General features: G+C 64.7%; 52 protein-coding genes and 1 tRNA gene (1 of these 53 only partly in view). 24 read left to right on the forward strand and 29 right to left on the reverse strand.

Going from position 1 to position 53,083, the window contains the following annotated elements; all coding sequences use genetic code 11:
- The 6 genes in view from phnL to phnG are tightly spaced (at most 22 nt apart) and all read right to left on the reverse strand, a layout consistent with a single transcriptional unit that may run on beyond the window.
- Positions 1 to 497: the 5' portion of a phosphonate C-P lyase system protein PhnL gene (gene phnL, locus AC0L21_RS25105; protein ID WP_473264411.1), read on the reverse strand. It extends 202 nt beyond the left edge of the window; 497 of the gene's 699 nt are visible here — the first part of the coding sequence; its start codon is at positions 495 to 497; the stop codon falls past the left edge of the window.
- A 22-nt stretch (positions 498 to 519) separates the two neighbouring features.
- Positions 520 to 1,317 (reverse strand): phosphonate C-P lyase system protein PhnK, encoded by a 798-nt coding sequence (gene phnK / locus AC0L21_RS25110; RefSeq protein ID WP_473264412.1) that lies wholly within the window; start codon positions 1,315 to 1,317, stop codon positions 520 to 522.
- On the reverse strand, positions 1,310 to 2,206 hold the full coding sequence (locus AC0L21_RS25115) for an alpha-D-ribose 1-methylphosphonate 5-phosphate C-P-lyase PhnJ (protein WP_473264413.1): 897 nt from the start codon (positions 2,204 to 2,206) through the stop codon (positions 1,310 to 1,312). Before AC0L21_RS25115 ends, phnK begins: the two co-directional genes overlap by 8 nt.
- Positions 2,203 to 3,318, reverse strand: coding sequence for a carbon-phosphorus lyase complex subunit (locus tag AC0L21_RS25120; RefSeq protein ID WP_473264415.1), 1,116 nt, complete (start codon positions 3,316 to 3,318; stop codon positions 2,203 to 2,205). The genes AC0L21_RS25115 and AC0L21_RS25120 overlap by 4 nt, the downstream gene beginning before the upstream one ends.
- Before the next feature lie 2 nt (positions 3,319 to 3,320).
- The gene (gene phnH, locus AC0L21_RS25125) at positions 3,321 to 3,929 is read right to left on the reverse strand and encodes a phosphonate C-P lyase system protein PhnH (protein ID WP_473264416.1); all 609 of its coding nucleotides are present in this window, start codon (positions 3,927 to 3,929) and stop codon (positions 3,321 to 3,323) included.
- A 4-nt stretch (positions 3,930 to 3,933) separates the two neighbouring features.
- Entirely contained in the window at positions 3,934 to 4,398 is a 465-nt protein-coding gene (gene phnG, locus AC0L21_RS25130; protein ID WP_473264417.1) for a phosphonate C-P lyase system protein PhnG, read from the reverse strand.
- A gap of 119 nt (positions 4,399 to 4,517) precedes the next feature.
- Between phnG and phnF the strand changes: the two genes are divergently transcribed.
- Positions 4,518 to 5,246 (forward strand): phosphonate metabolism transcriptional regulator PhnF, encoded by a 729-nt coding sequence (gene phnF, locus AC0L21_RS25135; RefSeq protein WP_473264418.1) that lies wholly within the window; start codon positions 4,518 to 4,520, stop codon positions 5,244 to 5,246.
- Between the two features lie 160 nt (positions 5,247 to 5,406).
- Here the strand turns inward: phnF and phnE (AC0L21_RS25140) are convergent, their stop codons facing one another.
- From phnE (AC0L21_RS25140) to phnC, 4 genes are all read right to left on the reverse strand, one after another.
- Positions 5,407 to 6,294: a phosphonate ABC transporter, permease protein PhnE gene (gene phnE / locus AC0L21_RS25140; RefSeq protein WP_473264419.1), complete on the reverse strand. Its 888-nt coding sequence runs from the start codon at positions 6,292 to 6,294 to the stop codon at positions 5,407 to 5,409.
- Positions 6,252 to 7,136, reverse strand: coding sequence for a phosphonate ABC transporter, permease protein PhnE (gene phnE, locus AC0L21_RS25145; protein ID WP_473264421.1), 885 nt, complete (start codon positions 7,134 to 7,136; stop codon positions 6,252 to 6,254). Before phnE (AC0L21_RS25145) ends, phnE (AC0L21_RS25140) begins: the two co-directional genes overlap by 43 nt.
- A gap of 76 nt (positions 7,137 to 7,212) precedes the next feature.
- Positions 7,213 to 8,148 carry a phosphonate ABC transporter substrate-binding protein gene (gene phnD, locus AC0L21_RS25150; protein WP_473264422.1) on the reverse strand — a complete coding sequence of 312 codons (936 nt, stop codon included), beginning with the start codon at positions 8,146 to 8,148 and terminating at the stop codon, positions 7,213 to 7,215.
- Between the two features lie 63 nt (positions 8,149 to 8,211).
- A complete protein-coding gene (gene phnC, locus AC0L21_RS25155; protein ID WP_473264424.1) occupies positions 8,212 to 9,021 on the reverse strand; it encodes a phosphonate ABC transporter ATP-binding protein in 810 nt (269 codons plus the stop codon).
- A gap of 183 nt (positions 9,022 to 9,204) precedes the next feature.
- Here phnC and AC0L21_RS25160 point away from each other — a divergent pair, with 183 nt between their 5' ends.
- Genes AC0L21_RS25160 through AC0L21_RS25170 form a run of 3 tightly spaced genes read left to right on the forward strand, consistent with a single transcriptional unit; the run spans position 9,205 to position 11,771 of the window.
- Positions 9,205 to 9,864, forward strand: a complete 660-nt coding sequence (locus tag AC0L21_RS25160) for an LbetaH domain-containing protein (RefSeq protein ID WP_473264426.1) — start codon at positions 9,205 to 9,207, stop codon at positions 9,862 to 9,864.
- Positions 9,861 to 11,054, forward strand: a complete 1,194-nt coding sequence (locus AC0L21_RS25165) for an alpha-D-ribose 1-methylphosphonate 5-triphosphate diphosphatase (protein WP_473264427.1) — start codon at positions 9,861 to 9,863, stop codon at positions 11,052 to 11,054. Before AC0L21_RS25160 ends, AC0L21_RS25165 begins: the two co-directional genes overlap by 4 nt.
- 18 nt (positions 11,055 to 11,072) lie before the next feature.
- On the forward strand, positions 11,073 to 11,771 hold the full coding sequence (locus tag AC0L21_RS25170) for a DUF1045 domain-containing protein (protein WP_473264428.1): 699 nt from the start codon (positions 11,073 to 11,075) through the stop codon (positions 11,769 to 11,771).
- A 205-nt stretch (positions 11,772 to 11,976) separates the two neighbouring features.
- Here the strand turns inward: AC0L21_RS25170 and AC0L21_RS25175 are convergent, their stop codons facing one another.
- The 10 genes from AC0L21_RS25175 to AC0L21_RS25220 all read right to left on the reverse strand — a co-directional run bounded on the left by AC0L21_RS25175 (position 11,977) and on the right by AC0L21_RS25220 (position 25,629).
- Positions 11,977 to 12,918 (reverse strand): dihydrodipicolinate synthase family protein, encoded by a 942-nt coding sequence (locus AC0L21_RS25175; protein WP_473264429.1) that lies wholly within the window; start codon positions 12,916 to 12,918, stop codon positions 11,977 to 11,979.
- Between the two features lie 125 nt (positions 12,919 to 13,043).
- The gene (locus AC0L21_RS25180) at positions 13,044 to 15,125 is read right to left on the reverse strand and encodes a methyl-accepting chemotaxis protein (protein WP_473264430.1); all 2,082 of its coding nucleotides are present in this window, start codon (positions 15,123 to 15,125) and stop codon (positions 13,044 to 13,046) included.
- Between the two features lie 127 nt (positions 15,126 to 15,252).
- Positions 15,253 to 16,023 (reverse strand): enoyl-CoA hydratase, encoded by a 771-nt coding sequence (locus tag AC0L21_RS25185; RefSeq protein ID WP_473264431.1) that lies wholly within the window; start codon positions 16,021 to 16,023, stop codon positions 15,253 to 15,255.
- Between the two features lie 11 nt (positions 16,024 to 16,034).
- A complete protein-coding gene (locus tag AC0L21_RS25190; protein ID WP_473264432.1) occupies positions 16,035 to 16,508 on the reverse strand; it encodes a MarR family winged helix-turn-helix transcriptional regulator in 474 nt (157 codons plus the stop codon).
- Between the two features lie 49 nt (positions 16,509 to 16,557).
- Positions 16,558 to 18,219, reverse strand: coding sequence for a tannase/feruloyl esterase family alpha/beta hydrolase (locus tag AC0L21_RS25195; RefSeq protein ID WP_473264433.1), 1,662 nt, complete (start codon positions 18,217 to 18,219; stop codon positions 16,558 to 16,560).
- 82 nt (positions 18,220 to 18,301) lie between these two features.
- Positions 18,302 to 19,546 carry a phosphoglycerate dehydrogenase gene (gene serA / locus AC0L21_RS25200; protein ID WP_473264435.1) on the reverse strand — a complete coding sequence of 415 codons (1,245 nt, stop codon included), beginning with the start codon at positions 19,544 to 19,546 and terminating at the stop codon, positions 18,302 to 18,304.
- A gap of 99 nt (positions 19,547 to 19,645) precedes the next feature.
- Complete coding sequence (locus AC0L21_RS25205; protein WP_473264436.1) at positions 19,646 to 20,878, reverse strand: rhodanese-like domain-containing protein; 1,233 nt, start codon at positions 20,876 to 20,878, stop codon at positions 19,646 to 19,648.
- A gap of 78 nt (positions 20,879 to 20,956) precedes the next feature.
- Entirely contained in the window at positions 20,957 to 22,150 is a 1,194-nt protein-coding gene (locus tag AC0L21_RS25210) for a PepSY-associated TM helix domain-containing protein (RefSeq protein ID WP_473264437.1), read from the reverse strand.
- A 63-nt stretch (positions 22,151 to 22,213) separates the two neighbouring features.
- On the reverse strand, positions 22,214 to 24,538 hold the full coding sequence (locus AC0L21_RS25215) for a TonB-dependent siderophore receptor (RefSeq protein ID WP_473264438.1): 2,325 nt from the start codon (positions 24,536 to 24,538) through the stop codon (positions 22,214 to 22,216).
- Positions 24,539 to 24,744: 206 nt separating this feature from the next.
- Positions 24,745 to 25,629, reverse strand: a complete 885-nt coding sequence (locus AC0L21_RS25220) for a dihydrodipicolinate synthase family protein (protein WP_473264439.1) — start codon at positions 25,627 to 25,629, stop codon at positions 24,745 to 24,747.
- 179 nt (positions 25,630 to 25,808) lie between these two features.
- On the opposite strand from AC0L21_RS25220, the gene AC0L21_RS25225 reads away from it, so the two are divergent.
- Entirely contained in the window at positions 25,809 to 27,221 is a 1,413-nt protein-coding gene (locus AC0L21_RS25225) for an FAD-binding oxidoreductase (RefSeq protein WP_473264440.1), read from the forward strand.
- A gap of 8 nt (positions 27,222 to 27,229) precedes the next feature.
- Positions 27,230 to 27,895, forward strand: a complete 666-nt coding sequence (locus tag AC0L21_RS25230; RefSeq protein WP_473264441.1) for a GntR family transcriptional regulator — start codon at positions 27,230 to 27,232, stop codon at positions 27,893 to 27,895.
- A 6-nt stretch (positions 27,896 to 27,901) separates the two neighbouring features.
- Here the strand turns inward: AC0L21_RS25230 and AC0L21_RS25235 are convergent, their stop codons facing one another.
- Positions 27,902 to 28,066 (reverse strand): hypothetical protein, encoded by a 165-nt coding sequence (locus AC0L21_RS25235; RefSeq protein ID WP_275174072.1) that lies wholly within the window; start codon positions 28,064 to 28,066, stop codon positions 27,902 to 27,904.
- A gap of 255 nt (positions 28,067 to 28,321) precedes the next feature.
- Between AC0L21_RS25235 and AC0L21_RS25240 the strand changes: the two genes are divergently transcribed.
- From AC0L21_RS25240 to AC0L21_RS25250, 3 genes are all read left to right on the forward strand, one after another.
- The gene (locus tag AC0L21_RS25240) at positions 28,322 to 30,343 is read left to right on the forward strand and encodes a YgiQ family radical SAM protein (protein WP_473264442.1); all 2,022 of its coding nucleotides are present in this window, start codon (positions 28,322 to 28,324) and stop codon (positions 30,341 to 30,343) included.
- Positions 30,344 to 31,114: 771 nt separating this feature from the next.
- Positions 31,115 to 31,813, forward strand: coding sequence for an outer membrane protein (locus tag AC0L21_RS25245; protein ID WP_473264443.1), 699 nt, complete (start codon positions 31,115 to 31,117; stop codon positions 31,811 to 31,813).
- 405 nt (positions 31,814 to 32,218) lie between these two features.
- Positions 32,219 to 33,241 (forward strand): LLM class flavin-dependent oxidoreductase, encoded by a 1,023-nt coding sequence (locus AC0L21_RS25250; protein ID WP_473264445.1) that lies wholly within the window; start codon positions 32,219 to 32,221, stop codon positions 33,239 to 33,241.
- A 32-nt stretch (positions 33,242 to 33,273) separates the two neighbouring features.
- Here the strand turns inward: AC0L21_RS25250 and AC0L21_RS25255 are convergent, their stop codons facing one another.
- Together AC0L21_RS25255 and AC0L21_RS25260 are read right to left on the reverse strand one after the other, a co-directional pair.
- A complete protein-coding gene (locus AC0L21_RS25255; protein ID WP_473264446.1) occupies positions 33,274 to 33,432 on the reverse strand; it encodes a hypothetical protein in 159 nt (52 codons plus the stop codon).
- Positions 33,433 to 33,626: 194 nt separating this feature from the next.
- On the reverse strand, positions 33,627 to 34,112 hold the full coding sequence (locus AC0L21_RS25260; protein WP_106941182.1) for a hypothetical protein: 486 nt from the start codon (positions 34,110 to 34,112) through the stop codon (positions 33,627 to 33,629).
- A 100-nt stretch (positions 34,113 to 34,212) separates the two neighbouring features.
- Between AC0L21_RS25260 and AC0L21_RS25265 the strand changes: the two genes are divergently transcribed.
- Complete coding sequence (locus AC0L21_RS25265; RefSeq protein WP_473264447.1) at positions 34,213 to 34,572, forward strand: hypothetical protein; 360 nt, start codon at positions 34,213 to 34,215, stop codon at positions 34,570 to 34,572.
- A gap of 260 nt (positions 34,573 to 34,832) precedes the next feature.
- On the opposite strand, the gene AC0L21_RS25270 is transcribed toward AC0L21_RS25265, so the two are convergent.
- Positions 34,833 to 35,378 carry a TetR/AcrR family transcriptional regulator gene (locus tag AC0L21_RS25270; protein WP_473264448.1) on the reverse strand — a complete coding sequence of 182 codons (546 nt, stop codon included), beginning with the start codon at positions 35,376 to 35,378 and terminating at the stop codon, positions 34,833 to 34,835.
- Positions 35,379 to 35,526: 148 nt separating this feature from the next.
- Between AC0L21_RS25270 and AC0L21_RS25275 the strand changes: the two genes are divergently transcribed.
- Together AC0L21_RS25275 and AC0L21_RS25280 are read left to right on the forward strand one after the other, a co-directional pair.
- The gene (locus tag AC0L21_RS25275) at positions 35,527 to 36,498 is read left to right on the forward strand and encodes a quinone oxidoreductase family protein (RefSeq protein WP_473264449.1); all 972 of its coding nucleotides are present in this window, start codon (positions 35,527 to 35,529) and stop codon (positions 36,496 to 36,498) included.
- Positions 36,499 to 36,503: 5 nt separating this feature from the next.
- Positions 36,504 to 37,028 carry a PaaI family thioesterase gene (locus AC0L21_RS25280; RefSeq protein WP_473264450.1) on the forward strand — a complete coding sequence of 175 codons (525 nt, stop codon included), beginning with the start codon at positions 36,504 to 36,506 and terminating at the stop codon, positions 37,026 to 37,028.
- Positions 37,029 to 37,226: 198 nt separating this feature from the next.
- On the opposite strand, the gene AC0L21_RS25285 is transcribed toward AC0L21_RS25280, so the two are convergent.
- Together AC0L21_RS25285 and AC0L21_RS25290 are read right to left on the reverse strand one after the other, a co-directional pair.
- Positions 37,227 to 37,303, reverse strand: a tRNA-Arg gene (locus AC0L21_RS25285).
- Between the two features lie 162 nt (positions 37,304 to 37,465).
- On the reverse strand, positions 37,466 to 38,965 hold the full coding sequence (locus AC0L21_RS25290) for an ATP-binding protein (RefSeq protein WP_473264451.1): 1,500 nt from the start codon (positions 38,963 to 38,965) through the stop codon (positions 37,466 to 37,468).
- A 384-nt stretch (positions 38,966 to 39,349) separates the two neighbouring features.
- On the opposite strand from AC0L21_RS25290, the gene rpmH reads away from it, so the two are divergent.
- The 11 genes from rpmH (at position 39,350) to dapE (ending at position 49,061) form a co-directional block, all read left to right on the forward strand.
- On the forward strand, positions 39,350 to 39,484 hold the full coding sequence (gene rpmH / locus AC0L21_RS25295) for a 50S ribosomal protein L34 (RefSeq protein WP_008542748.1): 135 nt from the start codon (positions 39,350 to 39,352) through the stop codon (positions 39,482 to 39,484).
- A gap of 27 nt (positions 39,485 to 39,511) precedes the next feature.
- The gene (gene rnpA, locus AC0L21_RS25300) at positions 39,512 to 39,967 is read left to right on the forward strand and encodes a ribonuclease P protein component (RefSeq protein WP_473264452.1); all 456 of its coding nucleotides are present in this window, start codon (positions 39,512 to 39,514) and stop codon (positions 39,965 to 39,967) included.
- Between the two features lie 13 nt (positions 39,968 to 39,980).
- Entirely contained in the window at positions 39,981 to 41,828 is a 1,848-nt protein-coding gene (gene yidC / locus AC0L21_RS25305) for a membrane protein insertase YidC (protein ID WP_473264453.1), read from the forward strand.
- Between the two features lie 98 nt (positions 41,829 to 41,926).
- Complete coding sequence (gene yihA / locus AC0L21_RS25310; RefSeq protein ID WP_473264454.1) at positions 41,927 to 42,580, forward strand: ribosome biogenesis GTP-binding protein YihA/YsxC; 654 nt, start codon at positions 41,927 to 41,929, stop codon at positions 42,578 to 42,580.
- Positions 42,581 to 42,618: 38 nt separating this feature from the next.
- Positions 42,619 to 42,945 (forward strand): DUF423 domain-containing protein, encoded by a 327-nt coding sequence (locus AC0L21_RS25315; protein WP_473264493.1) that lies wholly within the window; start codon positions 42,619 to 42,621, stop codon positions 42,943 to 42,945.
- 110 nt (positions 42,946 to 43,055) lie between these two features.
- Positions 43,056 to 43,943: an acetylglutamate kinase gene (gene argB, locus AC0L21_RS25320; protein WP_007597683.1), complete on the forward strand. Its 888-nt coding sequence runs from the start codon at positions 43,056 to 43,058 to the stop codon at positions 43,941 to 43,943.
- Positions 43,944 to 44,098: 155 nt separating this feature from the next.
- On the forward strand, positions 44,099 to 45,085 hold the full coding sequence (locus AC0L21_RS25325; protein ID WP_473264495.1) for a DUF1036 domain-containing protein: 987 nt from the start codon (positions 44,099 to 44,101) through the stop codon (positions 45,083 to 45,085).
- A 196-nt stretch (positions 45,086 to 45,281) separates the two neighbouring features.
- Positions 45,282 to 45,977: a pyrimidine 5'-nucleotidase gene (locus tag AC0L21_RS25330; protein ID WP_473264455.1), complete on the forward strand. Its 696-nt coding sequence runs from the start codon at positions 45,282 to 45,284 to the stop codon at positions 45,975 to 45,977.
- 189 nt (positions 45,978 to 46,166) lie between these two features.
- Positions 46,167 to 47,012, forward strand: coding sequence for a 2,3,4,5-tetrahydropyridine-2,6-dicarboxylate N-succinyltransferase (gene dapD, locus AC0L21_RS25335; RefSeq protein WP_473264456.1), 846 nt, complete (start codon positions 46,167 to 46,169; stop codon positions 47,010 to 47,012).
- Between the two features lie 232 nt (positions 47,013 to 47,244).
- Positions 47,245 to 47,898, forward strand: coding sequence for a DUF805 domain-containing protein (locus AC0L21_RS25340; protein WP_473264457.1), 654 nt, complete (start codon positions 47,245 to 47,247; stop codon positions 47,896 to 47,898).
- Positions 47,895 to 49,061 carry a succinyl-diaminopimelate desuccinylase gene (gene dapE, locus AC0L21_RS25345; RefSeq protein WP_473264458.1) on the forward strand — a complete coding sequence of 389 codons (1,167 nt, stop codon included), beginning with the start codon at positions 47,895 to 47,897 and terminating at the stop codon, positions 49,059 to 49,061. Before AC0L21_RS25340 ends, dapE begins: the two co-directional genes overlap by 4 nt.
- A 157-nt stretch (positions 49,062 to 49,218) precedes the next feature.
- Here the strand turns inward: dapE and truA are convergent, their stop codons facing one another.
- The 3 genes from truA to def all read right to left on the reverse strand — a co-directional run bounded on the left by truA (position 49,219) and on the right by def (position 51,557).
- Positions 49,219 to 49,956: a tRNA pseudouridine(38-40) synthase TruA gene (gene truA, locus AC0L21_RS25350; RefSeq protein WP_473264459.1), complete on the reverse strand. Its 738-nt coding sequence runs from the start codon at positions 49,954 to 49,956 to the stop codon at positions 49,219 to 49,221.
- The gene (gene fmt, locus AC0L21_RS25355; RefSeq protein WP_473264461.1) at positions 49,956 to 50,906 is read right to left on the reverse strand and encodes a methionyl-tRNA formyltransferase; all 951 of its coding nucleotides are present in this window, start codon (positions 50,904 to 50,906) and stop codon (positions 49,956 to 49,958) included. Before fmt ends, truA begins: the two co-directional genes overlap by 1 nt.
- Positions 50,907 to 51,032: 126 nt before the next feature.
- Positions 51,033 to 51,557 carry a peptide deformylase gene (def, locus tag AC0L21_RS25360; protein ID WP_473264462.1) on the reverse strand — a complete coding sequence of 175 codons (525 nt, stop codon included), beginning with the start codon at positions 51,555 to 51,557 and terminating at the stop codon, positions 51,033 to 51,035.
- Positions 51,558 to 51,727: 170 nt separating this feature from the next.
- On the opposite strand from def, the gene AC0L21_RS25365 reads away from it, so the two are divergent.
- Complete coding sequence (locus AC0L21_RS25365; protein ID WP_473264463.1) at positions 51,728 to 52,927, forward strand: DNA recombination protein RmuC; 1,200 nt, start codon at positions 51,728 to 51,730, stop codon at positions 52,925 to 52,927.
- Positions 52,928 to 53,083: the final 156 nt, after the last annotated feature.

Consider the following 53,083-nt stretch of genomic DNA (forward strand, 5'->3'; position numbering starts at 1 on the left):
CCGCGCGCGATGTTGACGCGCTGCTGCTCGCCGCCGGAGAAAGTCGCCGGCGGAAGCTGCCGGAGCCGCTCGGGGATGTTGAGACGATGCAACAGTTCGCCAGCACGGGCTTGCGCCTCCGCGCGCGCCATGCCGTTGACGATCAGCGGCTCGGCGACCACGTCGACGGTCGCGACGCGCGGCACCGCGCGCAGGAACTGGCTGACATAGCCAATGGTCGCGCGACGGATGTTGAGGACCTGCCGCGGCTCGGCGGTGGCGAGATCGACCAGCGCGCCGCGATGGCGGATGCCGATGCGGCCGGAGTCGCAGCGGTAATTACCGAAGATCATCTTCAGGATCGACGATTTTCCGGCGCCTGATGGCCCCGACAGCACGACGCATTCGCCAGGATTGACGTGAAAGGTCACGCCGCTGACGACAGGCAATTCGATGCCGCCCTGCAGGTGCATCGTAAAGGTCTTGTTGGCATTGGCGACGTCGATCATGGCGGTCATTGAAAAACTCTTCCTGGAAGGCTCATGGCGGCAGAATCGAGGAGACGAGGAGCTGGGTGTAGGGTTCGCGGGGATCGTCGAGCACCTGGTCGGTGAGGCCGGTCTCGATGACGCGGCCGCCCTTCATCACCATCACCCGGTGCGACAGCAGGCGCGCGACCGCGAGATCATGGGTGACGATGATGACCGCGAGGTGCAGCTCCGCGACGAGGCTGCGCACGAGGTCGAGCAGGCGGGCCTGCACGGAAAAATCGAGGCCGCCGGTCGGCTCGTCCATGAACACCAGCCGCGGCTCGGTGACGAGGTTGCGGGCGATCTGGAGGCGCTGGCGCATGCCGCCGGAATAGGTCCGCGGCGCATCGTCGATGCGTGCGATGTCGATCTCCACGCGGGTCAGCCAGTCCGACGCGGTATCACGGATGCGGCCGTAATGATTCCAGCCCACCGCCATCAGCCGCTCGCCGACATTGGCGCCGGCCGAGACCGCCATGCGCAGACCCTGCGCGGGATCCTGGTGGACGAAACCCCAATCGGTACGAAACAGAAATCGCCGCTCGGCCTCGCCCAGCGTGGCGAGATCGCGGCTGACGCCGTCGCGCATCCGGTAGGAGACGTGCCCACCGCTGGCTGCGAGCTGACCCGACAGCAGCTGGAGCAGCGTCGATTTGCCCGAGCCGGATTCGCCGACGATCGCGAGCACCTCGCCGGGGTAGAGCGAAAACGAGACATCGCGGCAGGCGGCGATCCGGCCATAGGATTTGCTGAGGGATTCTGCGACCAGCAGCGGCTCGTCGTTTTCGAGCATGTCTTGATCAGCCATTCGATGCCTCCTGCGCCTTGTCCTTGTACGGCGCGGCGCTGAGGCTGCCGTGATGGCCGGCGGCCTGGCGTCCCTCGCAATAATCGGTGTCGGAGCAGACGAACATGCGGCCGCCCTTGTCGTCGGTGACGATCTCGTCGAGATAGGAATTTTCCGAGGCGCACAACGCGCAAGGCGCGTTGAAGCGATAGGGCTCGAAAGGATGATCCTCGAAGTCGAGCGACACGACCTGCGTAAAGGGCGGGATCGCATAGATGCGCTTCTCGCGGCCGGCGCCGAACAATTGCAGCGCCGGGCAATTGTCCATCTTGGGATTGTCGAATTTCGGCGTCGGCGATGGGTCCATCACGTAGCGCGCATTGACCTTCACCGGATAGGCGTAAGCCGTCGCGATGTGGCCGAAGCGGGCGATGTCCTCGTAGAGCTTGACATGCATCAGGCCGTATTCTGCGAGCGCATGCATGCGCCGCGTCTCGGTCTCGCGCGGTTCGAGGAAACGTAAAGGCTCCGGGATCGGCACCTGATAGACCAGCACCTGATTCTCGTGCAGCGACGTCTCGGGAATGCGATGGCGGGTCTGGATCACGGTCGCATCTTCAGTCGCCGTCGTCGTGGCAACGCCGGCGGTCTTGGCAAAGAACTTCCGGATCGAGATCGCGTTGGTGGTGTCGTCGGAGCCCTGGTCGATCACCTTCAGCACGTCCTGCGGCCCGAGGATCGCGGCCGTCACCTGCACGCCGCCGGTGCCCCAGCCATAGGGCATCGGCATCTCGCGGCTGGCGAACGGCACCTGATAGCCGGGGATCGCGATTGCCTTGAGGATCGCGCGGCGGATCATCCGTTTGGTCTGTTCGTCGAGATAGGCGAAATTGTAGGCGGGCGCGTTCATTCCGCGGCCTCCTTCATGGCGTCAGGCGCATTGGCCTCGGTGAACGCTTTAGAAAACTCTTGGCGCAGCTTGCGCAACAGGCCGAGCTCCGACTGGAAATCGACATAATGCGGTAGCTTCAGATGCTCGACGAAGCCGGTCGCCTGGACGTTGTCCGAATGCGACATCACGAATTCCTCATCTTGCGCGGGCGCGAGTGCCTCTTCGCCAAGCTCGCGCGCGCGCAACGCGCGGTCGACCAGCGCCATCGACATGGTCTTGCGCTCGCTCTGGCCGAAGGCGAGGCCATATCCGCGGGTGAAGCACGGCGCTTCGGTGGCGGAGCCCTTGAACTGGTTGACCATCTGACATTCGGTGAGTTCGATCGAGCCGAGCGGAACGGCGAAGCCGACATCTTCCGCCGAGAATTCGACCTCGACCTCGCCGAAGCGGATTTCGCCGGCGAAGGGGTGGTTGCGGCCGTAGCCGCGCTGGGTGGAATAGCCCATCGCCAGCAAGAACCCTTCGTCGCCACGCGCGAGGTTCTGCAGGCGCAGGTCGCGATCCGCAGGAAAATTCAGCGGCTCGCGGGTGAGATCGCCGACGCTGGCGCCTTCCTCGGCCTGCGGCGATGATTCGATCAGCCCGTCGCGGCCGAGAATATCCGTCACCCGCGGCGTGGGCGCCGTCGATGCTTCGGCCGTCGCCGGCGCCTCCGGCACAAAGCCGTCGGCGAGCGAGGGATCGAGCAGACGGTGGGTATAGTCGAAGGTCGGGCCGAGGATCTGGCCGCCGGGAATGTCCTTGAAGGTCGAGGACACCCGCCGCCGCACGCGCATCGCACCGGTCTCGACCGGCTCGCTGGCGCCGAAGCGCGGCAGCGTGGCGCGGAAGGCGCGGACCAGAAAGATCGCCTCGATCAAATCGCCGCGCGCCTGCTTGATGGCGAGCGCCGCGAGCTCGCGGTCATAGAGCGAGCCTTCGCTCATGACGCGGTCCACGGCGAGGCCGAGCTGCTCCGAGATCTGGTCGAGGGAGATTTCCGGCACGCTTTGGTCGCCGCGCCGCGCACTGGCGAGCAGGCGATGAGCGTTCTCGATGGCGCGTTCGCCGCCTTTGACTGCGACATACATGCTTAGCTTCCCTTGCTCACGACGCGCGTGGTGCGCGGGATCGCAACCACGGCATCGTCGGCGACCAGCACCACATCGACGCCGCACGGAAACAGCGCTTCGTTGACGCGCAGGCGCTCGAACAGGTCGAACGGCTTGATCGAGGCATGGACCGCCGCGACACCGTCGATGCCGGGACCGCGCAGCTCGAAGCTGCGGCCTGCGTCCAGGCTTTCGACCTGCAGGATCAACGTGGTCGACCGATCCGGATATTCGCTGGTGCCCAGCGCGAAGCGCTCGAGCGAAGGCAGCGCCCCGCCGTCGCTGATCAGGGCGAAGCTTGCGATCGAGGAATCCTGCACCACCGGCGCGCCGGTGTGGAATTTCAGCCATTTCACGACGTCGGAACTCTCGGACGTGCGCGCATCGAGCCAGAGCGGCGTGTCGTGATCGAACAGCGTCAGCGCGATCGCGGCCGTGCCGCGCATCATCACATGAGGCGCTCCTGATGTCGGCACGATGCGCTGGACCGATCCCGGCCGCGCCATCGCGTTCATGACCGAGCGAAAGGTCGATTGCGCCGACAGCACCTTGTCGGCGAATCCCGGCGGCAGTTCCGCAATCGTGGTCATGATCTCACCCCTCACCGCGCACCATGGTGTAGAAATCAACCTTCGTCGCGGCGGTCTCGGCCGCCGCCTGCTTGCGCCTGACCATAACCTGCTCACGCAACGGCGCGATAACGTCCCGCTCCACGGCGCCGCCGAAATCCCTGGACTGCACCAGCGCATCGCACAGCGCGATCAACCGCGCCTTCTCACCGTCGCGACCGAGCGTGTAGCCGAAGCCGACCTCGCCGCTCGCGAGCCGCACCGCGGCGCGCGATACCGTGGCTTCGCCGAGATTGAACGGCGCACCGTCGCCGCCGACCCGGCCGCGCAGCATGACGAGGCCGTTTTCCGGCGCGCGCAGATCCTGATGCGCGGGCAGAGCGAGAGCGCGGAGGCGAGCGGCGATCTCGCCCGCCTCCGCGTGCGCCAGCACGGCCATTGCGGCCTTGCGCTGGGCTTGCTGATTGTTGTGCTGGGTCACCAGATCCACCGAACTTTTCTCAACAACTTGCCGAATCCAAGTTGTCTATGATACTAGACAACTTGATACCGGAGCGCCATGACTGTTTCGTGACAAAGGCGTGATTTCTGGAGTAGCTTCCCGGCCACATGAGCATGCAGGACACAGCCTCCTCCGGCGTCGCGTTGTGGCGCCTCGTTGCCGACGGCATCGAGCGCGGCATCGCCGACGGCCGCTTTGCGGCCGGCGACAAGCTGCCGGGCGAGATGGAGATCGCCGAAACCTATCGCGTCAACCGCCACACCGTGCGGCGCGCGCTGGCTGCACTTGCCGAGCGCGGCATCGTGCGGGCCGAACGCGGCAGCGGAACCTATGTCGAGGCGCAGAAGCTCGCCTATCCGCTGCGTTCCCGGACCCGCTTCTCCGAGATCGTCGGCGCGGACGGCCGCGAACCGCATGGCCGGCTGATCGAGGCGTCCGATGATGTCGCGACCCGCGAACTCGCGCGAGAACTCGGTCTCAAGACCGGCGCACCGCTGGTGCGGATCGAGGCGATGCGCCTCGCCGACCGCACGCCGATCTGCGTCTCCACGACATGGCTGTCGGCGCAGTTGTTCCCGGGTGCGGGCGACATCTTTGCCGCGACCCGCTCGATGACGAAACTGCTCGAGCATTACGGCGTCCGCGACTATCGCCGCGGCGCGACCCGGATCACCGCCGGCATCGTCGACGCAACCGACGCCGCACGGCTCGATCTGGCGCTGGGGCGGCCGATCCTGGTGGTCGACGCCACCGACCACGATCTCGACGGCAAGCCGCTGGTGACCAAGCATTCGCGCTTTGCCGCGGAGCGGGTGGAATTTCTGGTGGAGCCGTAGGGTGGGCTGCTTGTTCTCCCTCGCCCCGTTCTTACGGGGAGAGGGTTGGGGTGAGGGGCTGCCTCCACAATCACCGTAAGAGACGGACTCGCGGAGAGTCCCCCTCACCCGCCGCGCTGCGCGCGTCGGCCTCTCCCCGCAAGCGGGGAGAGGCGAAGACCTACGCCACCGCCCTTCGGCCGATGATCGCAAACCGCAACTTTCCCGAGACGAAATCAATCGCGGCGACCGCGACCAGGATCATCAAGATCAGGAACGACACCTTCTGCCATTCCAGCACGCGGATCTGCTCGGCGAGCTGGAGGCCGATGCCGCCGGCGCCGACGATGCCGATGATGGTGGCCGAGCGCGTGTTCGACTCGATGAAATAGAGCACCTGGCCGGCGATCACGGGCAGGACCTGCGGCAGCAGACCGAAGCGAATCTCATGCAACGCACTGCCGCCGGAGGCGCGGATGCCCTCGACCTGCTTCTGGTCGGCGCCCTCGATCGCCTCCGAGAACAGTTTTCCAAACGCGCCGAAATCGGACACGGCAATGGCGAGCACGCCGGCGAACGGGCCGAGCCCGACCACGTTGATCCACACCAGCGCCCAGATCAACGTGTCGACGCCGCGGATCGAATCCAGGAAACGCCGAATCGGGAAGCGCAAAATGCTCGACGGCACGACGTTGCGCGCGGCCAGCAGGCTGACCGGCAGCGCGAACAGCGCGGCCAGAGTCGTGCCGAGCAGCGCGATCGACAGCGTCTCGCCCAGCGCCTTCAGATAGATCGGCAGCGACGAGCCGGGATCCGGCGGGATCATCATCAGGCTGATCCAGCCGAGCTGGTTGAGGCCCGCGACGAACCGCGACGGCGAGAAGTCGAGATCGACGAGGCCGTAAATCAGGATCGCGAGCGCCGCGACGATCATCGCCGGCATGGCGAGCCGCGCCGACGCCGGCCGGTCGAACACGTCAGGATAGCGCGCGCGAAGCGCCGCGGTATCGGTCTCCCGCAGTCCCGTCACGTCCGCGCCTCCTTGCCGAACAGACGGCCGCGCAGCCATCCGGTGCTGATGTCGATGATGAAGACCGTGACGATGATGGTGAGCAGGATGGCGCTGACGTCCGAGTAATAGAACTTGCGGATGGCGACGACGAGCTCCTGGCCGATGCCGCCGGCGCCAACGAAGCCCATCACGGAGGCCTCGCGGACATTGATCTCGAAACGCAGCAGCGCGTAGCTGGCATAGCCAGCCGTGACCTGCGGCAGGATCGCGAAGCGCATGCAGGAGAGCCAGCTCGCGCCCGTCGAGCGAACGCCTTCGACCGGCTTCATGTCGGCGTTCTCGACGATCTCCGAAAACAGCTTTCCGAGCGCGCCGGTGGAGTGAATCGCAATCGCCAGCACGCCCGCCATCGGTCCGAGCCCGAACGCGATCACGAAGATCAGCGCAAACACGATGCCGGGCACCGTGCGCGCGAATTCGAGCAGGCGCCGCACCACGAAGCGCAGCCAGGGCGCGGGCGAGGTGTTTTCAGCCGCGAGGAAGTTCAGGCAAAACGCAAAAGTCGCGCCGATCAACGTGCCGACATAGGAGATCAGCAGGGTCTCGCCCAGCATCTTCAGCCATTTGCGCCAGCCCCAGAGCCACTCGCCGACATCGGTCCAGACGCGCTGGCCGGTGTCAAGTGTGAGGATGCGGTCGAAATAGCTGATGAAGTTGCCGAAATGGGCGAACAGCGTGCGCAAATTCACTTCCGCGCCGATCGCCGCCAGACACAGTGCAGCGGCGAAGATCACGGCTGCAAACAGGAGTCGGAGCCGCTTGCGCGCGACCGCCTGGCGATAGGCGGCGCTGAGCACGGCGAGCTGCTGCTCGGGGAGGATCGAAACCGCGACGGTCATCTGATCAGGAAAAATGGTCGATCAAAGAGAAAGAGCCGGGTCCATCGACCCGGCTCCAGTGGCATCGTCCCGATACTCAGGACGCCTTCTTCTTACGCAGCGCATCGACGAACTTGATCAGCTCGATCGTGCCATCCCAATCCTTGGTAGTCGCGGGATGAAAACCCTTCTTTTGGCCGTCCTGGAGGCGATCGAACGCAGCCTTGTCCTTGGCCGGCGCGTCGAAGAACGCCTTCGCGATCGCGGCCTTGGCCTCTTCCGGCAGGTCGGAATTGTAGGCATAGGGGCCGTTGATGATCGGCGCCGACTTGTGGATGATGCGGAAATCGTCCTTCTTCATCGCGGAGCCGTCGGCATTCTTCAGCATGCCCTTGGTCAGCATCTGCGCCAGCGTCGAATCGTCGTCGCTGGTCCACTGGTTGGCGGCGACGTCGACCGTGCCCTGCGCCAGCGCCAGGATCGCGTTCTCATGGCTGCCGGTGAAGACGACCTTGCTGAAATAGGTGTCGGCGTCCGCGATGCCCATCTTGTCGAGCTCGAAGCGCGGCACGTTGTTGCCGGAGGTCGAGTTCGGGTCGACCAGGCCGAGGTTCTTGCCCTTGAGCTGGTCGATGCTCCTGTAGGGACTGTTCGCCTTGACGAAGAACACCGAGTAGTAGCCGGTCGAGCCGTCGGAATTGATGTCGTTGGCGAAAGCGTCGGTCTTGACGCCGGTCAGGCGGGCGCGAGCGAACGACGCGGAGCCATAGCTCGCGATGTGGATGTTGCCGGCACGCTGGCCTTCGATCACGGCGGCGTAGTCGTTGGCGATGCGTAGCGTGACCTTCACGCCCAGTTCCTTGGAGAGATAGCTCATGAACGGCGCCCAACGCTCGGTCACGCCCGAGGCGTTTTCCGCCGGAATGACCGCGAAGGTCAGCTCGGGATATCTAGCTTTCCAGTCCTCGGCCGAAGCCGAAGCCGTGAACGCGAGCGCGGCGGCGCCAGCAAGAATCAATCTGCGAGTAATCATGATAGCCTCTTCATTGGTTGAGGTCGGTTGACGCAAAACTGGTGAGTCCTGATGCGGCGCCGCTCAGGCGGCGGCCGCCGTTCCAAGCGCCGGAATGCCTTGTCGCACCGGTGCAGGCGTGCCGCCCATGACATCGGCGGCTTCCAGATCGTAGAGCTCGCGCGCAACGTGCTCGGTCAACTCGGCCGGCGCGCCGTCGAACACCACGCGCCCCTGCGCCATGCCGATCAGGCGGTCGCAATAGCTGCGCGCCAGGTCGAGCGAATGCAGATTGCAGAGCACGGTGATGCCGAAGTGCTTGTTGATGCGCAGCAGCGCATCCATCACGATCTTGGTGTTGCGGGGATCGAGCGAGGCGATCGGCTCGTCGGCGAGGATGATGTCGGGCTGCTGCACCAGCGCGCGGGCGATCGCGACGCGCTGCTGCTGACCGCCGGAGAGCTGGTCGGCGCGCTGGGCCGCGAGCGGGGCGATATCGAACTGCTCAAGCGCGGACATCGCCAGCGCCTTGTCCTGCTCGGGCCAGGTCTGCGACAGCGAGCGCCAGGCCGGCATCGTCGCGAGCCGTCCCATCAGGACGTTGGTGAGGACATCGAGCCGGCCGACCAGGTTGAACTGCTGAAAGATCATCGCCGAACGCGCCCGCCACTGCCGCAGCTCCTTGCCGCGTAGCGCCGTGACGTCGAGACCGCCGAACAGAATGCGGCCCTGCGAAGGGGCCGCGAGACGGTTGATGGTCCGCAGCAGGGTCGACTTGCCGGCGCCGGACCGTCCGATCACGCCGACGAAGCCGCCGGGAGAGACTTGAAACGAAGCGTCGTCCACCGCGGCTTTCACGCCGAAGCGACACGTCAGACCTTCAACCACCAGCATGCAGGGCTCCAGAGTAGCTGGGACCCACCGCTAGCGCCGGCGCTTGACACTTGTGTGACACGGACGTTGCGGTGCGGCGATCCTACACACGTCATCCACTGTTCTTGCCCTGTCATCGCGTCGTCATGACATTGTCATCAAGCCGCTCGAAGAGAAACGCCCGCCCTCTCGTTCGGATGCAACATGGCCGCCAAAGCTCTTTCGGTCCAGCCGACTGTCGATCCCTCGGCGAAGCTGCACGACACCAGGCTTGGGGCCTATACCGAGGTCGGCGCCCGCACGATGCTGCACGACGTGACGATGGGCGATTACTCCTATGTCGTGAACGACGCCCAGATCACCTACAGCACCATCGGAAAATTCTGCGCGATCGCGGCGATGACACGGATCAATCCGGGCAATCACCCGATGCACCGCGCCACGCAGGCGCACTTCACCTATCGTTCGAGCGCCTATTTCGAAGGCGAGACCGACGACACCGACTTCTTCGACTGGCGGCGCCAGCACCACGTCCATATCGGCCACGACGTCTGGATCGGCCATGGCGCGATCGTGCTGCCGGGCCGCAACATCGGCACCGGCGCGGTGATCGCGGCCGGCGCCATCGTCACCAAGGACGTACCGGCCTACACCATCGTCGCCGGCAATCCGGCGCGCATCGTTCGGCGGCGGTTCTCGGAAGAGGTTGCTGGGCGGCTTGCGAGGCTCGCTTGGTGGGACTGGGATCACGACAAGTTGCGTGAAGCCCTGCCCGATTTCCGCAAGCTCGGGATTGAGGATTTTCTCACGGCATACGAAGCAGGGGCACCCTCCTCTGCCAGCAAACGAAGCGCGGTCGCGTGACAGACATATTCCTCGAGGGCGGGCGGGCCCTGATCGGCTCCGAGTTCGCCGAAACGTCGCTTCTCGTGTCCGGAACGGACATCGCAGAGATCGATGCGTCTCGCGGCCGAGCGCGACTTGCGATCGATGCCCGCGATCTGCTGGTCCTGCCGGGCATCGTCGATCTGCATGGCGATGCCTTCGAGCGACAGATGATGCCGCGCGCCGGGGTCGATTTCCCGATCGACGTCGCGCTCGCCGACAGCGACCGCCAGGCGATCAGCAACGGCATCACCACGGTATTTCACGCCACGACCTGCTCATGGGAGCCGGGCCTGCGCAGCGCCGACAATGCGCGCGGCCTGATGGAGGCGATCGAACGGCAGCGCCCGCAATTCGCCGCCGACACCCGTTTTCACCTGCGCCATGAGACTTACAATCTCGACGCCGAAACCGAGATCAGCCAGTGGCTCGCTGAGGGCCGCGTCGACCTGTTCGCCTTCAACGACCACATGGACGGCACGGTTGGGGACATGGCCAAGCCCCGCAAGCGCAACCGCATGGTGGAACGTACCGGCCTGTCGAGCGAAGATTTCGACCGGCTGGTCGGCCACGTGCTTTCGCGCGCCAGTGAAGTGCCGGCTTCCGTGTCGCGGCTCGCCGCGACAGCCCGCGCCGCCGACGTACGGATGCTATCGCATGACGATGCGACGCCGGCGATGCGCCAGGGCTTTCGCGCCATGGGCGTGGCGATCGCGGAGTTTCCAATCAACGAGGAGACGGCGCGGGCGGCGGCAAGCCACGGAGACGCCATCGTCTACGGCGCGCCGAACGTCGTCCGCGGCGGCAGCCACACCGGCTGGACCAAGGCATCCGACATGATCGCCAAAGGGCTCTGCTCGGTGCTGGCCTCGGACTACTACTATCCCGCGCAGCTGCTCGCTGCGTTCCGGCTCGCCGCCGATGGCGTGCTGCCGTTGACCGAGGCCTGGAACCTGGTTTCCACCGCGCCCGCGCGCGCGACCGGTCTTGCAGATCGCGGCGTGCTCGCGGAAGGCCGGCGCGCGGACATTCTGCTGGTCGACGACAGCATGCCGCTGCGGCCGCGGCTGATCGCCGTGATATCAGGCGGCAAGCTCGTACATCTCACCGACGCGACGCGGTTGCTTGGCATGGCAGCTACCCCGCGCGAAGCTGTCGTCGCAGCATAAACCCGCTATGCTCGGACGATGACGAGTTTCCCCCGCTACGCGATCTATTTTGCCGCAGGCAGCGACAGCGCGCTCACCCGCTTCGGCGCGGAGTTGCTCGGCTACGATGCCTATACCGGCAACGAGCTGCCCTTCCCCGCCGAGGCATCGCATCTCGCGCCGGACTGGCGCGACATCACCGCCGATCCCCGCAAATACGGTTTTCACGGCACGCTGAAGGCGCCGATGGCGCTCGCGCCGGGCAAGACCGAAGCGGAGCTTTTTGCGGCCTGCGCGGCTTTTGCCGGCGAGGCGCGGAAGATCCCGGTGATCCGCCCGGTCGTCGATGCCATCAGCGGCTTTATTGCGGTCATTCCGGCCGAGCAGGTCGATGCGCTCCAAGAGCTCGCCGCTGATTGCGTCCGCGCGTTCGACCGCTTTCGCACCGCCCTGACGGCGGAAGATCGTGCGCGTCGCAAACCCGAGAAGCTCAGCGAACGGCAGCGCGACTATCTCCATCGCTGGGGCTACCCGTACGTGATGGAGGAATTCCGCTTCCACATGACGCTGACGGGGCGGCTGGACGCGGAGCGCCGCGGCCCGATCCTGGAGCTGCTGCGCGCGCGGTTTGCGGCGCTCGAGCTTGAGACGCTGGCGATCGATCGCATCGCGCTGTTCAGGCAGGACGGTGCGGGGGCGCGGTTTCGTCTCGTCGGCGAGTGGATGTTAACGAGATAGCATTGCGCTCGCGCGTCATTCTCGCTGTCGTCCTGGCGAAAGCCAGGACCCATTACCCCAGGGAGCGGTTATAGCGCGAGCCATAGCCTCCCGAGTCTTCGCCAAACGACATCCTGGGGTAATGGGTCCTGGATCTGCGCTCCGCTTTGCACGCTTGTCCAGGACGACGGCTGAGTTATATGGCGACCGCCGAGCAGGCAGCGCCCTACTTCCCCCACCTCAACGCCATTGCATCCCGTTCCTTCGCGAGCTCCAGCAGCCCTGCCCGCGTCGCCGGGTGCAGCGGCTGGAGCGGATGCCGCACCGTGTCCGACTTGATCACGCCGCCGGCCTGCATCATCGCCTTGCAGGCGATCAGGCCGCATTGGCGGTTTTCGTAGTTGATCAGTGGTAGCCAGCGTTCGTAGGCGGCTTTGGCCTCTTCACGCTTGCCGGCGAAATAGGGATCCACGATCTGGCGGATGCCGTCGGGGTAGCCGCCGCCGGTCATCGCGCCGGTGGCGCCGGCATCGAGATCGGCGAGCAGCGTAATCGCTTCCTCGCCGTCCCAGGGACCCTCGATATCCTTGCCGCCCGCCTCGATCAGGCTACGCAGCTTTGACGCGGCGCCCGGCACCTCGATCTTGAAATAGCGGATGTTGGAGAAGTCGCGCGCCAGCCGCGCGAGCAGCTCGACCGACAGCGGCGTGCCGGCGACAGGCGCATCCTGAATCATGATCGGAATCTTGATCGCGTCCGACAGCACCTTGAAGAATTCGAGGACGCCTTTCTCAGGCACGCGGAAGGTTGCGCCGTGATAGGGCGGCATCACCATCACCATGGCGGCGCCGGCCGCCTCGGCCTGCTGGCTGCGCGCGGCGCAGACGGCCGAGCTGAAATGCGTGGTGGTGACGATCACGGGAACGCGGCCCGCGACATGCTCCAGCACCGCATGCATCACGGTCTCGCGCTCGGCATCGGTGAGCACGAACTGCTCGGAAAAATTGGCGAGAATGCACAGACCGTTCGAGCCTGCGTCGATCATGAAATCGATGCAGCGGCGCTGTCCGTCGAGGTCGAGCTCGCCGCGCTCGTTAAAGATGGTGGGTGCGACCGGGAACACGCCGCGATAGGGGCGCTGCGCCTTGTGTTGGGGCGTGACCGGCATCGAACTCTCCATCCCTGATATCTCTTACATCTGCCGCGACGCTCGCGCAGCGTCACAGATGTACCCGCCCCGCGCATCTGCGGCAATGCCGATCGCGCGACGTAGGGAGGAAGGATTTGTCGAAGTTATGCGGTCCTCACCGCGCCCAAAAAGCCCTCGACCGCCACGCGGAGACGATCGGCGTCGGCGGACATTTTCGACACGGACACCGACAGCACCGAACCGGCATTGCCCGTTTCCTGGTTGAGCCTGGCGACGCTGCCGATGGTGTCGGTGACCTCGCGGGTTCCCTGCGCGGCCTGCTGGAAGTTGCGGGAGATCTCGGTGGTGGCCGCGCGCTGCTGTTCGACGGCGGCGGCAATCGCCGTCATCTTCTCGTCGATGCCGCTGATCGCGCCGCCGATCGCGCGGATGGCAGTGACCGCCTGGCCCGTCGCGCCCTGGATCTCCGCGACCTGGCGGGAGATCTCTTCCGTCGCCGTCGCCGTCTGCGAGGCGAGGCTCTTGACCTCGCCGGCGACCACGGCGAAGCCGCGGCCGGCCTCGCCCGCGCGCGCGGCTTCGATGGTGGCGTTCAACGCCAGCAGATTGGTCTGCCCTGCGATGGCGTTGATCATCTTCACGACCTCGCCGATGCGGCCAGCGGTCTGATCGAGGATCTCGACCGTCGCATTGGTCTGCGCTGCCTGCGACACGGCTTCGCGAGCCTCGCGGGCGCTGGCCTGCACCTGCGCGGAGATCTCGCCGACGGACGCCGAGAGTTCTTCGGTCGCGGCCGCGATGGTCTCGAGATTGTTGGTGGCCTGCTCGGCGGAGGACGAGACCGCCGCGGTCTGGCTGCTCGATTCCGAAACCAGCGAGCGCACGTCGGTCGCGGTGGCGTCGAGTTCCTTGGTCGACGCCGCAACGCTGTGAATGACGGCTTGCACGGTGTCGTCGAAACTGCGGCAGGCCGCATCGACGGTGCCGGAGCGGGCAAGCTGCAGCGCCTGCTGCGATTCGCGCTCGCGGCCCAGGCGTTCCGCGGTCGCCGCGCTCTCGCGCAGGCTTTCGAGTGCGGCGGCCATGGTGCCGAACTCGTCGGGATGCCTGGATTGCGGGACGGGCGTCGCGTAGTCGCGAGCGCTGATCTTGGCAATGGCATCCAGGATGGCGCGCACCGGGCGCATGAGGCGATTGCGGACCACGTACACGCCGGTGAGGGTCACGGCCAGCGCGAGCAGGAACGCGAGCGACTGCACGACGAGATTGGTGAGCGCCTTGGCCTGCACCGTTTCCGCCCGGACGATCGACTGGTCGAGCGCCTTGTTCGCCACCGCGACGATGGACGCGAAGGGTGACTGGCACAGCGTATTCCATTCCGAGGCGGGCATCGCGGGCTTGCCGCTGCCGTCGAAATTCTTCGTGAGGTCGCCGATCTGCTTGAGGGCACCGTCGGTCTTGGCCTTCGCGTCCGCCGCTGCCGTCACCAGCTCCGCCGCCACGCCGGGCGCGGCCAGCAACTCGGCCATGCCCGCCCAGCCGGAGGCGATCGTGCCATCCCATTGCGCCACTGACCGCCTCTGAGCGTCGTCGAGCGGCTTGCTGCCGTTGACGTTGGAGCGAAGGGACGAACAATGGATTCCATAACGGTCGCGCACCTGCCAGGCGAAGCGCCGGACCTGGATCATGCGGGCGATGAAGGGATCGTCCATCCAGGCACGGTTCGACACCGCGGTGGAGGCAAGGTTGGCCGTGTCGATCACCTTGGTGACGGCATCATACCATGAATTGGTGCGCTCGATCTTGCGCTCCGCGCGCGGGCGCTTGGCTTCGTCGTAGAACAGCTGGAATTGCGGGGAGGCGGCGCTCCAGCCTTGCTTCAATGTGCCAGCAAGTTCGTCGCGGCGGCCGAAATCGACGGTGGCAAGCGCGGCGCCGATAGCGTCATAGCCGCCCTGCTCGGCCTTCTCCGCCGCGTCGAGTTTTGCCCGCGGGTCGTCCTCGCCGAGGATCGCGCTCTGCGCATCGCCGCGATTGTTCCGCAGCGCCAGCACGCCATGGAAGATCGCCTTGTCGGCGGCGGCAAGCCGCGCGGTCTCGAGGCTGTCGCTATAGCGGCCGAACGCCCCGACCATCTGGATCGCCGTGGAGGCTAGCGCACCCGCGGCCAGCAGCGCCATCAAGGTCAGGAGAAGCGAACTTACCGATTTCTTAAACATTGCCATGGTGTCGCGGGCCTGGGGTCGGGGGCCTATTCTTCGGGCGCCACCTTGCCCCGCGACATGCCAATGTTCCGTTAAGTTTAATCGAATTGCTGTGAGCACCCCCCGGACGAGGCTCGGTGCCCCCATATCACGCAACCTTGGAGAAATCCGGCGGGCGGCGCTCTGCGAACGCCGTGAAGGCCTCGCGCGCCTCGGCGGTGCGCAGGCGCAATCCGAACTGCTCGCCCTCGGCATTCATCTGCGCGACCAGCGCCTCGCCATTGCGCATCAGCTTCTTGGTGGCGGTGAGCGCGCCGGCCGGCTGACGGGCAAGACGCTGCGCCAGCGCGAGCGCCTCGGCATCGAGCCTGTCGAGCGGCACCACGCGGTTGGCGAGCCCCCATTCCAGCGCGGATTTGGCCGGCACCGTCTCGCCCAGCGCGAACATCTCGTAGGCCCGGGCGTAGCCGATGCGCGCCGGCATCAGCAGGCTGGAGGCTGCTTCCGGCACCAGCGCAAGGCTGACGAACGGCGTCGACAATTGCGCGTTGTCGGCAAGCACGACGAGGTCACAATGCAGCAGCATCGTGGTGCCGACGCCGACGGCGCGGCCCTGCACCGCCGCAACCAAGGGCCGGGTGCAGCGCGCCAGCGACTGGATGAAGCGCACGACGTTGCGGCTTCCTTCCGACTTGCCCGCTGCGACCGCCGCGAATTCGCCGACATCGTTGCCGGCAGTGAACATGTCGCCTTCGCCGCGGATCAGGATGACGCGGGCAGACGCATCGGACTCGGCGGATTCGATGGCATCGGCGAGCTTGCCGTACATCGCATCCGTCAGCGCGTTCTTCTTGTCGGGGCGTGCCAGCGTGAGCGCAAGAATTCCGCCGTCGTTCTCGATCCGGACGTGCTCGGTCATGGGTCTCTCCTCTATTCCTCTGGATCTTTCGAAAGCTCTGTTGAAAGTTCTCTTGGAAACTTGTCCCGAATGCTGGTCAGCCAGCGCGCGACGATATCGATCTCCGCACTGGTGAATCCATCCGTCAACGCCGCGTTGACCCGTGCCGCGTTGGTTTTCGCCTGTGCGAGCGCTGCACGGCCCTTCGGCGTCAGCCAGACGCGCCAAGCGCGCCCGTCCTCGCGATCGGCTCGCCGCTCGATCAATTTTGCAGCTGCCGTGCGGTCGACGAGGCCGGAGATGCCGGCCGGCCCCAGATCGAGCGCCGTGCCCGCCTCGCCCATCAGGACGCCGTCCTGCTTGCCCAGGATGAACAGGAGTCCTGCCTGCGCCGGCGTGACCTCGCTCGAAGGCTGCGCCGCCATCCAGCGCTGCAACCGCCGCTGCGCAACGCTCAGCAGGTAGATCAGCCGATGGTGCCCCGCGCCGGCTCCTTTACTTCGCATGCGAAATAGATAGCGGCGCGCAAGGCTCTTGTCAAACGTGTTGGTCTTGTCACGGCGCGCAGGTGAAGCTCGACGCCTCCGTCACCGGGCCGCTCTTGTGGTGCGGCCAGGCCGGCCAACGGCACAGCGGCAGCGCGCGAAGCGTCGCAAACGACGGCGCCTCGACCTTCTGCTCGGCGACTTCGAGGTCGCCGGGCGCCTTGCCCTTTTCCACCCAGTCGACCAGCACGCTCAGCATGTCGACATTGGCCGGCGCGCCGGAGCCGACATGGTCGACCCCGGGCGCGGTGTAGAGCCGCGCGAACTCGGCCGTCTCGGCCTTGCCGAGCTTGCGTTCGACGTTCTCGAAATAACGGATGCCGGCATAGGGGCTCTGCGCGTAGTCCGCCATGTGTTCGAGCATGATCAGCCGCCCGCCGCGAGCGCGAAAGCGGCTGAGATCGGGGTCGGTTGAATCCATCAGGCTGGAGACCTCGAGCAGCCGCTCCTTGTGTTCTTCGGGCTTATACGTCGTCACGTCGAGCTTGGGATCGCGCGCGAACACATATTGGATGCCGCCGGCGCCGTAGATCCAGGCGATGCCGTTATTGGGCGCGGGCGGCTGCGCGGGAGGCGCCGTGCCGAGCCACCATGCAACCCAGCCGCCGGTCGGGCCGACCGCCGGCGTATCCTCGCCCGACACGCCCCAGCCCGGATAATCGTCGAGACCGTTGGCGAGCGGGAACGGGAATTTGTAGGTCGCATGCAAGGTCTCGATTGCCTTGATCTGTGCGTCGGTGAGGCACTGATCGCCCGTCTTGCCGCTCGCGCAACGCAGCGTCTCCGCCTTGAACGCCGCCTTGCAGGACACGGGATCTTGCACCAGCGCGTCATCAGAGCCGTCGGCCTTGTCGCAAGCCGCCCGCACGGCATCGCCCACGAGCTTCACCTGGGCGGGATTGATCCAGCCGTCACCCATGGTCACGAGCCCGGAACGCGTGCCGGCATGCTGCAAACCAACCCAGTTGATGACGGGCACGCGGGCAAAGATGCCGTCGAAATCATCAGGGTAGCGTTGCGCCATGGTGAGGCCTTCGCGGCCGCCTTCGGACGAACCCATGAAATACATCTTCTCAGGTCTTTTGCCGTAGGCGCGCTGCATCAGCGCGACGGCGGCATCGCGCACCTTCTTGTAGGCGCGATGGGCGAAATTCCCGAAGGCTTCGTCGTTGAGCGCGAACAGCTGCGGCGGCTCGCCCGGCTTGGATTCGTGGCCGGAATCCGTGCCGTAGGTGACGAAGCCGCGCGCGAGCGGCGACGGCTTGTCGAAGGGATAGGCCGGCGGCAGCGCCAGGCCCGTGATCAGCACGCCGTTGAATCCGCCGCCGCCATATTGCAGCGAGCGGCCGTTCCATTCGACGGGGAGATTGACCTGAAGTTTGATCGGCGGCGCCTTGGGATCGGTGGGATCGATATGGCCGAGCAGCTTGCAGAAGCCGGGATTGGCGGGCGTGACGCGCCCGGACGGCGTCGGGCCGCGTTCGGCCACGGCCAGTTGCGACGGCGCCAGCAACGTCGCCGAATCCACCTTTACGGCGTCAATGCTGCCGACGAGACCCTTGCAGACGGTGTCCGCATCCTCGGCCAGCGTCGCTGCCGAGGCGGAGCTCGCGCCCAGTGCAGTCACTGCGCCCACGAGCAATACACACAGCTTCGCACGCCCTTGCGCCATCGTTTCCCCCTGCACTTCCTGTTCTCGTTCGTTCCGCCAGGAGGCCGTATTCAAGGCGCCCTCCGGCCGGACGTCAATGACGCTAGTGCTCGAACACCAGCCGCGCGCCGACGGTGCCCTCGAGGCTGCGGATCTGCTGCAGCAGCGCGCCTGAATCCTGGCCGCCGAGGTCGGCATCGAGCACGACGTAACCGAGGTCACCGGAGGTCTCCAGATACTGCGCGGCGATATTGATGTCGCGCTGGAGGAAGACCTCGTTCAGCCGGCGCAACATGCCCGGCACGTTGCGATGGACGTGGCTGAAGCGCGCGCCGGAGGGACGCAGATGCAGCTGCACCTCCGGAAAATTCACGGCCCCCGTGGTCGAGCCGGTGATGAAAAAATCGACCAGCTTGCGCGCGACCTCGCCGCCGATGCGCTCCTGCGCCTCCTCGGTCGAGCCGCCGATATGCGGCGTGAGGATGACATTGCCGAGGCCCTGCACCGGGCTCTTGAAGCGGTCCGAATTCGAGGACGGCTCGACCGGAAACACGTCGATGGCGGCACCCGCGAGATGGCCATCGCGCAGAGCTCCCGCCAGCGCGTCGAGATCGACGACGGTGCCGCGGCTGTTGTTGATCAGGAGGGAGCCGGGTTTCATCGCCCGCAACTCCTTCTCGCCGATCATCCCTGATGTCTCCGGCGTCTCCGGCACATGCAGGCTGACGACGTCGCTCTGCGCCAGCAGCTCTTCCAGCTTCTCGACCGGCTCGGTGTTGCCGTGCCGGAGCTTATCGGTGCGGTCGAAATAGATCACGCGCATGCCGATCGCCTCCGCCAGCGTCGAGAGCTGCGAGCCGATATTGCCGTAGCCGATGATGCCGAGGGTGCGGCCGCGCACCTCGCGGCTGCCGGTCGCCGACTTGTCCCAGCCGCCCTCATGGGCCGACACCGAGCGCGGGAAGATGCGCCGCAGCAGCATCACGATCTCGCCGATCACGAGCTCGGCGACGCTGCGCGTGTTGGAGAACGGCGCGTTGAACACCGGAACGCCGCGCTTGCGCGCCGCCAGCAGATCGACCTGGTTGGTGCCGACGCTGAAGCAGCCGACGGCGAGAAGCTGGTCGGCCGCCTCCAGCACCTGATCGGTGATCTGGGTGCGCGAGCGGATGCCGAGCAACGACACGCCCTTGAGCGCCCGCCGCAAGTCCTCGCCGTCCAGCGCCTTGGTCAGGCGCTCGACATTGGTGAAACCCGCCGTTCTGAACAGGTCCACGGCGCTGTCGTTGACGCCTTCGAGCAGCAGCGCCTTCGCGTTCCGCTCAGGGCTTTGGCCTGGGGCTGGCATGGAATCTCCGTGGGTCACAGCTTCGCCGCAGCTCATAGACCGCGGGGGATGCGCAGCACAATAGGGTTCGGATACGGGGAGAAGATGGCGGGGCGGTCGTCAGATCACGTAAAACCCGTGCGTTCCGTCCAGACGCAATTGGTCGACCAGACCATATTCCCAGTCGAGATAGGCCTGCATCGCGCGCTCGTCGACGCCGGTGCCTTCATAGGGGCGGCGGTAACGGTGGGCGGGGTCGGGCCTGGGCAGGACGTGCGACGGGCCGATTTCGAGTGCGCCGTCATAGCCGCCGTCCCGCACATAGACCTCCCAACCCATCTGCGCGAGCCAGGAGGCCGTCATGTCGGCGCGGACGCCCTTGTCGTCGGTCAGCACGATGCGCGCGCCGCGCACCGGTGCCGCCATGTCCGTCTCCTGCACGAGCTGGCCGCCGGGATAGTGGCGAAAGCCCGGGAGATGGCCGGCGGCATATTCCTCGGCGTCACGCACGTCGAAGCGATAGAGCGTGCGATCGGTCTGCGCGACAAGCGCAGACATCTCGCGCGCGTCGATGTGGCGCACACCGGCGCGATAGGCGACGTCGCGCGCATTAGCCGGGCCGCCGTTAAACGATCCGATCGCGCCACGCCTTTTAGCACCATGGTCGAGCGTATGCCGCGCCAGCGTCCAGCCGATGGTGCCGTTGCGCAGCGCCCGGACCTTGTTCGGCACGCCGGCATTGATCAGCGATTGGGTGCCGATAATCGAGCGGGTGCGGCCGGCGCAATTCACGATGATGGTGGTGTCGGCATCGGGTGCCGCCTGCCCTGCCCGCAGCACCAGCTCGGCGCCGGGCACGCTGACCGAGCCCGGAATGTTCATGGTGGCATATTCGTCGAAGCGGCGAACGTCGAGGATGGCGATGTTGGCCTTGTCCGCGATGAGTTTTGCCACCTCGTCGGCACTGAACGACGGCGTGTGCCGGCGCGACTCGACCAGCTCGCCAAAGGCTTTTGAGTAGGAGTTGACGTCCTCGAAGATTTGATAGCCGGCCTCGCGCCAGGCCTTCAGCCCGCCATCGAGCGCGCGGACATTGGTATAGCCGAGCGCGGCCAGCCGGTCGGCGCCGGCAGTGACGAGGCCCTCGCCGTCATCATAGAGCACGATCGCCACGTCCTTGCTCGGCAGCCGCACCTCAGCTTCGATCCCGATCCGGTCCGCGGCCATGTTGGCGGCAAACAGCGGATGTCCCGTCGCGAAACCAGCTTCGTGCCTGAGATCGAGCAGCGCGATCTCCTCGCGGAGCAGCAGTGCACGGCGGATATCGGCGGGAGTGACGGAGGTGAGCTTCATGGCGTAAACCCTGACGAGGATTGGCCATGGGCTTTTGAACGATTGTAGAAGTGTTGGCTAGCCTTTGCGGCAGCCCGTTCACTCGCCGGGAACAAGCTGCCCGACCCGCGGCTGCGCCGGGCGCCGCAGCCTGCGGCGCGACAGATAGAGCAGGACGCCGGTGACCGAGAACAGCGGCATCAGCACAGCCGCGAGCATGAACGCGAGCTTGCCGGGCCAACCCAGAATCGCGCCGCGGTGGATGTCGAGCACGTTCGCGATGATCTTCTCGCCGAACGTCTTGTCGGCGTAGCGTTCCGCGGAGACCAACTGACCGGTCACGGCGTCGATGCGGAATTCGTCGCGCGCGGTATCGAGAGTGGAATTCTTACCCCACGAGCGTATCCGTATCACCGTGCCCGGGCCGGCGGGCAGCGTCAGCAACGCCTTGGAGAAGCGGCTGCCCTCCTCGCGCTGGAAGGCGGCCCACGCGCGGTCAAAGCCGATCGGCTGTGCCGCCTCGCTGGCGCCGGAGGCACGCGACGCCTTTGCAGGCATCTTCGGCTGCATCTTCGCGGCGGCGATCTGCGGGCGTGACAGCAACCAGACGACGCCATCCTTGTACCAGTCGAACGAATACCACAGCCCGGTCAGCGTCATCACCAGATAGACCGGCAGGACCCAGGTGCCGATCACCGCGTGCAGCGAGCGATGGAGGCCGCGTCCGCTGAGACCGAGATTGGGCTTCAGCCACATCTTCACGCTGCCTGCACGCCGCGGCCAGCGCAGCACGAGGCCCGAGATGAGCATCACGATCAAGCCGACCGCGGCCACGCCCGTGATCTGACGCCCCCAGCCCTTGGCGTCGCCGGGAATCAACAGCCAGCGATGCAGCTTGCGCACGGTCGCGAAAAACTCTTCGCCGCGCGGTGCGCCCAACACGCGCGCGTCATAGGGATCGACATAGAGCGAGGACGGCCGCGCGCCTCGTTCGTCGCGGGCGAAGCGCACATGCGCCGCGGCGGATGGGTCGCTCGCCAGCGTGACGGCGGAGACCTTGCCGACGTCCTGCATCGCGGTCAGGCGCGCAACCAGTTCGTCCGGCATCAGCGCCGGTGCCTGGCGCGACGCGACCTGCATGATGCCGACGTTGAGATGATCGACGATCTCGTCCTCGAAACTCATGATCGCGCCGGTCAGCGCGATCATGGCAAGCAGCAGCGCGAGCACGAGGCCGGCGATGGAGTGGACCTGAAGCAAGACCGCCTTGATCGCGCGCCAGGACTCACGCATCGGCGCAGGGCCTCCTGCTCGGCGCGATCATCGGACGGACGTCCCTGCGCGACATGCCCATCGCTAAAACTTCACCGTCGCCGACAGCGAGACCCGCCGCGCGTCGCCGATGGCGACGTTCAGATTGTTGACGGCGGAAGGATAGTAGACGGTGTCGAACAGGTTCTTGACGTTGAACTGGTATATCACCGGCGTGTTCTGGTATTTCGTCTCATAGGTCGCGAAAATATCGGCGACCACATAAGACGGCAGGAAGAAGGAGTTGATCGAATCGCCGGGACGATCACCGACATAACGCGCGCCGCCGCCGAGGCGGAGCTGACCCGGCAAGGCCGTGCCAAAGTCATAGACCAGATAGAGCGAGGCCGTGTTCAGAGCGACATTCTGCAGTTTCCTACCGAGGAGAGTGGCATCCTCGGATGCCGTCACGCGGGCGTCGGTGTAGCCATAACTGCCGATCAAGGCCCAGCTATCGGTGAGCCTGCCGGTGACGTCCAACTCGACGCCGCGCGAATGGGCACGGCCCACGGTGTGGAGCTCTACCACGCCTGCGCTGTTCGTCTTCGTCGTCTGCACGTTCTTCTTGTCGAGATCGTAGAGCGCCAGCGTTCCGGAGACACGCTTGTTCAGATCGAACTTCACGCCGGTCTCGTATGAGACGCCTTCTTCCGGTGCGACGTTGGAGCCGATCAAAACGCCGATCGGCGCAATAGTCGAATTCGGCTTCAGCGATTCGGTGTAGCTTGCATAGAGCGAGATCTGGTCGGTGAGCTTAAAAATAGCGCCGCCGAGCGGAAGCACCTTGTCCTGGGACACATTCGTGTTGGTGACGAACGGCTTCCCGCGCCCGGCGATCTGGTCGTAGTCCATGTAGCGCACGCCGCCGACCAACGCGAACCGCTCTGTCAGATGTAGCGTATCCTGGACGAACATCGACCATTGGCCGAGCTTGTCGGTCTGCGCACTGTCTGGATTGGACACCGTCGTTCCCGGCCCGATCAGGCCGTAAACGGGATTGTAGACATTGAAGGCGGGAGTTGCCTGCCGGATCAGATTGTCCCGGTAGATGGTGCGATACTGGCCGTCGCCTCCGAACACCACATCGTTGCGCATGTTGCCGAGCCAGAAGCCCCCGGATATGTAGGACGTTCCGTAGCTGGCGTTGCTGAGCGAGCCCTGCGTGCCATCGTTGCTGCGGGTCTCGACGCCCGTCGTAAAGTTGAGCGTGGAGATGCGGAGCTGGTTGGCGCTGAAGGTCTCGGTGTTGTAGCTGTAGCCGGCGTAGAGCTTCCAGTCCTGATTGAAGCGGTGCTCGACCGACGCCTGGATCAGGTCCGACGTGCCCCATGTGTTATTGAAGGGCTCGTCGAGCCGGCGCGTCGTGGGCACCGCCAGCGGCGCCTTCGTCACCGGATTGAACGCCGTGCCGCGATCGAACGGGTAGATGAACTCGCGATGCTCGTAGTTGAGCTGCACCGTGGTGTCCTGACCGTACCAGGCCAGTGACGGCGCAACCAGCATCTCGCGATGGCGGCCGAAATTGCGCCAGTAATCCTCGCTGACGCCGTAGCCGATGAAGCGATAGGCGAGGCCCTGGTCACTAACCGGACCGGTGACGTCGAGCAAGCCGTCGGCGCCCGTCTTGGAAGCACTGAAGGCGGAGCCGAGGAGCGTGACCGAGCCATGCTGATAGAGCTCCGGGCGCTTGCTGATGGTGTTGACGATGCCGCCGGGATCCATGATGCCGTAGAGCAGCGAGGCCGGCCCCTTCAGCACCTCGACGCTTTCAACTGCGGGATTGAAGCTGCGTCCCTGCACCAGCGGCATGCCGTTGCGCATGATCGAGCCGTCGCGGTTATCGCCGAAGCCGCGGCGGATCACGGCATCCTGACTGCCGGCCAGCGTGTTGGTCTGGGTGACGCCGGAGACGTTGATGAGCGCGTCGTCGATGTTGCGCGGGAGTTGATCCTTCAACACCTGCTCGGGTACGACGTTGACGGCCTGCGAGGTGTCGAGCGGCGAGGCGCCGCTGCGCAACGTGGTTGCGCTCGGCATCGCGCGGTAGCCGAGCTTTGCGGCTTGTTGCGTTGCGGCTTCCGCGGCGGCGCGCTCCGAGAGCGTCGGCGCTGCGGGTGCCGGATTGCGATTGCGCTGGCGCGCGGCGGTTTGCGTGCGCCGTGGAGCCTGCTCCGATGCACGCGCCGCTTTCGGCCGCGGCGCCGGCGCCTCCACCGTCACCGGCGGCAGTGCGGATTGGGCCTGCGCGGTCGCCGAGTTGGAGAGACATTCGGCGAGCAGCACGGCCGCTCCAACGAGAAGACCCGCGCAGCTCTCGCCGGCAGGCGTTCGACGGCCGCTGACGCGCTGGCCGTCCAGATAGACACGCACTTTCGATTCACTTCCAAGTCAGACGCAGAAGCTGGCGCGTCTAACAGCCGCTGCGCGTGAAGAGAACGGCAAGCGGACTTGAATCGCTCTAGTGTTGAATGGTTCTAGGCTCTAATCGCGATATTTGGCAATCCTCGATTGATTGCGCAGCGGTCGCGACACGTAGCGCGCGAATGCGCGGCAACGTGTCGCGGTTTTGCGCGTTCTCACGCGATGGCGGGAGCCGTCAGCTCGTCGAGCTTCCGCTTGAGCACGGTGCCGTCGGACAACGCGCGGAGCGGCGGCCGCACGCGCAGCCAGCTCACATCGCCCGTCTGTGCAGCGAGGATGGCTTTCAGCGTCGTGAGGAAGGATGGTGATTTCACCACGATGTCCACGACAGCCTGCATCCGTGCCTCGACATCCTTGCCGTCGATCATTGCCTTGACCAGCTCCGGCGCGATGTTGGCCATGCCGCAGATGGTGCCGGCACCCCCGGCGGCGATCGCGCGGCTGATGTCAACCTCGTTGCCGACGGTGATGGCCAGCTCGGGCGCGGCGGCGCGGAACGCCTGGAACTGCTTGAAGTCGCCGCTGGAGTCTTTCAGGCCTGCAATGACCTTGCCGTAGCGCTTGCGCAAATTCGCGGCGACGCCGGTCGGGATCGCGACACCCGAGATCTGCGGGATATGATAGAGGTAGGCACGCAGGCGATCGTCGGCGACGCCGTCGAGGATCGCCGCAAAGGCATCCTCGATGCCTTCAGCGGTGACGCTGCGGTCGAAGTAAGGCGGCAGATACAGCACGTGACGGAGGCCGAGGCCGAGCACGGCGCGCGTCAATGCGATGCTGTCGCTGATCGCGGGGAAGCCGCCGCCGATTCCAATTCGGTCCGGCGCGACGCCGGCCTTGAGCACGGCCTCGATGGTCGCGACCCGTTCGATGACATTGAAGGAGGTGCCCTCGCCGGTGGTGCCGAACAGCACGACACCGTCGACGCTCTTGCCGAAGAGTTGCTTGGCGTGGGCCGCGAGCTTTGCGGAGTCCACGCTGCCGTCCGTCGTCAGCGGCGTCGCCGACGCCACCCAGAACCCGCGAATTGCCTCCGTCATCACACCATCCGTTGCTGTGGCTTCGGACCACGCCTCTGATCTCGAAAGATCTGAGGAAGGCTTCCCGAACGCTGTTTTTGCTTTACTTTCCACCTTGTACCTTACATACAACAAAGGCGCAAATCCTTTCCCCCGTCATGGCGCGCATGACACGCAGCCAGATTCCGAGGAGGTCTCGCATGAACATGGTGACCCCCGTCGAGCGGCCCACCCAGTTGCTTGGCGCGTTGCGCGACAAGCTCGGCGCGGCTGCTGTGCTTGTCGGCACCGACGTGCCCGCGCGCAATTGCAACGACTGGAGCGCGAGCCTGCCGCAAACGCCGCTCGCGGTGATCCGCCCGGTCGACGCGCAAGGCGTTGCGGATGCGATTCGGACTTGCGGGCAGGCGCATCTGCCGTTCGTGCCGCAGGGCGGATTGACCGGGCTGTGCCGCGGCGCATCGCCTGAGGCAGGCTGGGTCGCGATCTCGCTGGAGCGCATGAGCGGCATCGAGGAGATCGATCACGCCTCGATGACGATGACGGTGAAGGCAGGCACGCCGCTACAGACGATCCAGCAGGCGGCCGACGAAGCCGGCTTCTTCTTTCCCCTCGACCTCGGCTCGCGCGGCTCCTGCGCGATCGGCGGCAATCTCTCGACCAATGCCGGCGGCAACCGCGTGATCCGCTACGGCATGACTCGCGAGTTGGTGCTCGGGCTCGAAGTCGTGCTGCCCGACGGCACCATCATCACCAGCCTCAACAAGCTGATGAAGAACAATGCCGGCTACGATCTGAAGCATCTGTTCATCGGCTCGGAAGGCACGCTCGGCATCATCACCCGCGTGGTGCTGCGGCTGTTTCCAAAACCGCGCTCGACCATGGCCGCGCTCTGCGCGCTCGAGGACTATGCCGCGGTGATCGCGCTGCTCGGCGCCGCGCGAAGCGGGCTCGGCCCGCTGCTGTCGGCGTTCGAGGTGATGTGGCCGGATTACTGGGACGTGATCACGACTCGCGCCGGCGTCAAGCCGCCGGTCGCCGCTGGCCACGGCTTCTACGTGCTGGTCGAAGCCCAAGGCACCGACGAGAGCCTCGACGCGCCGCGCTTCCAAAGCTGGCTCGAGGAGCTGATGGAGCGCGGGCTGCTCGCCGACGCCGCCGTGGCGCAATCGCTGGCGCAGACGCAAAGCTTCTGGCGCGTGCGCGACATCTGCGCCGAGTTCGGCCAGGTGCTGGGGCCGCACATCTCTTACGACATCGGCCTCGCCGTGGCGCGGATGGACGAGTTCGTCACGCGCTGCAAGGCGGCGCTGGCCGACGGCATCGAGGGCTGCGAGAGCGTCTATTACGGCCATATCGGCGACGGCAATCTGCATCTCGTCTCCTGGGTGACCGGGCTTGCCGTCGAGCAGCAGCCGAAGGAAGCGATGGACGCCATCATCTACGGTCTCGTGCGCGAGATGGGCGGCAGCGTCTCCGCCGAGCACGGCATCGGCACGCTGAAGAAGAAGTGGCTCGGTCATGCCCGCAGCGAGGCCGAGATCGCACTGATGCGGACGCTGAAGGCCGCGCTCGACCCCGATCATCTGCTCAACCCCGGCAAGGTGATCTGAGGGCAACCATGCGATCGCTGAAGCTCGATGCACCGAAATCGCTGTCGCAGCGGGTGATGCAGCGGCTTCGTCAAGCCATCATCGACGGCGAGTTCGCGCTCGGCGCCGCCATTTCCGAGGAGATGGTGGCAACCTCCTTCGGCGTGAGCCGCACCCCGGTGCGTGAGGCGATGGGCCAGCTGCAGGCCCAGGGCCTCGTCGTGATCCGGCCGCAGGTCGGCAGTTTTGTCTTTACGCCAAGCGCGGAAGACATCACTTCGCTTTGCACATTCAGGATCGCGCTCGAGCCCAAGGCAGCCGAGCTCGCCTTCCACCACGATCGCACCGGTGCGATCACGACGATGAGCGAGGCGATCGCGGCGATGGAGCCGGCGATCGCAGCCAGGGACAATATCGCCTATGGCCGCGCCGATGCCGCTTTCCACGAGGCGCTGTTCAGCCATTGCGGCAACCGCTATCTCGCCGAATCCTATCAGCTCGCCTCCAGCCGCGTCGCAGCACTGCGTACCAATTTGACTTCGCCGATCGACGTGCGCACGCGCACGTCTTTCGACGAGCATCGCAAGCTGCTCGATCTGTTCGCCCGCGGCGAGTTCGCCGCCTTCGCGACGCTGATGACCACGCACGTCACCAATTCGGGCGTGGTCTACGCCAAAGCGCTGCAGGTCGATTGAGCGCTGCTACCGCGCGCCTTTCGTGCCGGGCCTGTCCAGAAAATCCAGCGCGGTGTTGATCTGTTCGAGCTGGTGCTCGATCCTGTCGCGATCTTCGACCGTGGGCGCCTTTTCGAGCTGCTCAACCAGCTTCTGTTTTCGGAGCAGCAAGTTCTCTATGACTGTACTCACGGCTCCCCCATCCGCCCGAGGCGAACATCGAGGCAATATTAGACCCCGGGCGCGGGCGCACGCCAGCCGGGCCGGCGCAAACCCTGCATCAGAATGTTCGCGAGGGCAGTTGGTTCCTGCGCGTGACCCGAGAAGGTGATGGCGGCGCTCGCGAACGGTTAACGCGGTCGCACGCCCGGGCTGCCGGACACGGAACCGGACTTTCACGTGCCCGTCGGTTGTATTCGCCGTCCCGGAGTCCTATGCGTAGGCGCCATGGACATCCAGATCATCGCCGCCGAAAAACCCCTGATGGCGCAGGCGCGCCCGCGCAAGCCGGCGCCGTTCCTCCCGATGAGCCGCGCCGAGATGGACGCGCTCGGCTGGGACGCCTGCGACATCGTGCTGGTGACGGGCGATGCCTATGTCGACCACCCCAGCTTCGGCATGGCCATCATTGGCCGCCTGCTGGAGGCGCAGGGCTTTCGCGTCGGCATCATCTCGCAGCCGGACTGGCATTCGGCCGAGCCGTTCAAGGCGCTCGGCAAGCCCAAGGTGTTCTTCGGCGTCACCGGCGGCAACATGGACTCCATGGTGAACCGCTACACCGCGGACCGCCGCATACGCAGCGACGATGCCTATACCGCGGGCGGCGAAGGCGGCAAGCGGCCGGACCGCTGCACCGTCGTTTACGCGCAACGTTGCCGCGAGGCGTTCAAGGGCGTCCCGGTCGTGCTCGGCGGCATCGAGGCCTCGCTGCGCCGGATCGCGCATTACGATTACTGGTCCGACAAGGTGCGCCGCTCGGTGCTGGCCGACGCCAAGGCAGACCTCTTGCTTTACGGCAATGCCGAGCGCGCCGTCGTCGAAGTGGCCAACCGTCTTGCCGCCGGCGAGGCGCCGCGCGAGCTCGACGACATCAGGGGCGTCGCGCTGTTCCGCCGCGTGCCTGAGGACTACGTCGAACTGCACGCCGACGATCTCGATTCCGCCGACGAAGGCGCTTCGCGGACGAAAGGCTTGACCGTGATCCGGCTGCCCGCTTTGGAGCAGGTCGAGCAGGACAAGGAAGCCTATGCGCGCGCCTCACGCGTGCTGCATCGTGAGAGCAATCCCGGCAATGCGCGGCCGCTGGTGCAGCGTCACGGCGACCGCGACCTCTGGCTCAACCCGCCGCCGATCCCGCTGACCAGCGAGGAGATGGACGCGGTCTACGATCTTCCCTATGCGCGCGCGCCGCATCCGTCCTACGGCGACGCGAAGATCCCGGCGTGGGACATGATCAAATTCTCGGTGACGATCATGCGCGGCTGCTTTGGCGGCTGCACCTTCTGCTCGATCACCGAGCACGAGGGCCGTATCATCCAGAACCGCTCCGAGGGCTCGATCCTGCGCGAGATCGAGAAGATCCGCGACAAGACGCCCGGCTTCACCGGCGTGATCTCCGACATCGGCGGTCCCACGGCCAACATGTACCGGATGGCCTGCAAGGACCCGAAAGTCGAGGCCGCGTGCCGACGGCCGTCCTGCGTCTTCCCCGAGATCTGCCCGAACCTCAACACCTCGCATGACGATCTGATCCGGCTCTATCGCAAGGTGCGCGAGACCAAGGGCATCAAGAAGGTGATGGTGGCCTCCGGCGTGCGCTACGACCTCGCGGTCGAGAGCCCCGAATACATCAAGGAGCTCGTCACCCATCACGTCGGCGGCTATTTGAAGATCGCGCCCGAACATACCGAGCGCGGGCCGCTCGACAAGATGATGAAGCCCGGCATCGGCGCCTACAACCAGTTCAAGCGGATGTTCGATGCCGCGGCCGAACAGGCCGGCAAGAAATATTATCTGATCCCGTATTTCATCGCGGCGCATCCGGGCACGACCGACGAGGACATGATGAACCTCGCGCTGTGGCTGAAGAAGAACCGCTACCGCGCGGATCAGGTGCAGACCTTCCTGCCCTCGCCGATGGCGACCGCAACGGCGATGTACCACACCGGCGTCAATCCGCTGCGCGGCGTGCGGCGCGGCGGCAGCGACAAGGTCGAGGCGATCAAGGGCCTGCGACAGCGCCGCCTGCACAAGGCGTTCCTGCGCTACCACGACCCCGACAATTGGCCGGTGCTGCGTGAAGCCCTGAAAGAGATGGGCCGCGCCGATCTGATCGGCTCGCGCCCCGACCAGCTGGTCCCCGCGCACCAGCCGCCCGGCACCGGCAAGGCCGCCGGCACGCGGCGGCCGGTTCGTCCCGGCGACAAGACGCAGCGGTTCACGACCAAGAATCTGCGGGTGATGAAGTAGCGGGCGAGCCGGATCAGGTCCGGTTCATCCTCGCACCGTCGTGCCCTCAAAACAAAAACCTCGAAAACAACCCCATGCACAGTAGCCGGCATGAGCGGGATCAATGACTTAGGCGCCTTGCGAATCCTTTGAAGCCGCCGGGTGAGATAACGGAAAAGCGAAAATTAGGTTTCGACGAAATATTGACTCGTCGGGCAAAACAGGCGCAGGATGCCATTGTCGCAGCACGCGTGACAGGGCGAGCCCCAAGCGCTACTCCGTATCGATATCCTCGAGCTTCACACCGTGTCCCGCGCGGAGGCCCGAAGCGATCGGTCCCCCCGACTTGCAATCTATCAACACAGCAGGCAACGGTGCGCGCCTGATGCGCTGGGGAGCGTAGTCGTAAACCCGATCGCGGGGTAGGCGGTATCCGCTTTGTCCGCGAAACCGGACATGGCCAGTCCGGCTTTGTGAGTCAGCTACGGGCCGATTTTGTTGCAAAAATCGGCCAAGATGCGACATCCCCGGTTGATGAGCTTCCAGTATGAACGGCAAAAAAGCCCCGCATCATACCGGGCTTTGGAATGCACAATGATCAGTGCTTCGCGATGACGGAACCGCGGAACTTGTCGCTCAGATGCCCGGTTCCGAATCTTCACGGTTCCTCAATTAACAAATGACCAGAGCGTTCCACACCCAGATCGGACACGTGTGTCTGGCGCGCTACAGCAAATTCGGTGAGTTGGGTTAAGCGTTTGGCACACGTTGTTTAAACCTGAGAGACTCGAAATGAAAAAGTTCCTTCTCGCTACTGTCGCCCTTACCGCCCTGGCGGGTACAGCATCGGCAGCTGATATGGCTGCGCGTCCTTACACCAAAGCCCCACCGATGGCGGCCTCGCCGATTTACAACTGGACCGGCTTTTACATCGGCGGTCACGTCGGCGGCGCATTCGGCGGCAGCAACAACATTCTGGCCCCCGGCTTCACCGGCACCAGCAGCAACGATGGTGTGTTCATGGGCGGCGTGCAGATCGGTTACGACCATCAGTTCTCGCCGAACTGGGTGCTGGGCATTGAAGCGAACTACAGCTTGCTCGACACCAATAACAATCCCTTCGTCAACCGTGGGCTCGGTTCCGTCGCCGGTCGCCTCGGCTACACCTGGGGTCCGGCGCTGCTGTACGTCAAAGGTGGTTATGCCTGGGCTGACTCCCGCCTTACGAACGGTTTCGGCGGCGGCACCTTCACCAACAACGGCGGCGGCCGCGACGGCTACACCGTGGGCGGTGGTCTCGAATACATGTTCGCCCAGAACTGGTCGGGCAAGGTCGAATACCAGTACTACGACTTCGGCACGCGGAACGCTCTCTTCACCAGCGCCGGCGGTGTTGTTACCGCCGTCGGCTTCCGCAATGACGAGCACACCATCAAGGCCGGCCTGAACTACCGGTTCAACTGGGGCGCCGCGTCGGCTTCACGTTACTGACGGTTTACATAAGATACTTGAAGGGCCAGCCCTACGGGCTGGCCCTTTCTCATAGGCCGGAATGGCTGGCGCGCGTTGGCGCCTTGCGTTTTGCCAAGCTCTCCAGAAACTACTTGAGGTCAGCTGATGATCGGACCTCCACGCCTGTGACGGAAGATTACCGAGCCCGAACAAGGTGTGGCCTCTGCTGAGAGGCGACCAAAATACCTTCAGTTGCTCACGACAGCAACACGGGGCAATGCGCTGAATTTCAGCTCCGGGTCAAAAAGGCGCGCTTGCAGCTTTGTCCGTTTAGGTGTGCTTCCCCCGGGGCGGCACCACCTACGAGCACACGCCTTCCATCTTTGCCATCTTTCCTCCGGCCGAGGTGTCGCAAACTCTGCCCGTCATCCATATGTTGCCCCCATGAAAGAAATCGGATTCCTCTCCTTCGGGCACTGGACGCCCTCGCCGCAATCGCAGACCCGCTCGGCCGCGGACACGCTGCTGCAATCCATCGAGCTTGCGGTTGCGGCGGAAGAGCTCGGCGCTGACGGCGCCTATTTCCGGGTGCACCATTTCGCGCGCCAGCTCGCCTCGCCCTTTCCGCTGCTCGCCGCGGTCGGCGCCAGGACCAGCAAGATCGAGATCGGCACGGCCGTGATCGACATGCGCTACGAGAATCCGCTGTACATGGCGGAGGACGCAGGCTCTGCCGATCTCATCGCCGGCGGGCGCCTCCAGCTCGGCATCAGCCGCGGCTCGCCCGAGCAGGTGATCGACGGCTGGCGTTATTTCGGCTACCAGCCGGCCGAGGGCGAGAGCGACGCCGACATGGGGCGGCGTCATGCCGAGGTCTTTCTCGACATCTTGCGCGGCGAAGGTTTTGCAAAGCCCAACCCGCAGCCGATGTTTCCAAATCCGCCGGGGCTGTTGCGGCTCGAACCGCATGCGGAAGGCCTGCGCGAACGGATCTGGTGGGGTGCCGGCTCGAATGCGACGGCGGTCTGGGCCGCCAAGCACGGCATGAATCTCCAGAGCTCGACGCTGAAGAACGACGAGACCGGCGAGGCCTTCCATGTGCAGCAAGCCGCACAGATCCGCACCTATCGCGCAGCCTGGAAAGAGGCCGGCCACGCCCGCGAGCCCCGCGTCTCCGTCAGCCGCAGCATCTTCGCGCTGATCGACGATCGCGACCGCGCCTATTTCGGTGGCGAGCGCGGCAGCGAGGACCAGGTCGGCTTCATCGACCCGCGCACCCGCGCGATCTTCGGCCGCTCATATGCCGCGGAGCCGGATGTGCTGATCGAACAGCTCAAGCAGGACGAAGCGATCGCCGAGGCCGACACGTTGCTGTTGACGATCCCGAACCAGCTCGGTGTCGACTATTGCACGCACGCGATCGAGGCGATCCTCACGCACGTGGCGCCGGCGCTGGGGTGGCGCTGAAGCGAACCCTCGACTTGGCGAAGCGCGCGCTCTCAAAACAAAGCGGCGCTGGCAGCCTGTCCGTAGATCATTGCGGCCACGAGAGAGGGCAGCAAACCCGCGCCGGAAAAGATCGCGAGGACTTTCAGAATTTCGACGTCGACGTTGGTTCTCGTCGCGCGGGATATCGCCTTTGCCAGTGCAGCCATCATCGCCAGCTCCGAACAGGCCACGCGGAAGGCGCCGCCTGTTCCATCTAGCGTCATTAGGGGCATTTGCGTGTGAAGCAGATTACAGGTGATCTTGCGTGCCGCACCTCACGGCAGCGATGCGCGAAGAAGATTCAACCGGATCGTCTCACTTGGCGCCAAGGATGCCGCCGGCAAACAAGCGCCGGATCCGGCCATCAAATCCCGCCCGGAAGCTCGACGCCCGCTTCCGTCAGGTCCCGGAGGAATTTCCGCACCAGGAGCATGTTGGTTCGCTGCAGCTCGTGATTATTGCCGAACTTGAACTGGTTAGCCTCGGTTACGATCAGTCCCTGGTCGGTCTCACGGAAAATGCCTTGCTTCTTCAAGCGATCGGCGCGCCGCCGGACGGTTTCGATCGGCAGACCGAAAAAGCGGGACAGGGCGGCACGGGAAACGCCCTGCTTGATCTTGTCCGGCTCGACCGCCTGGATACTGCCAAATTGCCGGTCCAGTTCGGGGTTCTTCATGATCTTGAGAACGTTGGCGTTCAAGACCGCATGAATGATCATCAAGTCCAGCGGATCGAAATCGTAGTGGCGGAACATTTCGCTGGCCGCGCACAGCATGTAGGCCAACGAGTGTCGAGAGACGGTTCGGATCAAATCCGACGCGATGTCCTCGCCTTCAGTCGTACCAACCATCACCAGTCCCGTTTCTACGGTTTTCCGGTCCGACGCCACAAGCCCGTTGCAAGCCGGTTGTCCGTATCCGTGGCGGAGGGCGTGAGGCAGGATCGGTCTGTTGTTTACCCCAATATGGGTATGGTCGCGGTTCCATCGGGTCAATAGCTGGCTTGTCGGCAATATCATTTTCACCGATACGGGATTGAATTGCCCGGCGCGCAATTGGCGCGTGCCAACGTTGGTCGTGGGCCAAATGACATTTATCATCGAAGCTATAAAAGACGACTGCCGCACCGTGGATTTCCGTGACAGCGCGATCGTTGCGGTGATCCTGGCCCGCAAGCACGCGGTGAATGGTTTTGCGGTGTCGATAACGGCTCCGGACGGGCAGCTTTTTTCCGCCGATCAGTTCAACCGTTTGCTGACGAGCAAGGGGCTTGGTTCGGATCCGGCGGCGCAGGAAGTTGGGCGGCGCTAAGCGAGTTTGGTCACGGCACTCGGAATCCTGGAAGCAGTGCAGCGAATTGTACTCGCGAATCGCGTACGCCGCTGGGGATGAAACCGAACGGGTCGGGTGGGGAAATCGGCGCTGATCGCGTATTCCGAAATAGCGCGCCGCGGCCGATGAAGATGGGCCCTCTTGCTTCGCCGTGGCGCTATGATGCTGCGTCCAAAATCACGCCAGAACCCGAAGAGATGTGATCGCCTGTGATGTAGCGCGCTCACGCGATGGAATCACTAGACCAATAACTTCATGACGGCATCGCTGAGGTCGCCCCTCAGATCAGCCGGTTGTGCGATGAGGCCCGTTACGTATGCGCCGTTGATGATCAGCGCTATTTGTGACGCGGTGCGGTTGGGATCACCGACGCCAAATTTGCCAAGCAAGGCCGCGAGCCTCGTCCGCATTTCCTTCTTGTTGCGCCGGGCGATGACCCGGCCCGGATGGTTGTCGTCAGGAAATTCCGTCGCCAGGTTGAGGAACGGACAACCGCGATAGGCGGGGTGCGTGATCCGCTTTGCGATACCGGAAAGCAAAGCCTCGAGAATAGCGCGTGGATCACCCGCGTGCTGGTCTTCAATACGATCCCACCACACCCAGAACAACCGATCCTGTTCGGCGGCGAAGGCAGCAATCAAAGCGTCCTTCGATTCAAAAAGGCGATAGAGACTCGTCTTCGAGACACCGGATCGCTCGACGACCGTGTCTACGCCGATGGCGCGGATGCCTTCGCGGTAAAACAATTCGCTTGCCGTCGCAAGAATACGCTCGCGGGCGCTCACTTCGCCCCTTGGCGGGGCGCCCCGCCGGGGTCGGGTTACTGTCTCCATATCCGCTTGCTCTCGCCTTGACTTATCGTTTGACAAAGTTACAGACCTGTCCGTAATATACAAGTTACTAACAGGTCTGTAACTTTAACGGAGAATATCGATGCGTGCGATCCAGGCGGAAACGTTCTCCGGCTATGGCGGGCTGCGGCAGATCGAATTGCTCAAACCGAAACCGGCAAAGGACAGGTTGCTGGTTCGCGTCACGGCCGCCGGCGTCACGCCGCTTGATCACACAATTCTGTCGGGTGGGCTGCCCCGGGCGAAGGCGCCGTTGGTGCTCGGCAATGAAGGCGTCGGCGTGATCGAGGATGCCGGCGACTCCGGTTTTGCGGTGGGAAGTCGCGTGATGTTCGCCGGTCCCTATGGCGTTCGTGAAAACGGCGCATGGCAAGAATGGCTGCTGGTGAGCCCCAAAGATGCAGCGCTCGTGCCCGACGCGATCGACAATGTCGTCGCGGCCAGCCTCCCGGTGGCCTATCTGACGGCGCAGATCACGCTGACGCTCTCAGGGTTCAAACCGGGCAAATCGGTGCTGGCTCCGGCAATCGGTGGGTCGGTGGGCAACGCGACCTATCAGCTCGCGCGGGCACAGGGCGCCGGCAAGGTGATTTCAACGGCCGGTAGCGCTGCGAAAGCCGCCAGAGCACGCGAGCTTGGTTTCGAAGACGTGATCGACCTTTCGGCGGAAGATCTTGCCGACGGCGTACGCCGGATAACGGACGGCAAGGGCGTCGACATCGTTATCGATGGCATCGGCGGCACCGTGACCAGTGAGGCGCTGAGCACCCTCACATTCGGCGGTGTCCTGATTACGCTGGGCTATTCCGCCGGACGCAAGACCACGATCGATGTGACAGACCTGATCTGGAAAGGCGCGCGTATGAGCGGTTTCTCTTTGTTCGCCCAGTCACCGCTCGACGTTGCCGCGGCATGGCGGGACATCATTCCGTTGATCGTGGGCGGATCAGTCAAACCTGTCGTCGAGCGGGTCTATCTCCTCGGTGAAGCGGGCGAAGCCCTGCGCCATCTGATCGAGGATCGACCGTTTGGCAAAGTCGTCCTGGCTGGATGATCGACATGCCGACGCTATCCGCACAGCTCCCGCGCGAGCGCACAATTCGCTGGGACGATCCGCAAGCCTTGGCCGCAGCAGGTCAGACGATGAGCGGGCGAGATTTCCTCGAAGCTATGCTTCGAGGCGACGTTCCGCTCCCGCCGATCTGCCGTCTGGTCGATTTCAGCATCGACCGAGTTGGGGATGGCAGCGTTGAAATGGTTCTGAAGCCGCAAGAGTCGCAATACAATCCGATCGGCTCAGTCCATGGCGGCATAATCGCCACGGTTCTCGACTCGGTAATGGGCTGCGCCGTCCACACCAAGCTTCCTTTCGGACGGGCGTACACGACGCTGGAGATCAAGGTGAATTACCTCCGGGGCGTCAAGCGCGAGTCCGGACCAATGAAGGCGGTCGGGCGCGTCATCCATCTGGGCCGCCAGACAGCGATGGCGGAAGCGAGCTTGTCGGATGCGAGTGGCAGGCTTTTCGCCCAGGCGAGCACGACCTGCCTGATCTTCGAGGTGGTACCGCATAGAGAACCGTGACGTCGCATGATCGCTGCCGCCGTGAAAGATCGATTGCTGCGAGCTAATGACTGCGACTTCATCACAGCGCCAACCAGACCAAATCAGAGCTATATAGCTGGTCAAACAGCGCGCGAGTTGTGGGAAAAATGGCGGAGATCAAGATGCGTTTGGGTCGAACGGTAGCCGCAGGCCGTCCATATCGTGCTTTGGCGTAAATGGCGCGCCCGGAACGATTCGAACGTCCGACCCTCAGATTCGTAGTCTGATGCTCTATCCAGCTGAGCTACGGGCGCGTTTTTCGCTGACAGTGCGGGCGTTGCCCGCAGGCAACCCCCGGCGACGCCGGAGGGGTGCGAAAGAGCGCTCTGACTAACCGCTCTTGCCCCGATTGGCAAGGTCCGGATTGGGGAGATTTTGCTGGGAAATGACGGTTTCCGCACTCGGCCGCTGGCCGACTACGCCCGCGCCCGCTCGTTGCGGACGGAGAGCAGTTCCACGGGGCGGTCGGGGATGACGATCCGGAAGGTGGCGCCGATGGTGCCTTCGACCAGATGGATGTCGCCGCCATGGGCGCGGACCAGCTCGGCGGCGATGGCAAGGCCGAGGCCGCTGCCGCCGGGGCGGCCGGAGGTCTGGAACGCCTCGAACAGGTGATCGCGGGTCTTCTGGGGCACGCCGGGGCCGGTGTCGGAAACCTCGATGATGGCGACCGCGCCCTCGCGTTTTCCCGTGATCCGGATCTGCTGCGCGCCGCCCTCGGCGGACGCATGGCTTTCCAACGCCTGGGCGGCGTTGCGGACGAGGTTGAGCAGCACGCGAAACAGCTGGTCGGGATCGGCGTCGACCGCGAGCCCGCGCTCGATTGCGGCGACCCAGGCGATCGAGGCGTCGCTGGCCAGGCCCGCGGTCTCGCGCACCTCCAGCACCACCGGCTCGATCATGATCATGCGCCGGTCGGGCGCGGCTTCCTGGGCGCGGCCGTAGGACAAGGTCGACTGGCAGAAGGCGATGGCGCGCTCGAGCGAGCGCACGAGTTTTGGCGCGAAGCGCTGCACCCGCGGATCCGGCACGCTGGCAAGCTGGTCCGACAGGAGTTGTGCCGAGGCCAGCAGATTGCGCAAATCGTGATTGATCTTGGAGACGGCGAGGCCGAGGGCGGCGAGCCGGCTCTTCTGATGCAGCATCGACATCAGGTCGCGCTGCATGTCCGACAATTCGCGCTCGGCAACGCCGATCTCGTCGCTGCGCTGGCTCGGCACGATGATCCCCGCCGAACTCTCGGGATTTTCGTGGAAGCCGACCAGGCTCGCGGTCAGCCGCCGCATCGGACGCACGAAGAGATAATGCATGGCGAGATAGACGAGGCCCGCGGTCAGCACCGCGATGATCAGCGCGACCACCACGACGTTACGGGAGAAGCGGTACATCGACTGCCGCAGCGGCAGCTCGTCGGTGACGATCTCCATGAACTGGGCGTTGCCGACGCCGGGCCCGACGATCCGGATGGCCTGGTTGCCGGTCTCCAGCATCATCCGGAACGAGCCGGTGATCGCCTCCCACGCCGTCATGTCGCGCAGGTCGATGTCGTGCTCGATGGCGGCCGGCAGATTGTCGCTGGCGAGCAGACGGCGCTGCTGGCCCATCTTGATGGCGACGGCGCGCGCATTGATGCTTTTCAGGATCTCGCGCGACAGCGAATCCGGGACCATGCCGAGCGGCGCCGCATCGAGCACCAGCGCCGCCGTGTTGGCCGCGGCGACGCGGTCGTTGAGCCGGTTGACCCAGAAGTTGGCGATGGCCGGCACGTAGAGCAGGATGGCCGCGATCATCACCAGGGGAACGGTGAGCAGCAGCAGCTTGCCGGACAGCCCAAGCCCGCGCGTCCCCCGCGGCAGCGCCGCCGGCGGGTCCCGCTGATCCACATCCTGGACCGGCTGGAGGTCTGTCGCTGCCACGAAATTCGCCCTCGCTGCCTTTGCCGGATGAAAGATGTCGCCGGGTGAAGGGTGTTGGCGCGTATGAAGATGCGGCCCGCCCCCAGCGCGGTCAAATTACAGATCGTCAATCTGCCAAGGTCGGATGTAAGCGCAGATCTGGCGAGTCGCTACCTCAAGGGTTAAAAACCCCGCACGGACAGCGATATTCGCCGGAATTGAGCTCTTGTGCGGCGTTGACGAAAAGAAGGCGCTCGCATATAAGCCGGCCAATTGTCCGCGATGACCCGGTGTGACCGCCGGGAGCGGCTCTCTTGGGGCCGAAAAAGGCTCGTTTTGGGCAGCATCTTCCGGACTTTATCATCAATTCTACAGGCAAATTGCCCGGTCAGCGGAGAAAAACCCGTGAAGCGGACTTATCAACCCAGCAAACTGGTGCGCAAGCGCCGTCACGGCTTCCGTGCCCGTCTCGCCACGGCCGGCGGCCGCAAGGTGCTCGCCGCCCGCCGCGCCCGCGGCCGCAAGCGTCTGAGCGCCTGAGCCGGACCCCCTTTTTGGGATTTCATCATGGATCGGCTGAGGCAGCGAGCGGATTTCCTCGCCGTTGCCAATGGCGCGCGGGTGAATAGTTCCGCGTTCGTCCTGCAAAGCCTTGACCGCCGAAGCCTTGACCGCCAAAACCTTGGCCGAGACGACAGCGGCCCGATCCGGATCGGCTTCACCGTCACCAAAAAGAACGGCAACGCCCCCCAGCGCAATCGCATCCGGCGCCGGCTTCGCGAACTGGTGAAGCGGCTCGATCCGGTGTCGATGCAGCCCCATCATGATTATGTGCTGGTCGGCCGAAGGGACGCGCTCTCGCGCGACTTCGCCACCATGCTCGACGATCTGCGCATAGCGTTCGCGAAGCCCGCGCGGCATACGCACAAGGGACGCGGCTCAAAAAGCAGCCCAACAACCGACTCAAGAACCGACGGCTTAAAGCCCGGCCCCGCTCCTGCGACCAGCCGCAAACCGGATTGATGACGAGAGAATGATGACCGACAACCGCAATACCATCCTCGCCGTCATTCTGTCGGGCTTCGTGCTGATCGCCTGGCAATATTTCTACAACATGCCGGCGATGGAGAAGCAGCGCGCCCAACAACAGGCGCAGGCCGAGCTGCAGAAGACCACGCCGCAGCCGACGGCGTCCGCGACGCCGGGCGCCACGCCGCAGGCCGGCAGCACGGCCCAACCGGCGACGCCGAGCACGAACCAGCAAGCCCAGCCGGTCGTTGCGCGCGACGTTGCGATTGCCGCCAGCCCGCGCGTGAAGATCGAGACGCCGCGAATCGCAGGCAGCATCTCGCTGAAGGGCGGACGCATCGACGATGTCGCGCTGGTGCAATTCCGCGAAACGGTCGATCCGAAGTCACCGCCGATCGTTCTGTATTCGCCCTCGGGGACCGCGGAGCCCTATTATGCCGAGTTCGGCTGGGTGCCGGCGACGGGCGTGACGGCGAAACTGCCGGACGCGCAGACCGTCTGGCAGCAGGACGGCAGCGGCAGCCTGACGCCGACAACGCCGGTGGTGCTGAAATGGGACAATGGCGAAGGCCTCAGCTTCCGCCGCACCATCGCGGTCGACGACCACTACCTCTTCACCGTGAAGGACGAGGTGAGCAATGTCGGCAACGCGCCGGTCACGCTCTATCCGTTCGCGCTGATCTCGCGCCACGGCACGCCGCAGGTCTCCGGCTACTACATCCTGCATGAAGGCCTGATCGGCTATCTCGATGGCTTGCAGGAATACGCCTACAAGAAAATCGACGAAGCCAGGACGGTGAACTTCAAGGCCACCAATGGCTGGCTCGGCATGACCGACAAATACTGGGCCTCGGCGCTGCTGCCGGACACCAGCGCGCAGATTCAGGCGCGCTTCTCGTCGAACCCGAGCGGCAACGTCCACACCTACCAGACCGACTATCTGCTCGATCCCGTCACCGTCGCGATCGGCGGCTCCGCGACCGCGAACGCGCGGCTGTTCGCCGGCGCCAAGGAAGCCAGCGTCGTCGGCATCAACTTCCCGCTCGCCGGCCATGGCGGCTACAACAAGGAACTCGGCCTCAACCATTTCGATCTGTTGATCGACTGGGGCTGGTTCTACTTCATCACCAAGCCGATGTTCCTCGGCCTCGACTTCTTCTACCGCTTCTTCGGCAATTTCGGCATCTCGATCCTGCTCGTGACCGTGATCGTGAAGCTCCTGTTCTTCCCGCTGGCGAACAAGTCCTACGCCTCGATGGCGAAGATGAAGTCGGTCCAACCGCAGCTTCAGGCGCTGAAGGAGCGTTACCCTGACGACAAGGTGAAGCAGCAGCAGGAGATGATGGAGATCTACCGCAAGGAGAAGATCAATCCGGTCGCCGGCTGTCTTCCCGTGGTGATCCAGATCCCGGTGTTCTTCTCGCTGTACAAGGTGCTGTTCGTCACCATCGAGATGCGGCACGCGCCGTTCTTCGGCTGGATCAAGGATCTTTCCGCGCCGGACCCGACCAACCTGTTCACTCTGTTCGGGTTGATCCCGTTCGATCCGACCACGATCCCGGTGTTCGGCCACTACCTGGCGCTCGGCATCTGGCCGATCATCATGGGCATCACGATGTGGTTCCAGATGAAGCTGAATCCGACGCCGCCGGATCCGACCCAGCAGATGATCTTCAACTGGATGCCGCTGATCTTCACCTTCATGCTGGCGGGCTTCCCGGCAGGCCTCGTGATCTACTGGGCCTGGAACAACACGCTATCGGTGCTGCAGCAGAGCTTCATCATGCGCCGCAATGGCGTGAAGGTGGAGTTATTCGATAATCTCAAGGCGACGTTCGCGAAGAAGGCGACGTAGCCACAGTTATTGCGAGCGCTTCGCTTCCGCCTTCGCTCTTCGAGCTACGGCGGACAAGTCGCTCGCAATGACGAGGTAAACCAACTGAAAGCCTTCGCATGACCGACGACGAAGATGCGAAGCTGATCGAGGTCGGGCGAAAACTGTTCACCCGCGACTGGCAGTTCATCTGGGCCTCGCCCTCGACTGAAACGCTGCCGCCGATGGCGGGGCTGGAGATCGCCTTTGCCGGCCGCTCCAATGTCGGCAAGTCCAGCCTGATCAACGCGCTGACGGGCCGCAACGCGCTGGCGCGCACCTCGCATACGCCGGGCCGCACCCAGGAGCTGATCTTCTTCGAGGTCCCCGGGAAAAGTGACCTGCGGCTGGTCGACATGCCCGGCTATGGCTATGCCAAGGCGCCGAAGAGCCAAGTCGCGTCCTGGACCGAGCTGATCCACAAATTCCTGCTCGGACGCGCCAGCCTCGCGCGCGTCTACGTGCTGGTCGACGCGCGGCACGGCCTCAAGGACGTCGATCTCGAAGTCCTGAAGACACTCGATCGCTCCGCGGTCAGCTACCAGATCGTGCTGACCAAGACCGACCAGATCAAGGCCACCGAGCTTCAATCGCGCATCGTCGAGACCGAGGCTGCGCTCGCCAAGCGTCCGGCCGCGTTCCCGAACGTGCTCGCGACCTCGTCGCGGAGCGCAACCGGTATGGCCGAGCTGCGCGCCGCGATCGCAAAGCTGCTGGAAGAGCGGACCTCGTGACGGCGGCATTCCGCCTGCTGATCGGGGTTGCCGGTGTGATGGGCGCCGCCGGCGTCGCGCTGGCCGCGGCTTCCGCGCATGGCGGCGATGCGAGCCGGCTCGCCGCCGCAAGCGCCATGCTGCTGTTTCATGCAACCGCCATACTCGCGGCCGTCGCCCTGCTCGGGCGTGGCCTTCTGCACGACGGAATTGGCATCGTCGCCGCGTCCGGCTTCGCAGCCGGCGCCGCGCTGTTCGCGGGCGACCTCACCTTGCGGCAATATGCCGGCCATTCGCTGTTTCCCTATGCGGCGCCGACGGGTGGATCGGTGATGATCTTGAGCTGGCTGGCGGTGACGCTCGCGGCGGCGGTGGTGAGGAAATAATCACTCTTCTTCCTTCTCCCCTTGCGGGAGAGGGGAAGAACATCGCTTTGCGCCCCGCCCGCCAATCGGATAGAACGCGGCCCGAGTATCCCGCCAGCGAGATCCGCCTCATGACCGAAATCTCCCCGCTCGACCAGGCCCGCATCCTGTCCGAAGCGCTGCCGCACATGCAGCAGTATGACGAGGAAACCATCGTCATCAAGTATGGCGGCCATGCCATGGGCGACGAGGAGACCGCGAAAAATTTTGCCCGCGACATCGTGCTGCTCGAGCAGACCGCGATCAATCCGGTGGTGGTGCATGGCGGCGGCCCGCAGATCGCGACCATGCTCAAGCGCCTCGGCATCGTCTCGGAATTCGCAGCCGGCCTGCGCATCACCGATGCCGCCACCATCGAGATCGTCGAGATGGTGCTCGCCGGCTCCGTCAACAAGCAGATCGTCGGCTACATCAACGAGGCCGGCGGCAAGGCGGTGGGGCTGTCCGGCAAGGACGCCAATATGGTGAAGGCGTCCAAGACGACGCGCACCATCATGGATCCGGACTCGCACATCGAGAAGGCGGTCGATCTCGGCTTCGTCGGCGATCCCGAGAAGGTCGACCTCACGCTGCTCAACCAGCTGATCGGCTACGAGCTGATCCCCGTGCTCGCGCCGCTCGCGACCTCGAAAGAGGGCCAGACGCTGAACGTCAACGCCGATACTTTTGCCGGCGCCGTGGCCGGCGCGCTGAAGGCAAAGCGGCTGCTGCTGCTCACCGACGTGCCGGGCGTGCTCGACAAATCCAAGAAGCTGATCCCGCAGCTCTCGGTCAAGGATGCGCGAAAGCTGATCGCCGACGGCACCATTTCCGGCGGCATGATCCCGAAGGTCGAGACCTGCATCTACGCGCTCGAACAGGGCGTGGAGGGTGTCGTCATCATCGACGGCAAGATGCAGCACGCGGTCTTGCTCGAGCTCTTCACCAACACCGGCACGGGCACGCTGATCCACAAGTGAGAGAAGAGAAAACGAGAGACGCCGTCATGGCCGGGCCTGTCCCGGCCATCCACGACCTTTCGTCCCGCGCCAAGAACGTGGATGCCCGGGACAAGCCCGGGCATGACGAGTTGAGGACTCGGCGGCCTCGCCGCTCCGTCCTGACGCGCTTCCTGATGGCGCTCCCTGCTGCAGCCATCTCGTTCGTGTTCTCCTCCGCACCGGCTTTCGCCGACCTGAAAATCTGCAATCGCATGTCCTATGTCGTCGAGGCCGCGATCGGCATCGACGACAAGGCGGCGACCGCGACGCGCGGCTGGTTCAGGATCGACCCCGCTACCTGCCGCGTGGTGGTGCAGGGCACGCTCTCCGCCGACCGCATCCTGCTCAACGCCCGCGCGCTCGGCGTCTACGGCGCATCCCCGATCCCGCAGAACGGCAGCGACACGCTGTGCGTCGCGCAAGACAATTTCGTCATCGCGGCCGCGCGGCAGTGCCGCAGCGGCCAGACCCAGGCCGCCTTCACCCAGATCACGCCGACGCAAGGCGCGGACGGCAATTTCGTCGCCTATCTCGCCGAGGACTCCGAATATGACGACGAGCAGGCTCGCCTTGCCGGCATCCAGCGGCTTTTGGTGATCGCAGGTTATGACGCCGCGCCAATCGACGGCGTCGACGGGCCGAAGACGCAAGGCGCGCTGGCCGCTTTCCTGAAGAGCCGCGGATTGTCGTCCGACATCCTGTCGTCGCCGAACTTCTTCAAGACCATGGTCGATGCCGTGCAGACGCCGTCTGCGACCGGCCTCACCTGGTGCAACGACACCACGCACAAGGTGATGGCGGCGGTCGCCACCGACGACGGCAAGTCGGTGACCAGCCGCGGCTGGTATCGCATCGACCCCAAGACCTGCCTGCACCCTGACGTAAGCGGCCAGCCGAAGCAGATCTTCAGCTTCGCGGAAGCCATCGACGCCGACAACCGAATCGTCAAGCTGAAGGACAAGCCGCTGAACTGGGGCGGCGACAGGCAGCTTTGCACGCGCGAGACCAAGTTCGAGACCAACGAGCAGACCGACTGCGGCGCGCGCGGCTTCGCGGCGACGGGATTTGGCGCGGTGGACATGTCGAGCGGCGGCAAGACGCTGCGCTTTGCGATGCCGTGACGGGTGGTGTTGTGATCAGGACGCGCACTCCGCTGTCGTCCTGGCGAAGGCCAGGAGCCATGACCGCAGGATTAGGTTTGGCAGAGAACGACGACCAGAGTGCCCCAATGATCCGTCACGGCGTAGGGGTCCTGGCTTTCGCCAGGACGACGATTGAGGGTGGAGCGCCGCCGCGGTCAACGGATAGAGAGTGAAAATGAAATCTCCTCGCGCCTTCGGCCATGTCGACACCTGGGTGTTCGACCTCGACAACACGCTCTATCCGCACCACGTCAATCTGTGGCAGCAGGTCGATGCACGGATCACCGAGTTCGTTTGCAACTGGCTGAATCTGACAGCGGTGGAAGCGCGCAAGATCCAGAAGGATTATTACCAGCGTTTCGGCACCACCATGCGCGGCATGATGACCCTGCATGGCGTCCGCGCCGACGACTATCTCGCCTACGTCCACAAGATCGATCACTCGCCGCTGGAGCCGAACCCGGCACTCGGCGAGGCCATTGCAAAACTGCCGGGGCGAAAGCTGATCCTGACCAACGGCTCGGTCGATCATGTCGATGCGGTGCTGGCGCGGCTCGGCTTTGCCACGCATTTCGACGGCGCGTTCGACATCATCGCCGCCGAGTTCGAGCCGAAGCCGGCGCCGCAGACCTACCGCAAGTTTCTCGCCGACCATTCGGTCGATCCGACCCGCGCCGCGATGTTCGAGGACCTCGCCCGCAACCTCACCGTCCCGCACGAACTCGGAATGACGACGGTGCTGGTGGTGCCGGATGGGACGAAAGAGGTCGTGCGTGAGGACTGGGAGCTGGCGGGCCGTGATGCCGCCCATGTCGACCATGTCACGGATGATCTCGCGGGGTTCTTGGGAAGGCTGTCCCAACCAAGGTAGCCGTCATACCCCGCGAAGGCGGGGTATCCAGTAATCGCCGCCGTCTCGAGTCATCACGACCGCCGCGGCGTACTGGATCACCCGCTTTCGCGGGTGATGACACCGAACCAAGCTTGACTCCGTCCCCCCAAATCCCGAAAAAGCGCTCCAAATCACCGCAAATTCCCGCCTGCCTGTGAGGAAATCCCGATGTCCCTGTCCGCCCTCGAATCCACCATCAACGGCGCCTTCGAGGCGCGCGACGGCGTTTCGACCTCGACCAAGGGCGAGGTTCGCGAGGCAGTGGATCACGCGCTGGAGATTCTGGACAAGGGCGAGGCCCGCGTTGCCGAGCGCGGGGCCGACGGCAAGTGGAAGGTCAATCAGTGGCTGAAGAAGGCGGTGCTGCTCTCGTTCCGCCTCAACGACATGGGCGCCATTCCCGGCGGCCCCGGCAAGGCGACCTGGTGGGACAAGGTGCCCTCCAAGTTCGACGGCTGGGGCGAGAACCGCTTTCGCGACGCCGGTTTCCGCGCCGTCCCCGGCGCCATCGTGCGCCGCTCGGCCTTCATTGCGCGCAACGTCGTGCTGATGCCGTCCTTCGTCAATCTCGGCGCCTATGTCGATGAATCCACCATGATCGACACCTGGTCGACCGTCGGCTCCTGCGCGCAGATCGGCAAGCGCGTGCACATCTCCGGCGGCGTCGGTATCGGCGGCGTGCTCGAGCCGCTGCAGGCCGAGCCTGTGATCATCGAGGACGATTGCTTCATCGGCGCGCGCTCCGAGGTCGCCGAGGGCGTGATCGTGCGCAAGGGCGCGGTGCTGTCGATGGGCGTATTCCTGGGTGCGTCGACCAAGATCGTCGACCGCGACACCGGCGAGGTCTTTATCGGCGAAGTGCCCGAGTATTCGGTCGTCGTTCCCGGCGCGCTGCCCGGCAAGCCCATGAAGAACGGCCAGATCGGCCCGAGCACCGCCTGCGCCGTCATCGTCAAGCGCGTCGACGAGCGCACGCGCTCCAAGACCAGCATCAACGAGCTGCTGCGGGATTAGGGACTAACTATCTCACCGTCACCCTGAGGTGCTCGCCTCTTCGGCGAGCCTCGAAGGGCGACGGCCCGGCTGCTGGCAGCATCGTGGCCGCTCATCCTTCGAGGCTCCCCCTGCGGTGCTCTGCACCGCAGGCCTCGCACCTCAGGATGACGGGTCTGGCAGCGGCATCGAACCCACCCTCCCCCAATCTCGACCAACATCCGGGCGACCTCTCCCGCCCGGAGCCTTTGGCATGGACTGGACCTGGTATCTCTTCCGTTTCGACGGCCGCATCAATCGCGCACTGCTGTGGCAGGCGCTGCTGATCGTCATGGTGTTGGCGGCCCTGCTTGGGATGATCGACCAGGCCATCAAGGTGCTGAACGGGGCCGCAACTTTCGTTTTCAACCTCAAGGTCGACTTCGATTTCGGTGTCGATGACATCTTCAACGTGGTCGATCCCAGGGCCTACCGTCTGCTGGCTACGACCGATCGCGCGACCCTCATCCTCAAGGTGCTCGGCAGCTCGCTATTCCTGTGGATCTACCTCGCAACAGCGACCAAGCGGCTGCACGATCGCGACCGGAGCGGCTGGTGGCTGGTTCCCTTTTTCGTCGTGCCCGCGTTGTTCGACCAATTCTCAGACCTGCTACCCACCGAATCAAACTGGGTTCTTGCCCTCGCCTGGGCCGTGCACATTCCGTGGTTTTGGGGCCTCGTGGAAATGTTCATTGTGCCAGGCACCTCCGGCGACAACCGGTTCGGCCCTGATCCACTGGCCGACGTTGAAGGTGGCTCCGCGCCCGCCTCGCCTGCGGCGAACAGCTGGGACCAGCAGAGCGAGATCGAATTTGTCCCGCCCAGTGCTAGCCCACCCGGCGGCATGCATGTTAAGCGGAGCGTATGACCGATGCTCTCTCGATCGCCCGCGATCTCATCCGCTGCCCCTCGGTAACTCCGGCCGATGCCGGTGCGCTGGGCGTGCTCGAACAAGCTCTCACCGTGGCCGGCTTCACATGCCACCGCGTCACCTTCAGCGAGCCTGGCACCGCCGACGTCGACAATCTCTATGCGCGGATCGGCACTGACGGGCCGCACATCACTTTTGCCGGCCACACCGACGTGGTGCCGCCTGGCGACGAGAGCGCCTGGAGCGTCGGCGCGTTCTCGGGCGAGGTGAAGGACGGCTTTCTGCATGGCCGCGGCGCGGTCGACATGAAGGGCGGCATCGCTTGCTCGGTCGCCGCGGTGCTGGAGCATCTTGCCGCCAACGACGGCAAGCCGCGCGCCGATGTCAAAGGCTCGATCTCCTTTCTGATCACCGGCGACGAGGAAGACGTCTCCATCAACGGCACCATCAAGCTGTTGAAGTGGGCGGCCGAGCGCGGCGAGAAATTCGATCATTGCGTGCTCGGCGAGCCCTCCAATGTCGAGACCCTCGGCGACACCATCAAGGTCGGCCGCCGCGGCTCGCAATCCGGCACGCTGTATGTCGACGGCGTGCAGGGCCACGTCGCCTATCCGCACCGCGCCGCCAATCCGGTGCCTGACATCGCGCGGCTGATCGTGGCGATCTCCGACGAGCCGCTCGACCATGGCAGCGCGCAGTTCCAGGCTTCCAATCTCGAATTCACCTCGGTCGACGTCGGCAACACCGCCAATAACGTCATCCCAGGCCAAGCCCGCGCAAAATTCAACATCCGCTACAACGACAACCACACCCAGGCGAGCCTGCGCGAGCTGGTCGAGACGCGGCTGACAAAAGCCTGCGGCAACCGCATCCGCGCCCGCATCGTCTGGGAGCCCTCGAACTCGAATGTGTTCGTGACCAAGCCTGGCCCGTTCACCGAACTCGCGGTGTCCGCGATCGAGGAAGTGACGGGCCGCAAGCCGGAGCTGTCGACCTCAGGCGGCACCTCGGATGCACGCTTCATCTCGAGCTATTGCCCGGTGATCGAGTTCGGCCTGGTCGGCCAGACCATGCACCAGGTCGACGAGCGCGTGCCGGTCAGGGACCTGGAGCAGTTGACGAAAGTGTATCGCGGGATTTTGGCGAGGTATTTTGGGTAGGCCACGACTGCCGCGCCATTCTCCGCTGTCATCGTCCGCGAAGGCGGACGATCCAATATTCCAGAGACAGCGCTGATTGAGCCGAGACGCCGCGGCGTACTGGATGCCCCGCCTGCGCGGGGCATGACACCGGTGGGGAGGCGAGAACTCCCCGCTCCTAATAATCCACCTGCATCAGATACAGCCCGTCCGGCGGGGCGACGATGCCGCAGGCGGCGCGGTTGCGCGCGGCGAGCGCTGCGGAGAGATCGTCGGCCGTCCAGCGGCCTTCGCCGACCCACATCAGCGACCCCACCATCGAGCGCACCTGGCTGTGCAGGAACGAGCGCGCCGAGGTGAGAATCGTGATCTCGCGCCCGTCGCGCAACACGTCGAGCTGATCGAGCGTCTTCTCCGGCGACCTGGCCTGGCACTCGGTGTCGCGGAAGGTGGTGAAATCGTGCTTGCCGAGCAGGCGTTGCGCCGCCGCATGCATCGCATCGGCGTCGAGCCGGCGCGGCACGCGCCAGGCGTGGCCGGCATCGAGCGCGAGATTGGCGCGGGTGTTGACGATGCGATAGCGATAGTGGCGCTTCACGGCCGAGAAGCGCGCCTCGAAAGTCTCCGGCACGATCTCGGCTTCGAGCACGGCGATAGGATGCGGGCGCAGATGCGCGTTCAACCCGTCGCGAAAACGGCCCTGCGGAAACTGCTTGTCGATATCGACATGCGCGACCTGGCCGCGCGCATGCACCCCGGCATCGGTGCGCCCGGCGCCGTGCACGCGCGCATCCGCGCCGGTCATCGCCTTGACGGCAGCCTCCAGCGCACCTTGCACCGAGGGCAGCGTCTCCTGCACCTGCCAGCCGAAGAACGGCGCGCCGTCATACTCGATGATGAGCTTGTAGCGGGGCATCAGGCCAGCCGCATCGGCGGCTTCACGGGCGTGCCGAGCAAGAAATCCTCCGCAAGCATCCGCGTTTTGCCCTCGCGCTGCAATTCGGTGATCCGAATTGAGCGACTTCCACAAGCGACCTGAAGTCTGTCATCGAGTAGCGTCCCAGGTTCCCCGGAACGCTGGGTAGTCACACATCGCAATACTTTGACTCGGACAGGCCTGCCATCGATTGGCATTTCACACCACGCTCCCGGAAATGGGGAGAGACCATGAATGTGGTGCAGAACATCGATGGCGGGCTTGGTCCAGTCGATGCGCGCTTCGGCCTTGTCGATTTTGGCGGCGTAGGTGACTTTGGCTTCGTCGTTTTGCGGAGCAAGCTGAAGCTTCTTGTCGCGACGTAGTCGGTCGATTGCTAACGCCATAAGATTCGCACCAAGGCGCATCAACTCGTCGTGCAGATCACCAGCAGTCGTGGAATTCTTGATTTCGACTACGGTCGTCGCCTTGATTGTGGCAACATCTCCCGTATCAAGACCGACATCCATTTTCATTACTTTGACGCCGCTCGTTTTATCGCCGGCCATGATCGCGCGGTTGATGGGAGCAGCACCGCGCCAGCGCGGCAGCAGCGAGGCGTGCAGATTGTAGCAGCCGAGCTTTGGCGCATCGAGGATCGCCTGCGGCAGGATCATGCCATAGGCAACGACGACGGCCGCATCGGCGTCGAAGGCGCGAAATTCTGCCAGCGCCTCCGGCGTTTTCAAAGTCTTCGGCGTCAGCACGGGCACGCCGAGCTTTCGCGCGGCCTCTTCCACCGGGGTCGGCTGCAATTGCAGCCCGCGCCGGCCGCCGGGCTTCGGCGCGCGCGTATACACGGCCGCGATCTCGTGGCCATGCGCGACCAGTTCGAGCAGCGTCGGCACGGAGAAATCGGGCGTGCCCATGAAGATCAGGCGGAGGGGCATGTGGCGGCGCTCGGTAAGGCTTGTTTCTCCGTCATGCCCGGGCTTGTCCCGGGCATCCACGGTCTTGGCGAGAAAGCAAGCAAGGCGTGGATGGCCGGGTCAAGCCCGGCCATGACGGCGAGAGACTCACTCCGCGCGCTTGGCGGCTTTCTCGAACTTCTTCAGCACGCGGTCGCGCTTGAGCTTTGACAGATAGTCGACGAACAGCACGCCGTTGAGATGGTCGATCTCGTGCTGGATGCAGGTGGCGTAGAGACCTTCGGCGTCCTCCTCGTGCAGCTTGCCGTCGAGATCGGTGTAGCGCACCCGCACCTTCGCGGGGCGCTCGACCTCCTCGTAATATTCGGGGATCGACAGGCAGCCTTCCTCGTAAACCGACAGGTCCTCGGAGGAGGCGATGATTTCCGGATTGATGAAGACGCGCGGCTCGGGCTTGGTCTCGCCGTCCTGGTCGGGCTTGGCAAGGTCCATGGTGATCAACCGCAACGGCTGCGCGACCTGGATCGCCGCGAGCCCGATCCCGGGCGCGTCGTACATGGTCTCGAACATGTCGTCGGCAAGCTTGCGGATCTCCGGCGTGACCTTCTCGATCGGCTTGGAGACCAGACGCAGCTGCTTGTCGGGCAGGATGATGATTTCTCTGAGGGCCATGGCCGCGATTTAAGCCGCGCGTTCGATGCGGTCAATCCGGCCGGGAACCCCGTTAACCCTCCGCTAACCATAAAACTTCGCCTTTCGTTAACCATAAATGTTGGCAGGGCATTTGCCATAAATGTTCGCTATTCGTTCGTGTCAGCGCGCGAATCGGCTAGAAGCAGGGCATGAACGAGATCATTTTCATGCTCGGCGACTGGCCGGTGCGCACCGTGGACGCGCTGATCGGCTTTGGCGCCCTGGTCCTCATCCTGATGGTGGTGATTGCGGTCGTGATCGCACGCTCCGGGCGGCGGGGGGCGGAACTCGCGATGGCCAACGCGATCCGCGCCGACGAGCTCGAGGAGCGCATCAGCCAGATGCTGCATGCCCAGAGCGAGGCTTCGGGCCGCGTCGACGCCATGACCCAGACGCTGGCCGGCCGCCAGGCCGACATGGCACGCGCGGTCAACGAGCGGCTGGATTCGGTGACCCACCGGGTCGGCCAGTCCATGGAGCACACCACCCGCAACACCATGGAGAGCCTGCGCGCGCTGCACGAGCGGCTCGGCATCATCGACAGCGCGCACAAGAACCTCACCGACCTCACGACGCAGGTGACGACCCTGCGCGACGTGCTCGCCAACAAGCAGTCGCGCGGCGCCTTCGGTCAGGCGCGGATGGAGGCGATCGTCCAGGACGGTCTGCCGAAGGGCGCCTACGAGTTCCAGTTCACGCTCTCGACCGGCAAGCGTCCGGACTGCGTCGTGTTCCTGCCCGACCAGCGGCCACTCTGCATCGATGCGAAATTTCCGCTGGAAGCGATGACCGCGCTGCATGACGCGCGCAGCGACGAGGAGAAGCGGATCGCCACGCAGCGGCTGCGCGGCGACGTGATGAAGCATGTCAGCGACATTGCGGAAAAATATCTCGTCGCCGGCGAGACCCAGGACATGGCGCTGATGTTCGTGCCATCGGAATCGGTCTACGCCGAAATCCACGACGGTTTCGACGACGTGATTCAGAAGGCGTATCGCGCCCGTGTCGTGCTGGTGTCGCCCTCGCTGTTGATGCTGGCGATCCAGGTGATGCAGCAGATCATGAAGGACGCGCGTATGCGCGACGCTGCCGACCAGATCCAGACCGAGGTGATCAAGCTCGGCGACGATCTCGGCCGCCTGCGCGACCGCGTGCTGAAATTGCAGAAGCACTTTGCCGACGCCAACGAAGACGTCCGCCAGATCCTGATCTCCGCCGACAAGATCGAGAAGCGCGCGGGCCGGATCGAGGAGCTCGATTTCAGCAAGAGCGATGCGCCCGAAGCCCCACATCTCGTGGCGACCGGCGCTGCCGAACTGTTCCCGCGGAAGCTCCAGGCGGGGGAGTAGAATATAGAACACACTGTCGTGGGGGGGGGGGGGGGGGGGGGGCCGGCGGCCGCCGGGGGGGGGGGGGGGGGGGGGTTGGTGGGGGGGGGGGGAAAAAAGGGGGGCGGGGGGGGGGGGGGGGGGGGGGGGGGGGGGGGGGGGGGGGGGGGGGGGGGG

This window comes from Bradyrhizobium sp. WSM4873, from assembly GCF_055811355.1.

Excerpts from the sequence above, each read along its gene's own strand:
- AC0L21_RS25120 (WP_473264415.1), bottom strand. The coding sequence starts at position 3,318 with ATGTATGTCGCAGTCAAAGGCGGCGAACGCGCCATCGAGAACGCTCAT.
- phnE (WP_473264421.1), bottom strand. The coding sequence starts at position 7,136 with ATGACCGTCGCGGTTTCGATCCTCCCCGAGCAGCAGCTCGCCGTGCTC.
- dapE (WP_473264458.1), top strand. The coding sequence starts at position 47,895 with ATGACCGATGCTCTCTCGATCGCCCGCGATCTCATCCGCTGCCCCTCG.
- AC0L21_RS25250 (WP_473264445.1), top strand. The coding sequence starts at position 32,219 with ATGAAAGAAATCGGATTCCTCTCCTTCGGGCACTGGACGCCCTCGCCG.
- AC0L21_RS25170 (WP_473264428.1), top strand. The coding sequence starts at position 11,073 with ATGACGAGTTTCCCCCGCTACGCGATCTATTTTGCCGCAGGCAGCGAC.
- phnF (WP_473264418.1), top strand. The coding sequence starts at position 4,518 with ATGAGCATGCAGGACACAGCCTCCTCCGGCGTCGCGTTGTGGCGCCTC.
- AC0L21_RS25340 (WP_473264457.1), top strand. The coding sequence starts at position 47,245 with ATGGACTGGACCTGGTATCTCTTCCGTTTCGACGGCCGCATCAATCGC.
- AC0L21_RS25255 (WP_473264446.1), bottom strand. The coding sequence starts at position 33,432 with ATGATGGCTGCACTGGCAAAGGCGATATCCCGCGCGACGAGAACCAAC.
- AC0L21_RS25230 (WP_473264441.1), top strand. The coding sequence starts at position 27,230 with ATGCGATCGCTGAAGCTCGATGCACCGAAATCGCTGTCGCAGCGGGTG.
- AC0L21_RS25365 (WP_473264463.1), top strand. The coding sequence starts at position 51,728 with ATGAACGAGATCATTTTCATGCTCGGCGACTGGCCGGTGCGCACCGTG.
- AC0L21_RS25190 (WP_473264432.1), bottom strand. The coding sequence starts at position 16,508 with ATGCGAAGTAAAGGAGCCGGCGCGGGGCACCATCGGCTGATCTACCTG.
- AC0L21_RS25205 (WP_473264436.1), bottom strand. The coding sequence starts at position 20,878 with ATGAAGCTCACCTCCGTCACTCCCGCCGATATCCGCCGTGCACTGCTG.
- yihA (WP_473264454.1), top strand. The coding sequence starts at position 41,927 with ATGACCGACGACGAAGATGCGAAGCTGATCGAGGTCGGGCGAAAACTG.
- AC0L21_RS25330 (WP_473264455.1), top strand. The coding sequence starts at position 45,282 with ATGAAATCTCCTCGCGCCTTCGGCCATGTCGACACCTGGGTGTTCGAC.
- AC0L21_RS25315 (WP_473264493.1), top strand. The coding sequence starts at position 42,619 with ATGGGCGCCGCCGGCGTCGCGCTGGCCGCGGCTTCCGCGCATGGCGGC.
- truA (WP_473264459.1), bottom strand. The coding sequence starts at position 49,956 with ATGCCCCGCTACAAGCTCATCATCGAGTATGACGGCGCGCCGTTCTTC.
- argB (WP_007597683.1), top strand. The coding sequence starts at position 43,056 with ATGACCGAAATCTCCCCGCTCGACCAGGCCCGCATCCTGTCCGAAGCG.
- AC0L21_RS25210 (WP_473264437.1), bottom strand. The coding sequence starts at position 22,150 with ATGCGTGAGTCCTGGCGCGCGATCAAGGCGGTCTTGCTTCAGGTCCAC.
- AC0L21_RS25240 (WP_473264442.1), top strand. The coding sequence starts at position 28,322 with ATGGACATCCAGATCATCGCCGCCGAAAAACCCCTGATGGCGCAGGCG.
- AC0L21_RS25185 (WP_473264431.1), bottom strand. The coding sequence starts at position 16,023 with ATGACCGAGCACGTCCGGATCGAGAACGACGGCGGAATTCTTGCGCTC.
- AC0L21_RS25245 (WP_473264443.1), top strand. The coding sequence starts at position 31,115 with ATGAAAAAGTTCCTTCTCGCTACTGTCGCCCTTACCGCCCTGGCGGGT.
- phnH (WP_473264416.1), bottom strand. The coding sequence starts at position 3,929 with ATGACCACGATTGCGGAACTGCCGCCGGGATTCGCCGACAAGGTGCTG.
- AC0L21_RS25280 (WP_473264450.1), top strand. The coding sequence starts at position 36,504 with ATGCCGACGCTATCCGCACAGCTCCCGCGCGAGCGCACAATTCGCTGG.
- AC0L21_RS25115 (WP_473264413.1), bottom strand. The coding sequence starts at position 2,206 with ATGAACGCGCCCGCCTACAATTTCGCCTATCTCGACGAACAGACCAAA.
- serA (WP_473264435.1), bottom strand. The coding sequence starts at position 19,546 with ATGCCAGCCCCAGGCCAAAGCCCTGAGCGGAACGCGAAGGCGCTGCTG.
- AC0L21_RS25160 (WP_473264426.1), top strand. The coding sequence starts at position 9,205 with ATGGCCGCCAAAGCTCTTTCGGTCCAGCCGACTGTCGATCCCTCGGCG.
- AC0L21_RS25225 (WP_473264440.1), top strand. The coding sequence starts at position 25,809 with ATGAACATGGTGACCCCCGTCGAGCGGCCCACCCAGTTGCTTGGCGCG.
- AC0L21_RS25180 (WP_473264430.1), bottom strand. The coding sequence starts at position 15,125 with ATGGCAATGTTTAAGAAATCGGTAAGTTCGCTTCTCCTGACCTTGATG.
- AC0L21_RS25260 (WP_106941182.1), bottom strand. The coding sequence starts at position 34,112 with ATGGTTGGTACGACTGAAGGCGAGGACATCGCGTCGGATTTGATCCGA.
- AC0L21_RS25175 (WP_473264429.1), bottom strand. The coding sequence starts at position 12,918 with ATGCCGGTCACGCCCCAACACAAGGCGCAGCGCCCCTATCGCGGCGTG.
- AC0L21_RS25275 (WP_473264449.1), top strand. The coding sequence starts at position 35,527 with ATGCGTGCGATCCAGGCGGAAACGTTCTCCGGCTATGGCGGGCTGCGG.
- fmt (WP_473264461.1), bottom strand. The coding sequence starts at position 50,906 with ATGCCCCTCCGCCTGATCTTCATGGGCACGCCCGATTTCTCCGTGCCG.
- AC0L21_RS25195 (WP_473264433.1), bottom strand. The coding sequence starts at position 18,219 with ATGGCGCAAGGGCGTGCGAAGCTGTGTGTATTGCTCGTGGGCGCAGTG.
- phnD (WP_473264422.1), bottom strand. The coding sequence starts at position 8,148 with ATGATTACTCGCAGATTGATTCTTGCTGGCGCCGCCGCGCTCGCGTTC.
- def (WP_473264462.1), bottom strand. The coding sequence starts at position 51,557 with ATGGCCCTCAGAGAAATCATCATCCTGCCCGACAAGCAGCTGCGTCTG.
- yidC (WP_473264453.1), top strand. The coding sequence starts at position 39,981 with ATGACCGACAACCGCAATACCATCCTCGCCGTCATTCTGTCGGGCTTC.
- AC0L21_RS25325 (WP_473264495.1), top strand. The coding sequence starts at position 44,099 with ATGGCGCTCCCTGCTGCAGCCATCTCGTTCGTGTTCTCCTCCGCACCG.
- dapD (WP_473264456.1), top strand. The coding sequence starts at position 46,167 with ATGTCCCTGTCCGCCCTCGAATCCACCATCAACGGCGCCTTCGAGGCG.
- phnE (WP_473264419.1), bottom strand. The coding sequence starts at position 6,294 with ATGGCTGCGCGGCCGTCTGTTCGGCAAGGAGGCGCGGACGTGACGGGA.
- phnC (WP_473264424.1), bottom strand. The coding sequence starts at position 9,021 with ATGCTGGTGGTTGAAGGTCTGACGTGTCGCTTCGGCGTGAAAGCCGCG.
- rnpA (WP_473264452.1), top strand. The coding sequence starts at position 39,512 with ATGGATCGGCTGAGGCAGCGAGCGGATTTCCTCGCCGTTGCCAATGGC.
- phnK (WP_473264412.1), bottom strand. The coding sequence starts at position 1,317 with ATGGCTGATCAAGACATGCTCGAAAACGACGAGCCGCTGCTGGTCGCA.
- AC0L21_RS25220 (WP_473264439.1), bottom strand. The coding sequence starts at position 25,629 with ATGACGGAGGCAATTCGCGGGTTCTGGGTGGCGTCGGCGACGCCGCTG.